Raw genomic sequence first — 49,136 nt, 5'->3', positions numbered from 1 at the left:
GGCCCAGGGGCGTGTCGATAAACACGCCCCGGAACCCCCGGCAACCCCCCCCGGGCACCCTCTCGGCGGGCGGGGGCGGGGGCCCGCGCGCCCCCCGGACCCCCCTCGGACTTCCGGGCGGTGCGGCACGGGAACGTCACACTTCACAGCCGCACCGCCCGGAGCACGAAGTACCGCTCCGCTCGCGGTCCTCGTCACCTCGCAGAACCCCTGCAAAAACCCCCACGTAGTACCAGCGGTCACCCCGCACTACCCGCAGTACACGCAGTGCACATTCCGCGTCGCCTCGGGCCGTCACCCCGGGTCGTGCAGCCAGCGCAGTTTCCCAAATCCCGTGTCTCCAATCTCCATGCGGGTGCCCCTTTGAACCTTGGGAGTCAGGCACCATGACCCAGTCGTCTGTGGAGCCCAAGACCACCGCGGAAGAGGCCGGCGACGGCACTCTGAACCCCGCTGGGCGTTCTTGGCTCGACCGTTACTTTCACATCACCCATAGAGGCTCGAACGTCGGCAACGAGGTTCGCGGCGGCGTCACGACCTTCATGGCCATGGCGTACATCCTCCTGCTCAACCCCCTGCTCCTCTCCGGCAAGGACGTCGCCGGCGACACCATGAGCCAGAAGGCCCTGATCACGGCCACCGCCTTCGCGGCGGCCCTGACCACCCTCCTCATGGGCTTCGTCGGCAAGGTCCCCCTCGCCCTGGCCGCCGGCCTGTCCGTCTCCGGCGTGCTCGCCTCGCAGGTCGCGCCCCAGATGACCTGGCCGCAGGCCATGGGCATGTGCGTGATGTACGGCGTCGTGATCTGTCTCCTGGTCGTCACCGGCCTCCGCGAGATGATCATGAACGCCATCCCCCTCGCGCTCAAGCACGCCATCACCATGGGCATCGGCCTGTTCGTCGCCCTGATCGGCCTCGTGAAGGCCGGCTTCGTCGGCAAGGGCTCCGAGTTCGGTCCCCCGGTCCAGCTCGGCTCCGTCGGCGAGCTCGCCGGCTGGCCCGTCCTGCTCTTCTGCGTGACCCTGCTCGCGATCTTCATGCTGCAGGCCCGCAGGGTCCCCGGCGCCATCCTGATCGGCATCGTCGGCGGCACCGTGGTCGCCGCGATCCTCAACGCCGTCGTGGACATCGACCCCAAGGCCTGGCGCAGCGGCCCGCCGGAGCTGTCCGGCTCGGCCATCTCGATGCCCGACTTCTCGCTGTTCGGCCAGGTCTCCTTCGGCGGCTGGGGCGACGTCGGCGTCATGACGATCGGCATGATCGTCTTCACCCTGGTGCTCGCCGGCTTCTTCGACGCGATGGCCACCATCATCGGCGTCGGCACCGAGGCCAAGCTGGCCGACGACAAGGGCCGCATGCCGGGCCTGTCCAAGGCGCTGTTCATCGACGGTGCCGGTGGCGCCATCGGCGGCATCGCGGGCGGCTCCGGCCAGACCGTGTTCGTCGAATCCGCGACCGGCGTCGGAGAGGGAGCCCGCACAGGTCTCGCCTCCGTGGTCACCGGTCTCTTCTTCGCCGCCTGCCTCTTCTTCACGCCGATCACGCAGATCGTGCCGAGCGAGGTCGCCTCCGCCGCCCTGGTGGTCATCGGCGCGATGATGATGCAGAACGCCCGCCACGTGGACTGGGCCGACAGCGCCACCGCGATCCCGGTCTTCCTGACCGTCGTGATCATGCCGTTCACGTACTCGATCACCCCCGGCGTGGCCGCCGGTGTGATCGCCTACGTGGCCATCAAGGTCGCCCAGGGCAAGGCCCGCGAGGTCGGTGCCTTCATGTGGGTGCTGGCCGGGATCTTCCTGGTCTTCTTCTCGCTCCACCCGCTCGAGGCGTGGCTCGGCGTCAAGTAGGGCACGTGAGCACGACCTGATCCTCCACGCATCCGATACTGGAATCCGACACCTCTCCGAGGAGGCCGCACATGCTGGACATCGCCGAGGAACTGAACCGGTGGGTCGAGCAGGGACGTGACTTCGCCGTCGCCACCGTCGTGGCGGTCGGCGGGAGCGCACCCCGGCAGCCCGGAGCGGCGCTCGCCGTCGACAGCGAGGGCACGGCCATCGGATCGGTTTCCGGCGGATGCGTGGAGGGCGCGGTGTACGAGCTGTGCCGGCAGGCGCTCGAGGACGGCGAGACCGTCCGGGAGCGCTTCGGATACAGCGACGACGATGCCTTCGCCGTGGGTCTGACCTGCGGCGGGATCATCGACATCCTGGTCACCCCGGTCCCCGCGGGCTCCCCCCGGCGGGAGGTGCTGGCCACCGCGCTGCGCGCCGCAGCCCGGGGCGAGACCGCCGCGGTGGCCCGGATCGCCGACGGCCCGGCCGAGCTGATGGGCCGCGCCCTCGTCATCGACGCCGAGGGCTCCTTCGAGGGCGGCTTCGGCGGCCACCCCGAGCTGGACCGCACCGTCGCCGAAGAGGCCCGCGCCATGCTGGACGCCGGCCGGACCGGTGTGCTGGAGATCGGCGCCGACGGCCGGCTCTGCGGAGAGCCGCTGAAGGTGCTGGTCGAGTCCAGCGTCCCGCCCCCGCGGATGATCGTCTTCGGTGCCATCGACTTCGCCTCCGCCCTGGTGCGGATCGGCAAGTTCCTCGGCTACCACGTCACGCTGTGCGACGCCCGGCCCGTCTTTGCGACGAAGAAGCGTTTCCCCGAAGCGGACGAGATCGTGGTCGACTGGCCGCACCGCTACCTGGAGGGCGCCCAGGTGGACGGCCGCACCGTGCTGTGCGTCCTCACCCACGACGCCAAGTTCGACGTCCCGCTCCTCGAACTGGCCCTGAGGCTCCCCGTCGCCTACGTCGGCGCCATGGGCTCCCGCCGCACCCACGAGGACCGCAACAAGCGGCTCCGCGAGGTGGGCGTCACCGAGCTCGAACTGGCCCGCCTGCGCTCCCCGATCGGCCTGGACCTCGGCGCCCGCTCCCCGGAGGAGACCGCGCTGTCCATCGCCGCCGAGATCGTCGCGAACCGCCGCGGCGGCAGCGGCGCCGCCCTGACGGGCGCGCACATACCGATCCACCACGACGCCTCGACCACGGTGGTCGGCAGGATCGGCTCGGTCGCCTGAAGGGGCGCCCCCTGACCCGGGAGAAAGGCGCAACCCTCCTGGGGGTTGCGCCTTCTTCGCGTCCCGCCTATTTTACCGGCCGGTAACAGCGCTTTCCCGTATCGGAGTTGAGCGGATGTCCCGGACCGGCCGTATCCCCGCACGAACCCTGCGCCTGACGTGCGCCCTGGCGCTCGCAGGCCTCGTGGCCGCCCTCGGCCCGGCCTCCCGGGCGGCGACACCGCCGGCCGGCGGCCTGCGCGAGGTGATGTTCGTCGGCAACAACTGGGAGGGCACCGCCGACGTCCTCGCCTCCACCGGCGACCTCGCCCGGATCGGCCGGATCGACGTCGTGCCCGACAAGGAGGAGCGGCTCCGCGAGATCTACCTCAACCCCGTCAGGCTCGGCTTCTTCCTCGGGGTCCGCGCCACGGCCGGAGAGGGCCACGACCAGTTCGTGGACGACATGTACACCACGCCCGACGGCTCCGCCGTCGTCGTCTCCCGCCCCAGCTTCGCCGACGTCGTCTCCATCGACCTCCGCTCCGGGCGGATCAACTGGCGCTTCCCCGTGGCCGGCTACCGCTCCGACCACATGGCCGTCTCGCCCGACGGCACCCGGGTCGCCGTCTCCGCCTCCACCGCGAACACCGTCCACGTCCTCGACATCGCCACCGGCCGGCAGGCCGGTTCCTTCACCACCGGCGACAAGCCCCACGAGAACACCTTCACCCAGGGCGGCCGCTACCTGTGGAACAGCGCCATCGGCGACGTCACCTCCGCCCTCGACGCGCCCTGGCTCGACTGGACCAAGGGCGACCGGAAGATCACCGTCGTCGACGCGCAGACCTTCCGCACCGTCCGCGTCATCGACATGCGCGAACGCCTCGACGCCTTCGGGCGGGGGGACCTGTCCGACGCCGTACGCCCGGTCTCCTTCAGCCCCGACGAATCGAAGCTGTACTTCCAGGTGTCGTTCTTCAACGGCTTCCTCGAGTACGACGTGGCCTCCGACCGGATCACCCGCGTCAAGACCCTCCCCGAGAACCCCGCCACCCCCGCCGACCGCACCAAATGGGTCAACGACTCCCGCCACCACGGCATGTCCATGAGCCCCGACGGCAGCAGGCTCTGCATCGCCGGCACCATGGACGACTACGCCACCGTCGTCGACCGCGCCACCCTCGCCGAAGGGCCGCTCGTCCCCGCCGACAAGCCCTACTGGGCCACCGTCAACGGCGACGGCACCGCCTGCGTCATCTCCGAGAGCGGCGCCGACCGGATCACCGCCATCGACTTCGCCACCGGGGCCAAGCGGGTCTCCGTCCCCGTCGGCGACCACCCCCAGCGGGTCCGAATCGGCCACGTCCCGGCCGGCTGGACCGGCCCCGCCGGCCCCTGACGGCAAGGCCCCGGACCCGGCCGGGCCGTCAGCGGCACCGGCCGGAACGGGCAGATCCGGCCATTATGGTGTGAGCGGTCCGCGATGACCGATTAGTCTCCCGATCATGGTGGACATCCGCGAGGTACCCGAGGCCGACATCGACCGGGCCCAGGAGCTCGCCTACCTGGTCTTCCACGACCGGCCGGAGGCGCAGGCCCGCGAACGGCACCGGGCACTGCTCGCCCGCTGCTCACGGCTCGGCGCCTACGACGGCGACGCGCTGGTCGGCTTCATGGCCGCCCACGCGTTCCGCCTCTCCGTCCCCGGCGGCGCCGACCTCCCCGCCCCCGGCCTCACCTTCGTCTCCGTCGCCCCCACCCACCGGCGCCGGGGCGTCCTCACCGGCCTGATGGACGAACAGCTGCGCCGCGCCCGGGCCGGGGGCAGCCCGCTCGTCGTCCTGTGGGCCTCCGAAGCCGCCATCTACGGCCGCTTCGGCTACGGACCGGCCACCCAGGGCGCCACCATCGAGATCGACTCCACCCGGCCGCTCGCCCTGCGCATCGACCCCGACCCGCGCCCGCTGCGCCTGATCGGCCCGGACGAGGCCGCCACCGTCATCGCCCCCTTCCACGAAACCGCCCGCACGACCCGGGCCGGGCGGCCGAGCCGCAGCGCGGAGCGCTGGAGCGAGGAGTGGCTCTGCGAACAGGACGAGGAGGACGAGGAGTTGAGCCCGCCCCGGATCATCGTCCTCGGCGAGCCCGGGGAACCGGTGGCGGGCTACGCCCTCTACCGCACCAAGCACCAGAACGAGGGCGCGCCCGCCCGCGGGCCCGGCCTGGTCCGCGTCGACGAACTGGAAGCCGCGACCCCGGCCGTCGCCGCCGCGCTGTGGCAGTGCCTGGCCTCCCTCGACCTGACCGGCAGGGTGTCCGCCTGGGGCAGGCCCCTCGACGACCCCCTGCTGCACTTCGCCGCCGACCGCGACCAGGTCAGGGTCACCGCCCAGTTCCCGGCGCTGTGGCTGCGGCTGGTCGACGTGCGGGCGGCGCTGACCGCGCGGTCGTGGGCCGCGCCCGTGGAACTCGTACTCGCGCTGTCCGACGCACGGCTTCCCGCGAACGCCGGGCGGTTCCGGCTCAAGGCCGGCCCGGGCGGGGCGACGTACGAGCCGGCGGGCGCGGACCCCGATCTCACCCTGGACGTACGGGAACTGGCCGCCTGCTACCTGGGCGGGACCCGCGTCGAGGAGCTGGTGGCCGCCGGGCTGGTGACCGAGCACACGCCGGGCGCCGCGGCCGCCCTGGACGCGGCCCTGCACACGCGGCTGCTGCCGCACACCGCCGACGAGTTCTGACGCCTCCGGGGGCGGGCGGGGGGGCCGACCGCAGCGGGGGCGGGCGAGCGGACCGCCCCCACTGCCCCCAGGATCAGGCGCGCAGGCCGATCCGTGCCGCCGACATGCCGAAGCCGGAGCCGAGGACACCGGTGGACAGCGCGTCGCCCGGGCGGTGGAGGTCCTCCTCACGGTACCGGCGGGTCATCCGGTGCCAGTGCAGCACCCCGGCGAGCCAGTTCCGCAGCTCGGCGACGTACCCGTCGAGCCCGGCCCGGGCGGCGGCATCCAGCTTCCAGTCGTCGTAGAGCACGGGCAGCAGCTGCGCGGCGGTGTGCTCGAACTCCTCGACGCGCCGCCTCATCAGGGAGTGGCAGATGTGCAGGGCCTCGGGGTAGCCGATGCCGAAGAAGGTCCGGGTGACGAGGACGTGGTTGTGCACCTCGCCCTCGAACTCGACCTCCTTCTGGTAGGAGAAGATGTCGTTCACGAGGCAGCCGACGTCGGCCGCCGCGTTCTCCAGCGACCGGATGGTCCCCGACCGGTAGATCTCCTCCGGGATGCCCCGGCCCTGCCGGCCGAGCCGGCACATGTACATGGTCAGCTGCGAGCCGAAGGTGTGGCGGCGCATCTCCGCGTAGTCCACCGGGTCCGGGACACGGCGGTGGAGCTGGTTCTCCACCTCCCACACCCAGCTCTCCAGCATGCTCACGGCGGTGGCCCGGAACTCCGCGCGGACGGCCGGGGCCATGTCCCGGCTGGTGCGCAGCCACAGGTCGGCGAGTCCGCGTTCCATCACGGTGACCGGCAGCACCGGTTGCGTGCCGTCCACCGGCATCATCGAGATCAGCCGCGCGGTCGTGGCCTTGGCCGCCCCGAGGTTCCCCGTCTGGCCGAACACCACGGGGTAGTAGTCGTCCGCGTACGTTCCCCACGTCAGCCAGCACGCGTTGAGCAGCAGCTCCTCCGCGGTGGAGTCGGGGGCGATGCCGGCCGAGCAGAGGGCGAAGTCGTAGCCGCGCATCTTCTGTTCGTTCCAGATCGCGGAGCCCGGGTCCCCGGGCTGGGGTTCCAGCATGCCCATCCGCCGGGCCCATTCCACCGCGCCGCGGCGGGCGTGTTCCAGGTGCGGGCTGAGGGACAGCTCGAAGGGCATGCTCATGTCGGGGATGACGGACGGGCCGGTCTTCTCGAAGGGCACGTGGCCGAAGGAGCGCCGGCGCAGTTCCACCGAGCGCCGGGTGAAGACCGAACCCAGGTCGAAGGCGCTGGTGCCGAGCCCGCTGGGGCGGAAGGGCAGGGCCGGCCGCCCCGTGGCCCGGGCACCCTCGTTCATGTAGCGGCTGGAGACCATGTGCCATTCGTGGCCGCCGGACTGCCAGTCCTGCAGCCCCTTGGCGTAGGCGAGTACGGCCGCGACCTCGGGCGGGCTCAGGGCGTGGTCGGCGAAGAGCCGGGGGAGTTCCGTGAGCGCGGTCTGCTCGAACTGCTGGAGGCGGGAGGTGATCAGGTCGTTGGAGATCTCGGCGGCCTCCTGGGTGGAGCAGCCGAGGAACGTCTCCAGCACCAGGATGGCGTTGGACAGTTCGCCCTCGTCCTCGACCTCCCGCTGGTAGGAGAAGATGTCGTTCCTGACGTGCACGGCGTCGGAGAACGCGTCGCGCAGGACGCCCAGCGGGCGCGAGTGCGCCACGCGCGCCGGGACTTCCGCCGCGACGTACTCGACCAGGCCGGCCGACCAGGGCGCGCCGCCCACCTTGCGGCGCATCTCGATGTACTCGAGGGGGTTCGCCACCCGGCCGATGCCGATGTTGGCGAGCTCCCACATCGACTCGTCGAGCAGGTTCCTGGTGGACAGGGAGAACCGTTCCCGCCAGTCCGCCGACATGGCCGGCACGGTACGCGCCCACAGGTCGGCGAGCCCGGCTTCGACGGGGTTGGTGGCCTCGGGGAAACCGTTCGCCAGGTCCATCGGCATGAAGGCGGCGAGCCGGTCGAGGTAGGCCTTGGCACCCGCACGGTCCCGGGAGCGCTTGAACGTCTCCAGGAAGTGGTCGTCGAAGAAGAAGACCCACACGTACCAGTCGGTGACCAGCGACAGCGCCTCACTGCCGCAGTCGGGGTGCGTGTACGAGCACAGCAGCGCGTAGTCGTGCGAGTCGAGGTCCCGCTCCTCCCAGACGCCGGAGCCCTCCAGCATTCCCAGGCCGCGCGCCCAGCGCTTGGTGTGGACCCTCGCCTCCTCCAGGTGGGGGTTCAGGCGCGCCGGGTAGGGCACGTAGAACTCCGGCAGTTGAAACGGCTGCGTCACTGCGGGGCCGGCCTTTCGTCACGGATGCGGGGACCGGTCCTCCGCCCCCCGCACGAGATCAGCACTGCCCTACCCCCGGCGCCCCCCGGTTAAGGAGGAGTTCACCGCTTCAGGTGACGCACACGCCGTTCCGCGACCCGCTGCGGTGTGCGTGTGGATCGATGCGCGGGGCGGGGGAGGCGGCGCGCCCGGCCCTCGCGGGCCCCTCCGTGGCACGGCGCGAGGGCCCGGCCCTTCTTGGACGAAGAGCCGGGCCCGGGCGGTTGTCGGTCAGGGAGCGGGGATGGGCAGAGGAGCCGTGTTGAGGGTGGGAATGGTCCACCGTTGCGGGTTGGTGCGGTTGCAGTCCCAGAGGTAGGGCTGGGTTCCGTTGTTCATGTCGCTCGCGTCCACGCACCGGCCGGAGATCGGGTTGTAGATGCTGCCGTCGGCGCGGGGCAGGAACTGCTGCGCCGGGTGGTCATGGCAGGTGACCAGCTGGATGAGCGTCCCATTGGCGGTGCCGGCGTTGGTGGCGTCCAGACACTTGCCTGCGGTGCGGATGGTGCCGTCACCCCGCACCTCGAACTTCTGGGCGCCGCCACCGTTGATCTCGTTGCAGTCCCACATCTGGATCTTGTTGCCGTCGGCGCTGCTGTCGTGCTCGTTGTCGAGGCACCGGCCGACGGCGCCGAGGGTGACCTTGCCGACCGTTGCCGGGGAGGTGGGGGAGGCCGCGTAGGGATACACAGCGAGGTTGCTGACACCGCCGGTGTAACCGCCCGAGTAGTAGTCGGGCTTGGCATTGGACTGGTAGCGGCCCAGGACGAGTCCCCCGACGGGCGCCGGGCTCGTGCTGGACTGGTGGTTCCCGCTGGCGGCGAGCGTACCGTTGACGTACAGGCTCATCAGACCGGTGTCGGCGTTGTAGACGGCGGTGAGCAGGGCCCAGGCATCCGGGGTGTAACGTGCCGCTTCGTTGACGGCTTCGGACCAGTCGTACGGCCAGCCGCCGTCGTCGGCCTTGGCGAGGGTGAACCGCCAGTTGCCGTTGGCAGGGTCGGCGTAGAGGGTGAAGGCGCTGTTTCTGTTCCCGTCCTGGCTGGCTACCAGCCCGCCCTGGGCGCCGGGCTTGACCCAGGTGCTCAGGGTGAAGCTCTTGCGGGTGTCGATCACCGGGCCGGTAGTGCTGATCGTCGCTTGGGTACCGGTGAAGGCCGCGTAGGTGGTGTCACGGCCGCCGATGTTGCTGGTGGGGAAGGTGATGCCGGCCGTGGTGGCCGGGTGGTTGCCGACCGCGCTGGGGGTGGTCGTTCCCGTCTGGCCGGTGAGTTTCCACTGGGCCTTGGGCATGTTGAGGTTGCCGAGGGAGACGGGGTTCTGGTCAAGACCGGTGACGTACGGGTGGGGGGTGACGCCGCCCGTGCCGTTGAAGACGACGAGCTGCTGGTTGGCGTCGACCGCCCACAGGTCGGGGATGCCGTCCCCGCTGATGTCACCGTCGGAGCCGACACGGGGATAGACCTTGGGGTCGGCCTTGCCGGTGATGAGGCCGGCGGCCGGGTCGGTGAAACCGGTGAGGTCGGGGGACTGGGCGGTGCCCTTGACGGAGAACGCGTGCAGGCTGCCGTCCGACTTGGAGCGGGCCCACAGGGTCGGGAAGGCCGTCCCCTGGGCACGGCCGGGTGCGATCAGGTCGTAACCGGACCAGCGGGTGTCGTTGCCTGAAAGGAGCACGGCCGGGGACGAAAGATCATTGGTGGAGCCGGGTGACACCAGCCATAGGCGCCCGTTTTCCATGAACAGGAGGGAGGAACGGGGCAGGGCTCCTGCCGGGCTCACCACGTCGCCGTTGGGGGAACCGAAGGCGGCGATCTGGGTGACGTTGGCCCAGTTGCTGCTGTAGCCGTGCGCCGCGCAGTCGACGGCGGTGCCTGAAGGCAGTGAACAGGTGGCGGGCTTGGTCACGGTACCGGGAGCCTGGGTGTCGAACTGGCCGCCGTTGCCGTCGTTGATGTATTTGTGCAGGTCCTGGTTCCCAGGCTGGTGTGCGAGCAGGTCGTCGACGTTCTTGACGCCGAGACTGCCGCGGTGGCTGATCTGGATGCCGTTCCAGCCGTTGCCGCCCGGCGCCGGGCGTATACGGGCATTGGGCGCCGCTGCCGGGTCGCTGCCACCGCCGAACTGGCGCAGGTTGCCTGCGGTGTCGGGCAGCAGGACATCGGCCTTTCGGTCGCCGGTGACGTCACCGAAGACCGGGTCCGGGCTGTTCGGGTTGGACGGGGCGTAGTAGCCGTAGGCCACCGGCTGGGAGAGGTTGCCCGCGACGTCCTGCGTCTGGAGGTAGAGGTAGTTGGTGCCCCAGCGCTGCGGGGTGAAGCGGACGGAGGCCGTGCCGTTGGTCAGCTTGACGACGCCCGTCTCGGTGTCCGTGCATTTCCAGTTCGTGGCCGCCGCCTTGATGGGGTCGGTGGTCCAACGGGCACAGGCGAGACCGGAGGCGCGGCTGCCGTTCGCGGGGCTGGGGTCGGTGCCGGTGAGGGTGAAGACGCCCTCCTGGCCGACGAGCTTCGGGTGCGCGCCGATCGTTCCCGAGGCGGGGAAGTCGGTGGAGGTGACGGTCGCCGTCGGCGGAGTGCTGTCGACGCGGAAGTAGCATCGTTCGGTGTTGACGCTGGTGAGCGTGCCATCGGTGGTGTTCGACCACCAGCCGTAGAGGTGGCCGTCGGTGAGCCGGCCGACGTCGACCGTGTGGTCACCGCTACCCAGCCAGCCGGTACGGACGTAGACGGAATTGTCGCTGTCAGCGGTGTCCCAGTACTGGAAGGTGGTCTGCAGCTGCTGTCCGACCGCCGAGTTGGAGGACGTCGTCAAGGTGATGTTGTGGTTGGCTCCCACCCAGCCCGCATTGTCCGGGGCATTGGGAGCGTTGGGCGTGTTGCAGTCCGCGTAGGAGGCGACGTCCGCGAAACCGGGGGTGGGACGCGTCCGGGGAGACACGCTGGTGGGCCGGACATCGTACGTGACCTTGATGTGCGGGTTGTTGCTGAACCGTTGCCGGTAGTACTTGTTGTTCTCATCGTCGGGGGCGAAGGCGAAGGTGAAATCGGCCCAGCGGTCCCTCGCGGCGTTCCTCATCTGCGTCGTGACGTCGTACTGGACGTCACCGGTGCCCGAGATGTTGATGCCACCGATCTTGGTGCACCCACCCATGCGTGAATTTCGGTCACAGGGTTGGTTGTTCCAGGTGGTGGGGTTACCGATCGGCCCGGTGTGGTAGAGGCCCATCGGCGTGGGCTGCGAGGGGCTTGAGGACGCGACGACCGTGGCGTGCAGCCTTGCGTCGAGCACCTCCGCGCCGTGGATGACGGAGTTCACTCCGACCTGGAAGTAGGCACGCTCCCTGCCGAACCGTGCGCATGCGTAGGGGGCGGCGGAAAATCCGCAGTACCCTGCGGCAGGCCGGTCCTGGCCCTCGGCGGTGCCGTTGTACTCGTTGGTGTCCGGGTATGCCTCCTGTACTTGGGACCAGGCCTGGGTGCCGTTGTCCGCATCCGGGTTCCAGCCGGGGTCGATGTACCAGGGACCGGTGCCCTGGCTGAGCAAAGCGGCATCGGGGACCAGCTGGATGCCGCTCGCATCGACGGTCGTGGCGATCTGGCTTACGGCTGCGCCGGCGCCGGGACCATCGGGAGTGGACAATGCACCGTGCTCCTCGGTCCGCTGCTCCGTTGTCGGAGCGGACCTTTGGGCCCTGGTGCCATCGGTCTTGCCCAAGGGCTTCTGCGCGGCTCCGTTCGAGGAGTCCCACATGAGGGGGGCTGGGGCAGAAAATCGGGTCTTCCCCTGGGTGTCCACGGCCCTGAGGTTGCCGGGCCCGTCTGCGGAGACGGCCAGCCCTTTGGTGTCGATGCCGAAGTGGAGCTGGCGCAAAACGGGGTTCGCAGCCGCTGAGGCAGTGCGAACCACCAGCACCTGCCGCCAGCCTCCGACCGGCGTGGCCGTCAGCTCGAGGTCGACGTCGGGCAGGACTCCCTTGTACAGAGCGCTGTTGCCGTTGAGAAGGGGCTTGGGCAAGGGGAACGGGGCCTTGAGGACCAGCTGTTTGCCGTCGGCGGTGGTCATAGCGGCCATCGGCCCGCTTCCGCCTCCGGAGAAGCTCACCTTCGAGGCGGTCGCGGCAGGTGCGATGGTCCCGTCGGGTTGAGGGCGAAGGGTGGCGTCGAGTCCGTGCCACTTCCCGTCCGTGCCCTTGACCCGTTCAGGGACTGGGGTGGAGTCGCTGGTCAGGGTGCCGTCCGGATTGGCGAACGTCTGGGAGTCGCCGGTGGTGAGGTGCTCGATGAGCACGGGCGCCCGGGTGCTCCTCGCGGCACTGCGGGCGTCATCGACTGCCTTCTGTTGGGCGGTTGGCGCCGTTCTGGGCGTGGGTGCGGGCCACTTCGTTTCGGTGGGCCCGTAGTCGGATGCCCCAGCCGCGAAGGCAGGCGGACCCAGTAGGGCACCGGAGGTGAGGGAGAGCGCGACAGCACCTGCGACGGGCAGCATCGCTATGCGACCGGCTCCCCGCCTGAGGCCCCCCGGCCTTGCTGTGCGCGATGGAAGAAACGACGACCTCACGTTGAGAGCCCCCCTGAGCTGTGAGACGGACAGAAGCCAGGCCGCACAGTCCCTTCACTCCTGCAAGCTTGTCAACAGTTTGCTGGGGGCGGTCGTCCCTTTTGAGAGGGGAAGTGTCGTCCTGTCTTCAAGTGACGTTGGTCATGTGAGAAGACTCTAAGAATTTACTAGGTGGAGCGAACGTCCGTTCCCTAGAGTGCCTTGGATCTGGGGCCACGTCGGCTCTTGATCAAGTCGAATTGCATCCCGTGGGGGGATTTAGTTGTTCAGTAGGGGTGGGTTTCTCGTGCGCTCCCGCACCGCGAGATCGCGTGTCGCGATCGCTGCGGTGGCCGGAGTGCTCGTCTCTGGCCTGGGGCTTCCTGTGGCGGAGGCGGCTGACAAGCCGCCGAAGGTGTGGACGCCACCGAAAACTCCGCTGGCTGAAACGAAGCCGGTGAAGGGGGCTGACGCAAAATCGCCGGGCTTGAAGCTTACGGGTGGCCGAAACTGGTCTCCGAAATTAGACGGTAAACTTCCAGCCGGTGTCGCGAATGTTTCCTTGAATGGAAAGAGCGATCCTCGAGGGGTTATTGGCCCTGGTTCCGTCCAGGCTGGATCACTCCCCGTCTGGATTGCAACCGGCAATGGCGCAAATCAATCCTCAGGGGTCGGGAAGCTGGGGCCGGTCGCGGACCCGGGTGACGGTCTTCGCGTCGAGGTGAAAGACGACGTCAAGACGCGCGCTGCCGGAGTCAACGGCCCCCTCGTCTCCCTCACCGAGAACACGCCGGGCGCGGCCTCGGGCAAGCTGCGGGTCGGCCTGGACGTCTCGGTCTGGGCCAGGGCGGCCGGAGCCAACTGGGCAGACCGCGCACGCCTCGTTCAGCTGCCCGGCTGTGCACTGACCAACCCAGGAGCGCCCGGCTGTACGACGCGTACACCGGTCGCCGCGCACCGGGACGTCTCCGGGCGGCTAACCGCAGAGGTCGCCGTACCGCAGAACCCGGCGACTTCGGCCTCGGTTCTGACATCGCGCCCCCGGTCGAACGCAGCCCTGTTCTCGGCGCCGCAAGGCGTCGTCCTTGCTGTCGAGCCCGGTCCGGCCGGTGCCAGTGGCGACTTCACCGCCACCCCGCTCCTTCCTTCCGCCTCCTGGCAGGCTGGAGCCAACGCGGCGAACTTCACCTACGGCTATACGGTCGAGGTCCCCTCCGCGATCGCCGGGCAAGCGCCCGGCATGTCGCTGGGCTATGACTCCGCCTCGATCGACGGCCGGACAGCCTCCACCAACGCCCAGGCCGGCATGATCGGCGAGGGATGGGACTGGCACCCCGGATCGATCTCCCGCACGTACAAGAGCTGCAAGGACACGGGGATCAAGGACTCGGGTGACGAGTGCTGGGCCGGCGACGTCCTCTCCCTCAACCTGGCCGGACACTCCGGCCAGATCGTCCGTGACGACGCCAGCTGCGTCTACCACATCAAGGGCGAAGACGGGACGAAGATCGAGCGCCTGACCGGCCAGCGGAATTCCGCCTGGAAGGGCGAGGGTTTCAAGGTCACCACCACCGACGGGACCCAGTACTACTTCGGCTCCAACCGTCTGCCAGGCGGTGACGGCACCGACCCGGAGGCCAAGTCCGTCTCCACGGTGCCGGTGTACTTCAACACTGGCCAGGACAAGTGCCTGGGGGCAGAGACCCCCGCGAACGGCTCCTGGGTGCAGATGGGCTGGCAGTGGAACCTCGACTACGTCGTGGACCCCCACCAGAACCTCATCTCCTACCGCTACGAGCAGGAGAACAACTACTACGGCCGCGGTGGCGGCCAGAACGACGGCAACGGCACCCTGACGCAGTACCAGCGCGGCAGCTTCCCGACCTGGATCGGATACGGCCAGCGCCTTCCCGAGCAGATCGCTGCGAAGGGAACGGCGAAGCCGGCCGCTCAGGTTGTCCTAAAGAACAACGAGCGCTGTGTGCCCGGCGGCACGGTCGCCTGTGACCCTGCGCAGCGCAACAAGACCAACGCCAAGTCCTGGCCCGATACCCCTGTCGACCAGGAGTGCGCGGCAACCGGGCAGTGCCTGAACCTGTCACCGACCTACTTCACCACCAAGAAGTTCTACGAGATCTACACCGAGGTCCGGGTCGGCACCGCCTGGGTCAAGGTCGACTCGTACGCGCTCAAGCAATCCTTCCTGGACCCGGGCGACGGTACCTCGCCGACGCTGTGGCTCGACTCGATCCAGCGCACCGGCTCCAACGGCAAGACCCCGCGGACCCTGCCGCCGGTGTCGTTCACGCCGCTCCAGATGGCGAACCGTGTCGACGGTGTCGTCAAACGGCCGGATGGCACGGAGGCCTCGGCGCCCTCATACAACCGTCCCCGCATACAGACGATCACCACGGAGACCGGTGGCCGCATCAACGTCGTCTACCGGCCTGCGGAGTGTTCTCGGCTGAAGAACACCATGCCGTCATCCGAGGACGGCAACACGATGGCCTGCATGCCGGTCAAGTGGTATCTGCCCGGCCAGTCCTATGAGGAGCCGGTCAACGACTGGTTCAACAAGATCGTTGTCCAGTCCGTCACCCAGCAGGACATGGTCGCCGGCCAGGTCGCAACCGTCACGGACTACGAGTACGGCGGCGGCATCGCATGGCACCGCAATGACTCCGAGTCCACCGATGCCAAGACCCGGACCTGGGACCAGTTCCGTGGATTTGCCACCGTCACCACCCGTACAGGCAACGGCGGTCCGGCGGACGGACCACGCACCAAGTCAGTCGCCACCTTCCTGCGCGGCATGGACGGTGACGTCCTGGCCAACGGCGGGAAGCGCAGCGTCACGATCAGCGACGCCCAGGGCGGCTCGATCAAGGACGAGGACGTCCTGGCCGGCTTCGTCCGCCAGACGGAGACCCACGACGGTGACAACGGCAGCGTCATCGCCGACGAGGTCACCACACCCTGGCTCGGCGCCGTGACCGCGACCCGCGCCCAGTCCGGCGGCATGCCGGCGATCACCGCACGCGCTGTGAACACCGGCAAGGTCACCAGCCGTGCCAAGCTTGCCAACGGCAGCTGGCGAACCAGCGAGCGCACCTCCACCTACGACGGCACGCTCGCCTCGCGCCCCCTCCAGGTCGACGACAGGAGCGATCTCTCCCGCCCCGACCAACGGCTCTGCACAACCTTTGAGTACGCCACAGGCCCGGGCGGGGCGGTCACCCAGCTCCCGTCCCGCACCCTCGTGCTCTCCGGTGCGTGCGGCCAGACGCCCACCACCGCCAACACGGTCGGCGACACCCGCTCCTACTTCGACAACCTCCCCCTCGGCCAGGCCGGCGCGACCGCCGACCAGACCGGCAACGAGGTCCTCGAGAAGTACGACGGCGCGGGCAAGCCCGTCTACCGTCTGAACTCCACCTCCACCTTCGATGTGTACGGCCGTGTCACCAGTACCACCAACAAGGTGCGCAAGGACGCCGCCCACCCTGACGGTGCGGTGACGAGGACCGAGTACAAGCCGGCCACCGGCTTCCTGCCCACCGAGGTCGTCCACACCAATCCCCTGGGCTGGAAGACGTCCAACACCCTTGACCCGGGGCGCTCCCTGCCGCTCAAGTCCACGGACGAGAACGGCCGGGTCGGTGAGCGTGACTACGACGCCTTCGGACGTGTGGTCGCCGTCTGGCAGCCGGGCCAGGAGCGCTCGAAGTCCTTCAAGGCGGTGCGCGAGTTCTCCTACGGGATGAACGGCACCGACGCGCCGTCAACCGTTCTGAGCAAGACCCTCATGAAGGACGGCCAGACCTACGCGTCCACCTTCACCATCTACGACGGCCTCGGCCGGATCCGCCAGACGCAGGCCACTCCGGGATCGGGTGTCACAGGCCGCTTGATCACGGACGCCCACTTCGACTCGCACGGGCGTCAGGCGAAGACCAGTGCCGCCTACTACAACGACGAGAAGGACCCGTCGGGCGCACTGTTCCTGCCCAACGCCGGCGTGAATGCGGACAGCAAGATCCCGGCGCAGAGCGTCAGGGTCTTCGACGGCCTGGGCCGTGCCACCGCGTCCGTCTTCCAGTCCTTCGGCGTCGAGCAGTGGCGGTCGAAGACCGAGTACCCGGGCGCCGACGAGGTGCGGTCCATCCCGCCGAACGGCGGATACGCCACGGCGAGCATCACCAATGGCACGACGTCCGTCCTGCGGCAGTACAAGAGCAACAGCCCCACCGGGGCGTACGACGAGACGACCTACGAGTCCAACGCGCAGGGCAAGGAAGTTCTCCGCAAGGACTCAGCGGGCAACGAGTGGACCTTCACGTACGACCTCCTCGGGCGTACGGTCAAGACCACCGACCCGGACGCGGGCACGGCGACGACGGCCTACGACGACAGCCGCAATCTCGTCACCGTCACCGATGCCCGTGGCAAGAGCGCCACGACTGTCACGGACCTCCTCGGGCGGACCACCGCCACCTACGAGGGGACGACAGTCGATCCCGCCAGGCAGGTCGGCGGATTCACGTACGACAGTCTGGCCCTGGGCAAGCCCACGGGAAGCACCCGCTACGTCGGGGGTGCGGCCGGCAGCGCCTACGTCACCGAGGTCACCGGCTACGACGGGGGCTATCGGCCGCTCGGTTCGAAGACGACCATCCCCGGCAAGGAAGGCAAGCTCCAAGGCGTCTACGAGACCACCAACACCTACGGCCAGTACGGTCAGCTCCAGAAGACCAAGCTGCCGGCCATCCCGGAGGCCGGCCTCAAGGCCGAGACCCTCACGTACGACATCGACATCGTGGGCAATTTGCTGGCCCTGGACGGCACCATCGATTCGGCTTGGACCCCGTACCTGGTGGACGTTCGCTACGACGCCTTCGGCAGGCCGATCCGCAACACGGTCGGCAGCGCTGGCCGACAGATCGTCTCGTCGCTGGACTACGACGCCGCAACGGGCCGTCCGGTCCGCACGACCCTGGACAAGCAGACCGCGGCGACCACGAGCGTCGACGTCATCGACTACACCTACAACCAGGTCGGCCAGCTCACTTCGATCAGCGACACCCAGGACGGGGCCGCCCGTGACCTGCAATGCTTCAACACCGACTACCTGGGCCGGCTGACACAAGCCTGGACCGACACCGCCGCGCAGATCACGGCCCCGCAGCCGAGCGTCCGCGGCATCGGCGGCTGCGCCAACAGCGGCGGTCCGGCTGTCGACAGCACCGGGAAGCCGAGCGTGGGCGGTCCGGCGCCGTACTGGCAGCAGTACGAGTACGACAAGCTCGGTAACCGCAAGAGGCTGGTCAGGAAGGACGTCACCGGTAACACGGCCAAGGACACGACGGTCACCCAGACCTTCGGCTCGGGGCCGAACACTCCGTCTTCCGACCCGAAGACGGGCGGTGGCACCGGTGGCCCACACGCCCTGATGACCTCCACGGAGACCGGTCCGTCCGGTAACAAGGTCACCTCATTCACCTACGACGCCACCGGCAACACGGCGTCCATCACCAGCACTCCCGGCACCAAGTCCCTGACCTGGAACGACCAGGGCAAGCTGGACAAGATCACGGGAACTGGGGAGAGCGCGGGCACCAGCTACCTCTACGACACCGCCGGCAGCCAACTGATCCGTCGAGACCCGGGCAAGACCACCCTCAACCTCGGCAGCGACCAGATCACCCTGGAGGCCGGTGCCAACAAGGTCACCAACGTCCGTACGTACCCGGCGGGCAGCGGCCTCTCCGTCACCCGCACCACAACGGGTGGCACGTCGACCCTCGCGTACCAGTCCTCGGACCACCACGGCACCAACGGCGTGCAGTTCGACGCCGCCAGTCTCGCGCAGGTCCGCAGGCCCTCGGACCCCTTCGGCAACGAGCGGGGCACCCAGCCCGCGCAGGGCTCCTGGGCCGGGGACAAGGGCTTCGTCGGCGGCATCAAGGAGGCGGCCACCGGGCTCACCCTTCTCGGCGCCCGCGAGTACGACCCGACGACGGGCCGCTTCATCAGCCCGGACCCGATCATCGATCGGGGCGACCCCCAACAGTGGAACGCATACGCGTACGCCAACAACAACCCCGTCGACGCTTCGGACCCGAGCGGCAAGCTCGCCATCAGGTGCGAGGGGAGTTCATGCAGCGAAGGGATGAACTGGGCGGAGGAGCACGTCTCTTCCAGTGACCTCGGCGGCAGTTACGGCGGATACCAGGAGTACGTCGCCGAACGCAATCTCACCCGGGCCAACAACACCCTCACGGCGGCCAAGAAGAGGCGGGACCACCTGGTCGAGGAGGTCGTCGACCTGGTCGGCGATCTGATCGGGTTCAACGACGCGCGGGACTGCTTCACCAAGGGCGATGTGATGGCCTGCATCAACACGGCCCTCAACGCGGTTCCCTGGGGCAAGCTCCTCAAGGCAGTCAAGGTCGGCATCAAGGCTTTCAAGATCTATAGAGAGGTCAACAAGGCCTACGACGCCATTCACTCGGCGGAGCGCGGTGCGGCGGAGGCCGCAGGAGCGTTCAGCAAGGTCAAGAAGGCGGTGGCTGAGGCAAAGACCGCAGAAGCCAAGGCGGTGAAAGCAGCCGAAGAAAAGGCTGTGAAGGAGACAGCCGGCGACGCCGCCGGGACCGAGAGCAAGGCGGCGAAGGGCGAAGCGGACGCGGCGAAGAGCGAGGGCGGATCCGGCAGAGGCGGCGAGTCGGACGGGCCGTCGCGCCCCACCGCATGCAACAGCTTCCCGGCCGGCGTCCGAGTACTGATGGCCGACGGCACGACCAAGTCGATCGAGGAAGTCCGCGACGGTGACACCGTCATGGCGACCGACCCTCAGACGGGCGAAACCGCCCCCAGGACCGTCACGGCCACCATCACGACCCCGGACGACAAGGACTTCACGGACCTCACCCTGACCGACGACGCGAACCCCCGCGGCCCGCCCGCGAAGATCACCTCCACCTACCACCACCCTTACTGGAGCGACTCCCGGGCCCAGTGGGTCGACGCGGGCGAACTCGTCCCCGGTGATCAACTCCGCCAGCCCGACGGCACCACCCTCACGGTCGGATCGGTCCGCACCTACCCGTACGACGTCACCACGCACAACCTCACGGTCAAAGACCTCCACACGTACTATGTGCTCGCAGGGGCCACCCCGGTACTCGTCCACAATTGCTCCGTCAGCCCCCATGAAGTGGAGCGAACGGAGCAGCTCGGGGGCGCCAGAGATCGTGAACGGGTCGATCAAATTGCCGAAAGTATGACCAGGGATGGCTGGGTCGGAGAGCCCATCGAGGTCTTTGAGCATCTGAATCGGCGCTATGTGATCAACGGTCACCATCGAGTTGCGGCGGCCAAGAAGGCAGGGATCGACGTTCAGTACCGATCTCTTACACTTGATGAGATCAAGGCCTACAAGTATAAATCCGCTGATGAAGTGGTCTGGGCGTCTATCGAAGTGGGCGGGGACTTCCCCGAGGAGCGGAGAGGGCGGAGGCGCCGGTGAGTCAGTCGAATGAAGCTGCCGTCTGTGTGCATTCCTTCCTGCGGTATCGCAAGCTCATCAGAACGGCGCTGCTGGGCAACTATCCTCAGTTCGACACGCTGGAGCACGTGCTGGAGGCTGTCCGCGTGGGCGAGTTGGAGCGAAGGGGGCAGTCGGATGCTGGCTTCTCGTATTCGGTCCATGGGCGTGGGTGTCGGATGGTCGGACCCGATGGCGCTGAGATCGAGATGGACCTACTCCTAAACGGGTCGGAGGCATTTGACGCTTGGCGCCTGGAGGTTTTTGCGCGAAGCATTGGCATGAGCCCTGTTCCGTCTAGAGGTGACCTTATGCAGGAATGCCGTGATATGACACAAGAGGGAGTTCTCGGTGAGCCAGAGCCAGGATGGTTCCGCCTCATCGAATGACGAGTAATGGTTTGGGTGGGTATTTCATCTGGATGGAATACCCACCCCGCAAAGGCTGCCAACTCTGAAGAACTATCCGCCATCGTTGAGAGTCGGTCCGTGACGCATCGGCGAAAGCTTGCCAGAGTTAGCGCGTAGGAACGCCACAGCGGCCCCGCCGGATTTGTTTTTCGGTCGGGCCGCTGTGGCGTTTGACGGCAGTAGTTGACGGCAACGTCAGTGGACGGGGGGTCCACAAGGTGACGTGTAGTCGCAGTCGGCGGGCTGGTCGGTGGCCTCGGCATGCTTGCGGAGTGTGTGGCAGAGGAGGTCGATGGCGTCGCGCTGGAGGCGGAGCCGGACGTGGGCGTAGACAGTGGCGGTGACGCCGATGTGGGCGTGGCCGAGCAGATCTTTGATCACGATGAGCTCGACGCCTTGCTCCAGGAGCAGGGTGGCGGTGGAGTGCCGTAGATCGTGGAAGCGGATTCGGCGGAGCCCGGCCCGATCGAGGAGGGCACGGAACCTGCGATTGAGGTTCGCCGGATCGATCGGCCCTCCCGCCGGCGTTGCGAAGACGAGGCCGCTGTCCTTCCAGCCGCCCGCTGCCGCCTCACGTTCTGCTTCCTGAGCTTCACGGTGTTCTTTCAATGAGTGGATGCATTCGCTGGGGAGGGCGTGCGCCGTTCGGATGCGCGGGTTTTGGTGGGCAGGGCTGTCAGGCCGCCGGTCTGGGTGCGCTGAAGTGTGCGGCGGATGCTGGCGGTGCCGACACTGAGGTCGAGGTCTTCCCACTTAAGGCCGAGAAGTTCGCCCTTGCGGAGGCCGGTGCGGAGGGCGAGTTCGTACAGCGCGCGCAGGCGATCACTCCGGCCGGCGGTGAGGAACTGGCGGGCTTCGTCAGCAGTGAGAGGTTCGAAGCGGCGAGGTCGGGGCGTGCCGGTGCGGACGTTGCGGGCGACATTACGCGTGATCTCCTCTTCGCGGACGGCGTGCTCCAAGGCGGACTTGAGGACGGAGTGGATGTAGGCCAGCGTCAGCGGGGAGAGCCGTGTGGAGCAGCACGTTGTGGCGGCGCAGCAACGGGGCTGATCGCGGCGGGCGTCGATGCTGCGGGCGCAGCACTGGCGCGTGGTGCGGAGCTGGTTGAGCCAGGTACGGACATCCTTGGCGGTGAGCTTGGCGAGCTTCTTCTTGCCCAGGCCGGGGATGAGGTGCTGGTGGACGCAGGTGGTGTAGCGGGTGTGGGTGTTCTCGCGGAGGTGGTGGACGGCGACAGCCTCCAGCCAGTACGTCAGGTACGCAGCCACGCTGCCCTGAGCGGACGGCACGGGGACGCCGCGGTTGCTGGCGGCGATCTTCTCGGTGAGCTTGGACAGGGCTTCCGTGCGGGTGGTGCCGTAGACGCGGACGCGCTTGCGGGTGTTGCCCGGGGCGAGGACGTAGCCGGTGGCTTCCCAGCGTCCGTCTTTCCGCTGGTAGACCGTCCCGTCGCCATTGGCGCGGACGCGGCGGGAGGAAGTGGCGTCGCGGGGAGTGGTCATCAGGCGGCTTCCTGGTCGAGTCGGGCGCGGATGAAGTCGGTGAGGGCGCGGGTGGGGATGCGGCGGGCGCGGCCGAGAGTGATCGAGGCGAGCTGCCGAGTGCGCAGCAGGTCGTAGACAGCGGAGCGTCTGAGCTGGAGACGGGCCATGACCTGGGGCACGGTCAGCAGTTCCTGCGACGCACTCGGCGCTTGGTGGGGCACGGTAGGCTGGTACGAGGTCATCGGCAGGCCCCTTCCGCTACGAACTGCCGCTCCAGCTCTCTGCGGTGCCAGACGCCAGCAGCGAGGAGCCCGGCGCCGGGGCTGTAACCCGAACCGAGGTAGGACCAGTGGCCGAGGATGAGGGTTGCGAGCGGTGCATCGCCCGACTCAAGCAGTGGCGCGGCCTTGCCACGCGGACGGACAAGTTCGCCATCGCCTACCAGGCCGCACTCCGTCTTGCTTCCATCCTCATCTGGACCCGGCGCTGAGCAAGGCTTCGAAGGATTAGTCAGGTCAGCCCATGCACGACGAGCCGCCTCTGTTCTCCGTCAAAGATGCCGGCCAAGACAGTGGCCTCCCTCTGGTCCCATTGAACAGACCCCGCTGGTCGACGTGCACGATCAGAATGTCGTGACTGCGCTCACCTCAGAGATACCCCGGGTCTCAATCGTGTCCGACCACGCGTCCAACTTCTGGCCGAACCACTCCGGCAGCCCGCACGGCTGACTCAACGCGTCCCAGAAGTCGTTGAGTGGTTCGATCAGCCGACCACACAGGTCAACGACCAGCTCGCTATCCGTCATCGCAGCAGACTAACCAGCCCCCACCACGAGCCACTCACGAGTCAAAGAGACAGGCTCTAGGAGTTCTTCCGGTGGCAGCGGTCGGTGGGTCTCGGGACCGACCCGCGGAAGGGATATGACGGGTTCAGGGTGCGCGTGACGGCGGACAGGCCGCCCTCCCCGGCGGAGGGGGAGGGCGGCCTGTGCGGTGGTCACCAGGGGGATCCGGTGGTAGTCGGTGTCAGTCCGAGTCGGCTTCCAGGTTGCCCTCCGTGTCCAGGTAGACCTGGCGGAGGGATTCGAGGACCTGCGGGTCCGGCTTCTCCCACATGCCGCGGGACTCGGCCTCCAGGAGGCGTTCCGCGATGCCGTGGAGGGCCCACGGGTTGGCCTCCTCCAGGAAGGCGCGGTTCGTGGGGTCGAGGACGTACGTTTCCGTGAGCTTGTCGTACATCCAGTCCGCGATCACGCCCGTCGTGGCGTCGTAGCCGAAGAGGTAGTCGACCGTCGCCGCCAGCTCGAAGGCGCCCTTGTAGCCGTGGCGGCGCATCGCCTCGATCCACTTGGGGTTCACCACGCGGGCGCGGAAGACGCGGGAGGTCTCCTCGACCAGGGTGCGGGTCTTGACCGTCTCCGGGCGGGTGGAGTCGCCGATGTAGGCCTCCGGGGCCGTGCCGCGCAGGGCGCGGACGGTGGCCACCATGCCGCCGTGGTACTGGAAGTAGTCGTCGGAGTCCGCGATGTCGTGCTCGCGGGTGTCGGTGTTCTTGGCGGCGACCGTGATGCGCTTGTACGCCGTCTCCATCTCGGTGCGGGCCGGCCGGCCCTCCAGGCCGCGGCCGTACGCGTAACCGCCCCAGACCGTGTAGACCTCCGCCAGGTCGGCGTCCGTACGCCAGTCGCGGGAGTCGATCAGCTGGAGGATGCCGGCCCCGTACGTGCCCGGGCGCGAGCCGAAGATGCGGGTGGTGGCCTTGCGTTCGTCGCCGTGCAGGGACAGGTCCGCCTGGGCGTGGGCCCGGATGAAGTTCGACTCCGCGGGCTCGTCCAGGGAGGCCGCCAGCCGGACCGCGTCGTCCAGGAGGCCGATGACGTGCGGGAACGCGTCGCGGAAGAAGCCCGAGATGCGCAGGGTCACGTCGATGCGGGGGCGGCCCAGCTCCCCGAGGGGGATCGCCTCGATGCCGGTGACGCGCCGGGAGGCCTCGTCCCAGACCGGGCGGACGCCGAGCAGCGCGAGGGCTTCCGCCACGTCGTCGCCGGCCGTGCGCATCGCGCTCGTGCCCCAGAGGGAGAGGCCGACCGAGGCCGGCCACGCGCCTTCGTGGTCGTCGCGGTAGCGCGTCAGGAGGGAGTCGGCCAGGGCCTGGCCCGTCTCCCACGCGAGGCGGGAGGGGACGGCCTTCGGGTCGACCGAGTAGAAGTTGCGGCCGGTGGGGAGGACGTTCACCAGCCCGCGCAGCGGGGAGCCGGACGGGCCGGCGGGGACGAAACCGCCGTCCAGCGCCCGGACGACGTGCGCGATCTCGTCCGTGGTGCCGGCCAGGCGCGGCACGACCTCGTGGGCGGCGAAGGCGAGGATGTCCGAGACGGCCTGCGGGTGGCCCGCCGAGACCGCGGCGACCGCGTCCGGGGACCAGCCCGCGTCCTCCATGGCCTGCACCAGGGCGCGGGCCGTCTCCTCCACGGTGTCGGCCGCGGTGCGGGTGGCCGCCGATTCGTCCAGGCCGAGGGCCTCGCGCAGGCCGGGCAGGGCGGAGGTGCCGCCCCAGATCTGGCGGGCGCGGAGGATCGACAGGACCAGGTTGACGCGGGCCTCGCCCGTCGGGGCGCCGCCGAGGACGTGCAGGCCGTCGCGGATCTGGGCGTCCTTGACCTCGCACAACCAGCCGTCGACGTGCAGGAGGAAGTCGTCGAAGCCGTCGTCGTCGGGCCGCTCGTCCAGGCCCAGGTCGTGGTCGAGCTTCGCCGCCTGGATCAGCGTCCAGATCTGGGCGCGGATGGCCGGGAGCTTGGACGGGTCCATCGCGCTGATCTGCGCGTACTCGTCCAGGTGCTGCTCCAGGCGCGCGATGTCGCCGTACGACTCCGCGCGGGCCATCGGCGGCACCAGGTGGTCGACCAGGGTGGCGTGCACGCGGCGCTTGGCCTGCGTGCCCTCACCCGGGTCGTTGACCAGGAACGGGTAGACGAGCGGCAGGTCGCCGAGCGCCGCGTCCGGGGCGCAGGACGCCGAGAGGCCGGCGTTCTTGCCCGGCAGCCACTCCAGGTTGCCGTGCTTGCCCAGGTGGATCATCGCGTCGGCGCCGAAGCCGCCGTCCTCGGCCGCGGCCTGGATCCAGCGGTACGCCGCCAGGTAGTGGTGCGAGGGAGGCAGGTCCGGGTCGTGGTAGATCGCGATCGGGTTCTCGCCGAAGCCGCGCGGCGGCTGGATGAGGATCAGCAGGTTCCCGCGGCGGAGCGCCGCGAGGACGATGTCGCCCTCCGGGTTCGAGGAACGGTCCACGAACATGTTGCCCGGCGCCTCGCCCCAGTGCTCCTCGACCTGCTCGCGCAGCTCGGCGGGCAGCTCGGCGAACCAGCGCCGGTAGTCGGCGGCCGGGATGCGGACCGGGTTGCGGGCCAGCTGCTCCTCGGTCAGCCAGTCCTGGTCGTGGCCGCCGGCCTCGATCAGGGCGCGGATCAGCTCGTCGCCGTCGCCGGAGACCAGGCCGGGGATCTCGGTGACCGGGCCGAAGTCGTAGCCCTCCGCGATGAGCGTGCGCAGGAGTTCGACGGCGCTGGCCGGGGTGTCGAGGCCGACCGCGTTGCCGATGCGGGAGTGCTTGGTCGGGTAGGCGGAGAGGACCAGCGCGATCCTCTTGTCGCGCCGCTCGATGTGGCGCAGGCGGGCGTGGCGTACGGCGATGCCGGCGACGCGGGAGGCCCGCTCGGGGTCGGCCACGTACGCGGGCAGGCCGTCCTCGTCGATCTCCTTGAAGGAGAACGGGACGGTGATGAGCCGGCCGTCGAACTCGGGGACGGCGACCTGGGTGGCGGCGTCGAGCGGGGACAGGCCCTCGTCGTTCTGCTCCCAGTTGCCGCGCGAACCCGTCAGGCACAGCGCCTGGAGGATCGGCACGCCGAGCCCGGCCAGGGCGCCCGCGTCCCAGGACTCGTCGTCCCCGCCCGCGGAGGCGGTGGCGGGGCGGGTGCCGCCGGCCGCGAGCACGGTGGTGATGATCGCGTCGGCCGGCTCCAGGGCCTGGAGCAGCTCCGGCTCCGGGGTGCGCAGGGAGGAGACGTACAGGGGGACGGGCTGCCCGCCCTTCGCCTCGATGGCGTCGCAGAGGGCGTGCACGAAGGCGGTGTTGCCGCTCATCTGGTGGGCGCGGTAGTAGAGCACCGCGACGCGCGGGCCGGCGGGGGCCGCGTGCGGGGTGCGCTCCAGGGGGCCCCAGGTGGGGGAGGTGGCGGCCGGCTCGAAGCCGTGGCCGGTGAGCAGCACGGTGTCGGAGAGGAAGCGTGCCAGCTGCTCCAGGTTGGCCGGGCCGCCGTGCGCGAGGTAGCGATGCGCCTCGGCGGCGATGCCGATCGGGACCGTGGAGGCCTCCATCAGCTGCGCGTCGGGGGCCTGTTCGCCGGTCAGCACGACCACCGGGCGGGTCTGGCCGGGCGCGAGGAGCACGTCCAGGCCCTCCTGCCAGGCGCGGAGCCCGCCGAGGAGGCGTACGACGACCAGGTCGGCCCCGTCGAGGAGACCGGGGAGGTCGTCGAGGGGAAGGCGGGAGGGGTTCGCGAACCGGTACGGCACGGGGCCGCCGGCGGTGTTCGCGGCGCGGGCGCTGAGCAGATCGGTGTCGGACGTCGACAGCAGCAGGATCATGCGGCGGCAGGCCTTCCTCGGGGTTTCCGCGCCCCGGGCAGTGAGGACAGCGGGAGTTCCTGACTCACCCGGCCGATCGCTCCGCGGGGTTCACAGTGGCGGGACCGCGCCGGAATCGCACCGGGCTTCCTCCCATGTCGCCGTCCTCGGCGATGACGGGCCGAGCGGTCCGTCGGAAGGTCATCTTAGGCGGCCTTTTCCCTGGCCGGGAGTGGGGGTGGGGTGGGCGGCGGTGGTGGGGCCCGGGGTGGGGGACGTGGTGGGGGTGGGCGGGTGCCGGGTGCCGGGTGCCGGGTGCCGGGTGCCGGGTGCCGGGTGGGGGTGCGGTGGGGGTGCGCTGCGCGGGCTGCTCCCCACCCCGCCCTTCGCCCGTTCCCCGGGGCTCCGCCCCGGACCCCGTACTCGGGGGCTCCGCCCCCGGGCCCCCGTGGGCTCTGCGGGGCTTCGCCCCGGACCCTGTGCTCGGGGGCTTTGCCCCGGGCCCGCGTAGGTTCTGCGGGGCTTCGCCCCCGCCCTCACCCCCGTGGGCTCCGCCCCCGGACCCCCGTGGGTTCTGCGGGGCTTCGCCCCGGACCCCGTGCTCGGGGCTCCGCCCCCGGGCCCCCGCCCGTTCCCTGAGCCCCGCCCGTTCCCCGGGGCTCCGCCCCCGGGCCCCGTGCCTGGGGGCTCCGTCCCCGGGGCCCCGGGGGTTCTGCGGGGCTTCGCCCCGGGTCCCGCGGGTTCCACCGGGCTTCGCGCCCCCGCCCCACGGGCTTCGCCCCCGCCCCCACGGGGCTTTGTTCCGCTGTTCTGTGGGTTTTTCCGGGGTTTCGCCCCGGGCGCCACGGGGTTCGTCTGTGGAGTCACGTCGGATTTCCGGGGCTTCGCCTCCCCGGGCGTCGGGCCTCAGGTGTCGGTGGGGGTGTGGGGGTTCGGGGTGGCGACGGACACAGGTCGGGGGTGGGGAATCGTGGGTATGCTCGCGGCCATGCCCCAGCCCCCTTCCGCCGCATCGCGGGACGAACCCGTCATACGCGACCGCGGCGACGCCTGCCCCGGCGCGCTGCGGCTGCACGCCGCCGACGACGGGTACCTGGCGCGCGTCCGGATCCCCGGCGGGCTGCTCACCGTCCGTCAGGCCGCCGCGCTCGGGCTCGCCGCCGACCGGTTCGGGGACGGGCACCTGGAACTCACCTCGCGCGGCAACGTCCAGCTGCGCGGCCTCACCGACGACTGCGGCGCCGGGCTCGCGGCGCTGCTGGACGGCGCCGGACTGCTGCCCGCGCCGAGCCACGAGCGGGTGCGCAACATCGTGGCCTCCCCGATGGGCGGCCCCCACGTCGTGCACTGGGTGCGCGAGCTCGACCGCGTGCTGTGCGCCGGCGCTCGGGCGGCCGCCCTCTCCGGGCGGTTCCTGTTCGCCCTCGACGACGGACGCGGGGATGTCGCCGCCCTCGACCCCGACGTGACCGTGCTCGGCCGCGCGGACGGGCGGGCGCTGGTGCGGCTAGGAGCGGCCGCCGAGGCCGTCGCCGTCGCCGCGGCCGACGCGCCCCGGGCGGCGCTGCTGGCCGCCGAGTACTTCCTCGACGCCGCCGACGCCGCCGGGACTCGGGCCTGGCGAGTCGCCGAGCTACCCGACGGACGGGGTCTCGACGCCGCAGAGTTCGCCCTGCGGCTGGCCGCCGCCGGGATCGACGCGGCCCGCGTGCCCGAGGTGGCGTGGCCGCACGCGCAGCCGCCGCGGCCCGGCGGGGCCGGCGACGCCCTGTGCGTCCTGCCGCCGCTCGGCCGGATGGACTCCGCCCAGTGGCGGGTCCTCGCCGACGTCGCCGCCTCCGGTGGCGGCGAGCTGCGCGTCACGCCCTGGCGCAGCGTCATCCTCCCGCGGGGCGAGGCCCCTTGGCCCGCCGACGCCGGCGCCCGGATCCGGGCCGCCGGCCTGGTCACCGCCGCCGACAGCCCCTGGCGGACCGTCACCGCCTGTACCGGCAAGCCCGGTTGCGCCAAGTCCCTGGCCGACGTACGCGCCGACGCGCGTGCCGTCGTCACAGGCTCGGCGGGCGAGCTGCCCGTGCACTGGTCCGGCTGCGCGCGCCGCTGCGGCCATCCGCGCGGCACCGCCTGGGTCGACCTGGTCGCCACCCCCGACGGGTACGAACTCGACGGGCGGCCCACCCCGTACGACCGTCTGGCGGCCGCCCTCACGGCCGCACGCACCACCACAACACCCGCATCGCAGTGAAGAAATGAGCGAGTACACCGTGTTCGAGTACGAGAAGGACGGCGCCGCGATCTACCGCCAGTCCTTTGCCACGATCCGCGCCGAGGCGGACCTCTCCGGGCTTCCCGCCTCGGTCGCCCAGGTCGCGGTGCGCATGATTCACGCCTGTGGCATGACCGACCTCCCCCAGGACCTCGGCTACACCCCGGACGTCGTCCTGCGGGCCCGCGCCGCGCTGCACGCCGGCGCGCCGATCCTGTGCGACGTACAGATGGTCGCCAGCGGTGTCACCCGCAAGCGGCTGCCCGCGGGCAACGAGGTCATCTGCACCCTCTCCGACCCGGCCGTGCCCGCGCTCGCCGCGAAGACCGGCACCACGCGCAGCGCCGCCGCACTCGAAGTCTGGCGCGACCGGGGCCTGTTGGAGAACGCCGTGGTCGCCGTCGGCAACGCGCCGACCGCGCTGTTCCGGCTGCTGGAGATGATCGAGGAGGGCGCCCCGCGCCCCGCCGCCGTCATCGGCGTGCCCGTCGGTTTCATCGGCGCCGCCGAGTCCAAGGACGCCCTCGCCGCCCACCCCTCGGGCCTCGACCACCTGATCGTGCGGGGCCGGCGCGGCGGCAGTGCCATCGCCGCCGCCGCGATCAACGCGATCGCGAGCGAGGAAGAATGAGCCGTCAGGACGACAAGGGCAAGCTGTACGGCGTCGGGCTCGGGCCCGGCGACCCCTCCCTCATGACCCTGCGGGCCGTCGAGGTGATCGCCGAGGCGGACGTCGTGGCGTACCACAGCGCCCGCCACGGCCGCTCCATCGCCCGTTCGATCGCCGCGAAGCACCTGCGCTCCGACCACGTCGAGGAACCGCTGGTCTACCCGGTCACCACCGAGACCACCGACCACCCGGGCGGCTACCAGGGCGCGATGGAGGAGTTCTACGAGGCCTCCGCCGCCCGGCTGGCCGCCCACCTGGACGCCGGCCGCACCGTGGCCGTCCTCGCGGAGGGCGACCCGCTCTTCTACGGCTCGTACATGCACATGCACAAGCGGCTCGCGGACCGGTACGAGGCCGAGGTCATCCCCGGCGTCACCTCCGTCAGCGCCGCCGCGGCCCGCCTCGGCACCCCGCTCGTGGAGGGCGAGGAGGTGCTCACGATCCTGCCCGGCACCCTGCCCGAGGAGGAGCTCACCGCGCGCCTCGCCGCCACCGACTCGGCGGTCGTGATGAAGCTCGGCCGTACCTTCCCCGCCGTCCGGCGGGCCATGGAGGGCAGCGGCCGGCTGGCCGAGGCCCACTACGTCGAGCGCGCCACCATGGAGGGGGAGCGGACCGGGGCCCTGGCCGAGACCGACCCCGACAGCGTCCCGTACTTCGCCGTCGCCGTCGTGCCCAGCCGGATCGGGAACCCGGGCAGCGTGCCTGCGGGCCCCGGCGAGGTCGCGGTCGTCGGCACGGGCCCGGCCGGGCCGCTGTGGCTGACCGCCGAGACCCGGCGGGCGCTGGCCGACGCGGAGGTGCTCGTCGGGTACACGACGTACCTGGACCGGGTGCCGGTCAAGCCGGGCCAGATCCGGCACGGCTCCGACAACAAGGTGGAGTCCGAGCGCGCCGAGTTCGCCCTCGACCTTGCCCGGCGCGGCAAGCGGGTGGCCGTCGTCTCCGGCGGTGATCCCGGGGTCTTCGCCATGGCCACGGCGGTCCTGGAGGTGGCCGGCCAGGCCCCTTACGAGGACGTGCCGGTGCGGGTGCTGCCGGGGGTGACCGCGGCCAACGCGGCGGCCGCCGCGGCCGGGGCCCCGCTGGGCCACGACTACGCCACCCTCTCGCTCTCCGACCGGCTCAAGCCGTGGGAGGTCATCGCGGAGCGGCTGCGCGCCGCCGCCGCGGCCGACCTGGTGCTCGCGCTGTACAACCCGGGCTCGCGCAGCCGGACCTGGCAGGTCGCCAAGGCCCGGGAGCTGCTGCTCGAACTGCGGGCCCCGCAGACCCCGGTGGTCGTCGCGCGGGACGTGGGCGGCCCGGAGCAGTCGGTGCGCGTCGTGACGCTGGCCGAACTGGAGCCGGCCGAGGTGGACATGCGCACGATCCTGCTGATCGGTTCCTCGCAGACGCAGGTCACGCAGCGGCCCGACGGCTCGCGGGTGACGTGGACGCCGCGCCGCTACCCGTGACGTGAACGCGCGGCCGCGCCGTGCCGCGGCGCGTGCCGTGCCGCGGCGCGTGCTGTGCCGAGACGTGCGGCCCGGGGAGCCCGGGCCGCACCGCCGGCTCAACTCGGGCAGCCCGCCAGGGCGTCGGGGCAGCCCTGCACGGCCGCGGGGTCGACGGTGAGCAGCTGCCACGACAGCACCGCGGCCGGGGGCGAGTCGTCCTGCGCGGTGGGCTCGACGTGCACGGTCAGCGCCGGGCCCGCCGGGAGGTTCAGCCGCGTCACCTCCCCGACCGTGCCGCAGGCCACGTCGAACGGGCGCTCCCCGGAACCGCCCTCGCGCGACAGCACCACCGTCACCCGAGGGCTCTCCTCGCTGTCGCAGGCGAGGTCCAGGCGGTACGGGCCCTCGCCGCCGGCCTCCAGGGTCTTGTCCAGGCCGCCGGCGAGGAAGCCGGTGCCGCGCATCGTCACGCGGCCGTCGCCGGCTTCCCTGCCCAGGGCCTTGTCGGCCCGCTGGAGTGCGTCGTCGGGCTCCCACACCCGGGGCGCCGCTTCCTGCCCGCTGCTGCTGCCGCAGCCGGTGACGAGCGTCGCGGCGGCGAGGATCAGGACGAGGGAGTGACGTATCCGCATCCCCTCAGCCTAGAGGGTGCAGCCGGGCCGGTGGCGGCGGGCGCGTGGACGGCATCCGGGCCGGTGGGAGGCGCGGCGCGCAGGCACCGGCCCCACGAAGCGGAGGACCGGCGCGGCCCCGGAACGTACGCCTCCGAGGCCTGCGCCGGGGCGTCCGAACGCCTCAGGCCGGGTGGATTCGGTACGCCTCTGACCGGGGCGGAGTCGGTTGGTCTCGGGCCGGGTGGAGCCGGTACGTCTCTGGCCGGGGGAGCCGGCAGGCCTCAGCCGGGTGGAGTCGGTTGGTCTCGGGCCGGGTGGAGCCGGTACGTCTCTGGCCGGGGGAGCCGGCAGGCCTCAGCCGGGTGGAGCCGGTAGGCCTCGGGCCGGGTGGAGCCGGTACGTCTCGTGCCCGGGGAGCCAGCACGCCTCTGGCCGGGCGGAGTCGGTACGTCTCGTGCCCGGGGAGCCAGCACGCCTCGAGCCGGGCGGAGCCAGCACGCCTCGGGCCGGGCGGAGCCAGCACGGCTCTGGCCCGGCGGAGCCAGTACGCCTCTGGCCCGGCGGAGCCAGTACGCCTCGGGACCGGCGAGACCGTACGTCTCAGGTCCGGTGGAGCCAGGCCAGGACCGCCTCCACCGAAACGGCCTGCGCCACCTGTGCCGGCACCGCCGGCCGGCGTACGACCAGGACCGGGATCCCGGCCTCGCGGGCGGCGGTGAGCTTCGGGGACGTCGCGTCGCCGCCGCTGTCCTTGGTGACCAGCACGTCGATCCGGTGGCGGGCCAGCAGCTCCCGTTCCTCGGCCAGCCCGAACGGGCCGCGCGCCAGCAGGACTTCCGTGCGCGGCGGCATCGGCGTGGCCGGCGGATCGACCGAACGCACCAGGAACCACGTGTCGGTGAGGTGCGCGAAGGCGTGCAGCCCCATCCGGCCCGTGGTCAGGAACGCCCGGCCGCCCAGCGACGGCAGGACGGCGGCCGCGCCGGCGAGGGAGTCGGCGAACGTCCAGTCGTCGCCCGGCCCGGGCGTCCAGCCGGGACGGCGCAGCGCCAGCAGCGGGACGCCCGTGAGCGCCTGCGCCTCCGACGCGTTGAAGCTCATCCGCTCCGCGAAGGGGTGGGTGGCGTCGACGACGTGCGTGACGTCGTGGCCGACGATCCAGCCCGCGAGGCCCGCGACGCCGCCGAAACCGCCGATCCGGGTCTCGCCCGGCGGGAGCACGGGCGCGGCGACCCGGCCCGCGAGCGAGGTCGTCACCCGGTACGAGGTCCCGCGCGCCAGCGCCTCCGCCAGGCGGCGGGCCTCCGTCGTGCCGCCCAGGATCAGGACGTGCCGTCCGCCGGCATCAGCCCCGGGCACCTCAGCAGACATGCCGGTCGCGCTCGGGCGAGTACAGGTGGCTGTCGCGGAACTGCTCGGCGCCCAGGGTCCGGCCCACCACGATCACCGCCGTGCGCACCAGGCCCGCCGCCTTCACCTGCTCCGCGATGTCGCTCAGCGTCCCGCGCAGGATCAGCTCGTCGGGGCGGCTGGCCATCGCCACCACCGCCACCGGGCACTCGGCGCCGTAGTGGGGCAGCAGTTCGTCCACGACCCGGTCGACGTACCGGGTGGCCAGGTGCAGCACCAGCAGCGCACCGCTGCGGCCGAGCGTGGCCAGGTCCTCGCCGGGCGGCATCGGCGTGGCCTGCTGGGCGATCCGGGTCAGGATCACGGTCTGGCCGACGGTCGGGACGGTCAGCTCCCGCTTCAGCGCGGCCGCCGCGGCGGCGAAGGCCGGCACGCCCGGGACGACCTCGTAGGGGATGCCGGCCGCGTCGAGGCGCCGCATCTGCTCGGCCACCGCGCTGAAGATGGACGGGTCGCCCGAGTGCAGCCGCGCCACGTCCAGGCCCGCCGCGTGGGCGCGTACGCACTCGGCGACGATCTCGTCCAGGTTCAGCTGCGAGGTGTCCACCAGCCGGGCGTCCGCCGGGCATTCGGCGAGCAGCTCGCGCGGGACGAGGCTGCCCGCGTAGAGGCAGACCGGGGCGGCGGCCAGGGTCCGGGCGCCGCGCACGGTGATCAGGTCGGCGGCGCCGGGGCCCGCGCCGATGAAGTACACGGTCATTCTCGATCTCCTTGTGTCTTCGTGACCGACCACTGGGTGACCGGCATCGCCTGCCGCCAGCCCGTGAATCCGCCGACCGGCACCGCGTGCGCGACGGCCAGCTTCACCAGTTCGCCGCCGTGGCGCCGGTAGCGGTCGGCGAGGACCGCCTCCGACTCCAGCGTGACCGTGTTGACCACCAGCCGGCCGCCCGGTGCCAGGGCCGCCCAGGCCGCGTCGAGCAGGCCCGGAGCGGTCAGGCCGCCGCCGATGAACACCGCGTCGGGTGCCGGGAGTCCGGCCAGGGCGTCCGGCGCCGCGCCGACGACCACGCGCAGACCGGGTACGCCGAGTGCGTGCGCGTTGCGGGTGATGCGGCCCGCGCGCTCCGGGACGCGTTCGACGGCCACCGCGCGGCAGGAGGGGTGCGTACGCATCCACTCGATGCCGATCGAACCGGAGCCGCCGCCGATGTCCCACAGCAGCTCGCCGGGGGCCGGGGCGAGCGCACACAGGGTCGCGGCGCGCACGTGGCGCTTGGTGAGCTGGCCGTCGTGCTCGTACGCGGTGTCGGGCAGGCCGGGGGTCGCGCCGAGCCGGGGCACCGGGGCCGCGGGGTCGCGGCGGCAGTCGACGGCGACGACGTTGAGGGGGTCGCCGGGGGCGTGGTCCCAGTCGCGCGCGGTGCCCTCGTACGCGTCCTCCCGCTCGGAGCCGAGCTGTTCGAGCACCCGCATCCGGCTCGGGCCGAAGCCCCGCTCTCGAAGCAGAGCAGCGATCTCGTCCGGGGTCGGTGCTCCGGCGCTGAGGACCAGGATCCGCCGCCGCTCGTGCAGCGCGGCCGCGAGCCGTGCCACCGGGCGGCCGACCACCGTCACCACCTCGGTGTCCTCCACCGGCCAGCCCAGGCGGGCGCACGCGTACGACACGGAGGACGGGTGCGGGTGGACCCGCAGGGCGTCCGGGCCCAGCTCCTCGGACAGGGCGCGGCCGATCCCGTAGAACATCGGGTCCCCGCTGGCCAGTACGGCGATGCGGCGCCCCGCGTGCTCGGCCATCAGCTTCGGCACGGCCGGCCGCAGCGGGCTCGGCCAGGCGACGCGCAGCCCGGCGCAGTCCGCGCGCGGCAGCAGGTCCAGCTGCCGGGGGCCGCCGATCAGCACCTCGGCCGAGGTCAGCGCGGACCGCGCGCCGGCGGTGAGCCCGGCCCAGCCGTCGGCGCCGACGCCGACGACCGTCACCGGTACGGGGGGTGCTGCGGAGCTCACTGCGCGGTACCTCGGGGAACGGGAGAAGGGGACTGCGGGGGATGGACCCGCAGCTTAGCGGGGCGCAGTCCCGGCTCCAGTGCCAGGGTGACCACGACCGACGCGGCCGCCAGCACGCTGATGGCCGCCGCCGGCGAGGTGTACTGCGCCACCGCCCCGGCGAGCGCCGCGCACGCCCCCTGCGCCGTCAGCATCCCGGCCGAATGCAGCCCGAGGGCCTGCCCCTGCGTCCCCTCGGGCAGCAGCGGTACGAGGCGCTCCTGCATCAGCAGCCCGGCGGCGTAGCCGGTGGACGCCAGCGCGACGGCGGCCGTCGCGGCGACGGGACCCGGTTCCAGGGCGAACACCAGGTACGGGACGGCGAGCAGCAGCCGCTGCGGCGCCGCCAGCCGGGTCCGCAGCCGCTCGGGCAGCCAGCGGCCCGCGACGGTGTCCCCGACGAGCATGCCGGCGGCGGCACAGCCGAAGAGCAGCCCGGCGTGCGCGGGGTCGTACGGGACGAAGAGCGACTCGCAGCCGACGATCAGGCCGTTCGGGATCCACAGGGCGAGGTACAGGGTCCGGCGCGCCGGGTGGGACAGCAACAGGGCGTTGACCCGCCACGTTTCGGCGGGGGACGGCCTGCCGCCGGCCCGGGGCGCGCGGCGGCGCAGCCCGAGGCGGACCGTCAGCGCGGCGGCCAGCCCGAGCCCGGCCGACACCAGCAGGACCCCGCGCGGGGACAGCGCGCCGAGCAGCACCCCGCCGGCGGCGAAGCCGGCGACCTGGGTGACGCCTGCGGCGACGGCGAGCAGGGACCGGCCGAGGAGGTAGTCCCCGGGCGGCAGGATCTCGGTGAGCAGCCCCGCCGCCGACCGGCTGCCGCCGCGGGCCGCGCTGGCGGGGCTCGCCGCCCTCGCCGCCGCCGGCACCGCCCTGCTCGCGGCCCCCGGGCTCCCGCTGTGGGCGGTGTTCCCGGTGCTGCCCAGGTCCTCGGCGCCACCCTGCTGATGGCCTGCTCGGGCAGGGGCTCGAGGGAGGGGCCGAACATGGCGAGGGCGGAGAGCAGGGGGCTGCGGGTGCGGCCGTAGACGAGGACCCCGAGGGCGAGTCCGCCGGTGGTGGACGCGCCGACGCGCAGGGCGGCGGCGGCGAAGAAGGGGGTGAACTCGGGGACGCGGACGGCGAGCGAGCGGTAGCTGCTTGACATGCGCGGAGTCTGCGCCGCGCCGGCCGCGACCCCCCAGAGTTTCGCCCCCACCCGAAACCCCGGCTCCGTGCGCCGCCGGGGCGGGCCGCCGCGCCCGTCCGGGTACCGGGTGTGCGCCCCCGCGCGGCCTGCGCACCGCCTGCCGCTGGGGGGAACGGCCCTGCGGGGCTGTCCCCTACCCGCCCTTCCACCGTTCCCGCCTCGATCGCCGGCGCGGCTCCCCAAGAGGGACAGGGGCGCCACCCCGAGCCCGTGCGGGGCTCCGCGCCGAGCCCGTGCGGGGTTCCGCGCCGGCGGGCGGTGGGGCTCCGCCTCGGGCGCGTGCGGGGCTCCGCGCCGGCGGGCGGTACAGCTGGGGGGTGTCCTCGGCCGCGGCGCCGACCGGCAGGGGGAAGGAGCAGACCCCGGCCTCCTGCTCGGCCGGCAGGTCCCGGTGCCGCCGGCCCCGGGCGGGCACGGACGCGGCGAAGCAGGCCCGGCTCTCCAGCTCGAAGGCGAGGAGCGCGGGGCGTGATCGGCACGGAGCAGCCCGTACGGGTTCACCGTCACCGGCGGGGACGCGGCCCGCCGGCCGCCCGGGGCCGGCCTGCCTCCGCCGCGCCGGCGAGCCTTCCGGTCCGTGACCCCCACCCGGCCCCCGTCCTGCGGGCAGGGCATGATCGAGGCGGCGTCCCGGAGGGGCCGGGCGGCCGGGTGGGGAAGGGGTGGCGGCCGTGGGGTGGTGGCGCATCGACACCGACGCGCTCGCCCGCAGCCGCTTCCTGGTGTCCCCCCTCGCCGAGACCACCGCCGCCCTCATGGCCCTGGAGCGCCGCACCCACGCCCACCCCGCCGAGCGGGCCTGGCTCGCGGACCGGCTCCCGCACTACCGGGCCCACCTCGCCGCCGAGCCCCTCACCGCCGCCCTGGTGCGCGCCGCACTCGGCCGGCTGTGGATCGCCGGGTTCCTGACGCCGACGCCCCACCAGGACGGCCGCGCCTTCGCCGAGGAGGTGGCCGCCGTACGGGCCGCCCCGGACGCGGTGGTCCGTACCGACCTGCGCGCCGCCACCGGCCGGCTCCCCGAGGCCCTCGACCGGGCGCGCGGCCTCGGCCCGAGGACGGCCGGACTGCTGGAGTGGGTCTGGGAGGAAGCCGTACGCCCCGACTGGGAGCGGCGCCGCCGGGTCGCGGAGGCGGACATCCTGGTCCGCACGCGCCAGCTCGGCCAGGGCGGCTGGGCGGCCGCCCTGACGGGGATACGGCCCGGCATGGCCTGGCTCGGCGAGGGGCGGCTGCGCGTCAACCTCCAGCAGCGCCGGCCGCGTGAACTGACGGCGGCGGCCGGGCTGGTCTTCGTACCGGTGACGCACGCGCACGGCTGGGTCTCCTGGACCGGTACGCACCGGCACGCGCTCGTGTATCCCTGCGCGGGCCAGCTCACCCAGCAGGGGTCCGGGCCGGCCGCCCCGCAGGCGCTCGTGCGGCTGCTGGGGCCGGTGCGGGCGCGGGTGCTGGTGCTGCTGGAGAGCCCGAAGTCCACCACCCAGCTGGTGGCGCTGACGGGGTTCAGCCTGGGCGCGGTGGCCGGACAGCTGAAGGTGCTGCTCGCCGCGGGCCTGATCCTGCGGCGGCGCACGGGCCGTACCGTGCTCTACAGCCGGGTCGCGGCCGGGGACGTCCTGGTGTCGGCGGCGGGGACGCCTGAGTAGGGTGGGGCCGCGACCGCCCGAGGAGGCTGCTGTGACCGGCTGGAACGCCACCCGCATCCCGGACCAGAGCGGCCGGACCGCCGTCGTCACCGGCGCCAACAGCGGCATCGGCTACGTCACCGCCCGCGAACTCGCCCGGCACGGCGCGAGCGTCGTCCTGGCCTGCCGCAGCGCCGCGCGCGGCCGGGACGCCGTGAGCCGGCTGCGGCGCGAAGTCGCCTCGTGCGACGTCCGGTTCCTCGCACTGGACCTCGCCGACCTGTCCTCCGTACGGCAGTTCGCGCGGGACTTCGTCCGGCACCGCCCTGCGCTCGACCTGCTGGTCAACAACGCCGGGGTGATGGCGCTGCCCTACGGCCGTACCGCCGACGGGTTCGAGACCCAGTTCGGCGTCAACCACCTCGGCCACTTCGCCCTCACCGGACTGCTGCTGCCGAGGCTGCTCGCGGCGGCCCCCGGGGCCCGGATCGTCAACGTGTCCAGCGTCTTGCACGCGCTGGGCCGCCCCGGCCCCTCCTTCGAGGGGACCGAGCGGGACTACCGCCGCTGGACCGCCTACGGCCGCTCCAAGTCGGCCAACCTCCTCTTCACCCACGCACTGGCCCGCCGCTTCACCGCCGCCGGTTCGGCGATCACCGCCGCCGCCGCGCACCCCGGCTACGCCTCCACCAACCTGCACGCGGGCGCCTCCCGCCCGGAGGGCCGCAGCCTCGCGGCGCGCGTCATGGCGCTGGGCAACGGCGTGCTCGCGCAACCCGCCGCGGCGGGCGCCCTGCCCACGCTCTACGCGGCCACCGCGCCGGGGGTCCGGCAGGACGAGTTCTTCGGGCCGAGGCTCGGCTGGCGGGGCGCGCCGGTACGCTCCTGGCGGGCCCGGTGGACCCTGGACGACGCGGCCGGGGAGCGGCTGTGGTCCACCTCGGAGAAGCTCACGGGCGTCACGTTCCCGCCCTTGGCGCCCTGAGGCGGCGGCCGGAGGGATCGTACCCCCCAGGGGTATCGCGCCTGCCTGTCCCGGCCGTCGGCCCCGGCGACGCGCGCCGCTGACCCTGCTGTGCAGGAGGGCCGGCGTGCGGCTGTAGGCCTGATGGCGCCGACGCAACCCTTGAAGCCATCCTCGGATGTACCCCTCGACCCCAACCCAAGGATTGCTAGCTTGGGTTCATGTCGAGCAATCAGAAGCCCCGCCTCATCCCGACCGGCAAGTGCTGGTGCGGCTGCGGGAAGGACGTCGGCCTGGGCAAGTTCTTCGCCGCCGGCCACGACAAGATCGCCGAAGCGGCGCTCATGGCCCTCAAGTACGACGGGTCCGTCGCCCAACTGCTCCACGCTCACGGCTTCGGCTCGCACCATTCCGTCCGCCACGCCGCCGTCACCGATCCGGACTGCTCGTGGGAGAAGTGCGTCGACTGCAACTACAGCGGCGCCCCGGCCAGCATCGCCGGCCACCGCAAGAAGGATCACCCCGACCGGCATGCCCTCGCCCAGGCGATTCGCGCCCTTGGTGGCACCTGGGATCCGCAGCGTGCCATCAAGGCTCTGGGCGACCACGGTCACACGTGGGAAGACCAACGGGCAGCGGAGAAGCGGGTCCGGCAGATCTTGCGCGACCTGTGCGCGGACGGGCTCCTCGTCAGAACTGATCCTCAACGAGCTGTCTACGACCTCGTTCAGGGGTAGAGCCGGGGACGGTTCAGCCCTCGGAGACGAGAGTGCAGGCGTCGGCCCCCGCCCGTCCGTCTTCGGCGCGGTCCTCGGTGTCCGGGGCGAGGTAGCGGGTGGACTCGTCACCGAGGACGTCGACGAGCCGGTGCAGCAGGGCAGCCCGGCGGTGCTCACGACGGTCTTCTTTCGGCGGCTGGTGTGCGGGCTGTGCTGCAACGACGGCGTGGACGAGATGGGGCGCCCGACCGCGCTGACAACGGTCAGGCGGTCGTCGAACGACATCCGGGTCCCGTCCCTGGGCTCAAGCAGTTGGTCATCGCGCTCCCGCGCAGGCCGGCGGGGCGGCGCGGGCCCGCTTCTTCGACCATGCGGGCCGCTCCGCCGACAGAGACGGCTTGGCGCATGAGCCCCCGGCCGCCCGGCCGTTTCGCGCGCCCCCGGTCATTCCGGCCGCCCCCTGCCGTCCCGCGCGCCCCCGGGCGCCCCGGGCGCACCGTGCGCGCCCCCGGCACGCCCCGTCGCGCACCCGTCCGCCCCGGACGGGACCTGACCCGCGCCGCCTCCGCGGCCGGACACTCGTCCCATGGACGACACTCCGGACAACCACTCAGAATCCCCCGGGGACCACGCCGTGGTCCTCGGGGCAGGCCTGGCCGGGCTGCTGACGGCCCGGGTCCTGGCGGACCGGTTCGCCCGCGTCACCGTCGTCGAACGGGACGAACTGTCGCCGCACGGCCCGGAGTTCCGCCCCGGCCTGCCGCAGTCCCGGCACGCGCACGTGCTGTGGTCGCGCGGTATCGAGCTGATGGAGCGGCTGCTCCCCGGTACCACCGCCGAGCTGACGGCCGCCGGAGCCGCCCTGCTGGAGTCCCCGCGCGACTTCCTGTGGCTGAGCCCCGCCGACTGGTTCCGGCGCGTGCCCGGAGCGGGGATGCTGATCGGCAGCCGGGAACTGCTCGACTGGACGCTGCGCCGCGCCGTCCTGCGCGACGGCCGCATCCGGATACTGGGGGGCCGCCTCGCGACCGGGCTCGTCGGCGGGACGGACCGCCGCTCGGTGGCCGGCGTGACCCTGCGCGACGGCGGCCGCCTCGCCGCGGCGCTCGTGGTCGACGCCACCGGCCGCACCTCCAAGGCCCCCGCCTGGCTGGCCGCCCTCGGCTACCCCGCCCCGGCCGTCACCCGCTACGACTCCCACCTCGGGTACTCCAGCCGCCCGTACGCCGTCCCCAAGGCCGCCCCGGACGGGAGCCCGGAGCGCCGCTGGCACGGGATGTACGTACAGGGCCGCCCCGACAGCCCCCGCGGGGGAGTGCTGGTGCCGCTGGAAGGGGACCGCTGGCTGGTCACCCTGATCGGCAACGGCGAGCACGCCCCGCCCACCACGGACCCGGAGTTCCTCGCGTTCACCCGCACCCTGCGCAGCCCCGCCCTCCACGACGCCATCCGCGACGCCGAGCCACTGGCCCCGCCCACCGGTTTCCGGGCGACCGCCAACGAGTGGCGCCACTACGAGCGCATGGACCGCTGGCCCGAGGGCTTCCTCGTCATGGGTGACGCGGCGTGCCGCTTCAACCCGGTCTACGGGCACGGGATGACCGTCGCCGCCCTCACCGCCCAGGCCCTGGACGAGGCCCTCGCCGGCCTCACCGCCGCGCAGATCCCGGCCCAGGCGCGACGCGTCCAGCGGCAGACCGTCACCGCGGCCTCCGTCGCCTGGCAGATCGCCACCAGCGAGGACCTGCGCTACCCGGGCACCGAGGGCCCGCCGTCCGACCGGGCGACCCGCGTCCTCCAGGCGTACATGTCCCGCGTCATGGCGGGCGCCAATGCCGACCCGGAGATCTCCGCCGCGTTCTTCGGCGTCCTGTCCCTCTCCGCCCCGCCGAACACCCTCCTCGCCCCGGGCACGATGCTCCGCGTCCTGTCGAAGTGGCGCCTGCCGACCGCACCCCGGACCACCGCCGACTACCCGCCCCACCACACGTCGTAGGAGGGCGATGAAGATCATCGCCGCTTGACCTCAAGCGCGGTCGAGGTCCTACGGTCTCCCCATGGCCCGCACCGAGGTGCGGGACCCGCACCGCTGGATGTGGAGGGGACACGACATGACGACCCAGCAGATCTCCGACGCCGAACTCGCCGGACAGCCGGCGGCCTACTGGACGGGTGTCGCCTACGAGGCCCTCATCGCGTTCACCCGGGCCCGGCAGGCCGAAAAGGGCTACACCCAGCCCCAGTTCTGGCTGCTGCGCAACCTCTCGGTGAACGACATCTCCCCCGACGGCGCGGGCATGACCCTGCCCGAGCTGCGCGCGGCCATGGCCCTCTACCTCCGCGCCGAGGACGACCTGGCGGCCGAGGCCGAAGTGCTGCTGGAGCGCGGGTGGCTGCGCCGCGACACCGAGGACCGGCTGTGGCTCACCGAGGAGGGGGAACAGGCCCGCGTCGACCTCGCCCGCAACGCCCCCGCCATCCGCGCCGCCCTCCACGAGGGCATCGACGACGCGGACTACGTCACCACCCTGAAGGTCCTCCAGCGCCTGATCCACAACGCGGGCGGCCCGTCCGCCTGACGCCCGCCGCCTGACGGCCGGCGGGCCAGGGGCGGCCTAGCCGCCGATGGCACGCTCGTACAGATTGCGGATGTCCTCCCCGAAGGAACTGCTGTACGACGTCACCTCGTCCCCGCCTCCGTCGCGGCCGCCGATCACCCCGATCAGGGTGTTCGCTGCGGTCAGGACGGGGCCGCCGCTGGTTCCGTTGGGCACGTCCGCGCAGTCCAGCCGCAGCTGCGTGGGCCCGGCGGCTACGGCTTTGTTGGCGCACCCGAGCGGCTGCTCGGCGTCGTTCGGGTAGCCCACCAGCCGGGCCGGGGCGGGCAGCTGCTGGCCGAAGCGGATGGCCTGCGCGCCCGTGACGTCCTCCAGCCGCTGCCCCGGATGCCCGGGCCGGCGTACCCGGAGGAACGCCACGTCGTAGTCCGGGTCCGAGGACCGCACCCACCGCGGGTCGACCTCGATCCGCGTCGGCACCCACACCCCGAACGGCGCCTTCCCCTCCGCGTACCCGGGCACGAAGGCCAGGTTGGTGCGGAACCCGCCCGCGTACACGCAGTGCGCGGCGGTGACGACGAGGTCACCGTCGGGGGAGTGCACGACGCTGCCCGAGCAGTGGTGCTCGTCGTCCCAGTCCGTACCGGGGGAGAACAGCGCCCCGATCGCCGGCTCTGGCTCGACGGTCCGCGCCTGGAGCGGCTCGGAGACCCGCCACGGCACCTCGGCCCGCGGGACCCGCTCCCCGCCCCCTTCGGCCAGTTTCTCCAGCACCCCTCCGGCGGCCTCGTCGGCCAGCCGGGCGTCCTGCGCGTAACTTCCGCGGGCGGCGTCCCCGTCGGCGACGGTGCCGAACCGCCCCACGCCGAAGGCCACCCCGGCGGCCACGAGCGCACAGCAGACACCGGCCAGCACGCAGACCCGTACGGCCCTGCCCGTCATACCCGCGCTCCCTGAAGGTCTTCGCCCCGCCGTCCTCCGGCCAACGGACGCCCGGCCCCCCTGGTTCCCCTCCGGTGTGTGTCCGCCCTCACAGGCCCCCGGCGACTGGTACCCCCTGCCCGCGGTGCTCGCCGCGGTCCTCCCCCGCGGCTGACCCGCCCGGCCGCCCGGGTGGGTCAGCCGCGGCGTTCGCGTCAGGGGGAGGGGGTCAGCTGGATGGTGGTGCTGGTGCCCGTGGGGGACTCCTTGGTGACTTCGATGCGGGTGCCCGTGTCGGGGACCTTGACGCCGAGTTGGGGGAGGTCCGGGGTCCAGTAGGTGTGGTGGCGGTCGTCGAAGATCCGGACGCCCGGCCGGGAGGGGACGGTCAGCGGGATGCCCGCCCTGTGGAGGGTGATGCGGTCCGTCGGGCGGGTCGAGAAGGGGGCGTCGAAGGTCTGCGCGCGGGCGTTGAGGAGGGTCCCGTCCGGGAAGCGCAGGGGGGCCGGGCGGGCGTCGACCGGGAGGAGGAGACCGTTGCCCGGATGGGCCTTGGTGGTGTTGTCGCTGTACGCGGTGTCCCAGAGCCAGATCAGCACACCCTGCTGGTACGGGTAGAACTCGACCTTGTCGCCCGTGAAGCCGAAGTTGTACGGGCCCGACTTCAGGAAGGTGCCGTAGCCCGTGTGGTGGCGGTTCTCCACGAAGTAGGCGCGGGGGTGGTCGGTGGTTCCGGTGTGGCCCTCCGTGCGGGACCACTTGAGCGGGGTCCAGCCGCTGTCGCCCTGCTCCGCGCCGTCCTGGAGGAGGGTGCGGCCGTCCGCCGCCGTGATGCGGATGTCGTCCAGGGTCGCGCCCCGGCCGTGGGTGTTGCCGTCCGACGTGGCACGGACGCGCAGGTGGACGTTCCGGCCCGTGAGGGCGGCCAGCGGGACGGAGAGGTCCGTCCAGGCGGTCGCGGTGCCCGAGATGCCCTTCGCGGGGATGGGGGCGCCGCCCACCGTGCCGGGGAGCGCGGTCCAGGTCGTGCCGCCGTCCGTGGAGGCCTCCACGGTCAGGAAGTCGAAGTCCTGTTCCAGGTCGTACCAGAGGCGGGCCGTGAGGGTGGCCGCGCCCGTGGTGAGGTCCAGCGGACGGGTCAGGGTGTTGTCCATGAAGTCACCCGTGCCGCTCCACCACTGACGGGTGCCCTCGTAGGGGTCCGTGAGGTCCGTGCGGGTGGTGGAGGGCGGGAGGTGGACCAGGAGCGCCTGGGGGTCTTCGGTGTTGTAGCCCGAGACGCCGAGCGTGGCCCGGGTCCTGCGGCCCGCGTCGGCCTCCGTGTAGTCGAGCCAGCCCAGCTGGAGCTTGCTCCACGGGTCCAGGTCGCCGGGGAACCGGCCGGTGCTGTTGGGGCCCTTGCCCAGGTAGGAGGCCGCGGACATCAGCGACCAGAAGTTGACGCCGTTGTCCCCGTCCGAGCTGTAGAGGTCGGGAAGTCCGAGGTCGTGGCCGAACTCGTGGGAGAAGAGGCCCGCCCCGCTGTTCTCCCCGCCCGTCAGGTAGTCGCCGGCCCAGATCCCGGTGTCGCCGACCGGCGTGCCGCCGGCCTTGTTGCCCTCCGGGCCCGCGCTGCCGGCCTGGTTCCAGTACGCGAACCAGCGGTGCGCCCAGATCGCGTCCTTGCCCTGGGCGCCGCCGCCCCAGGTCTGGTCCTTGCCGGCGTGGACGACGATCAGGTGGTCGAGGTAGCCGTCCGGCTCGTCGAAGTCGCCGTCGTGGTCGGCGTCGTAGCGGTCCCACACGTCGTACTGGGCGAGTTCGGACCTGATGTCCTCGGGCGTACGGCCCTTCGCGCGCTCGGCGTCGTACCAGGCGGTCGTGGAGTCGCGGACCAGGTCCCAGTTGGTGCGGCACTGGCCGGGCTCGGTGCAGTCGTCGGTGCCGTAACGGGCCTCGTTGTACGGGAGTCTGACCCAGTCCGTGACCGTACCGTCGACGTCGTAGCGGCCCGAGGACTGGAGGTTGTAGTAGGCGCGCATCGACGCCGAGCCGGGCTGCGGGGAGAAGAACTGCTGCCGGTAGGAGTCCCGGTCGAAGTCCTTGCGCCAGAGGGTGTGGTTGTCGTCCTGGGCGGGCTTGCCGATGGTGTTGTGCAGGGGGCCGGGCGTGCCGCCGAAGCGGGGATCGGTCTGGTCGCCGAACTCGGCGAGGATGACGAAGACCTTGTCCTTGCGCTGCTGGGCGAGTTCGACGTACTGGTCGCCGATCTTCGCCGTGCGGGGGAGAGGGGCGGTCCTGCGGGCGGCGGCGGAGGCGTCGGATCCGCCGGCCGCGATGCCCTCCAGGGCCTGGCGGCGCAGGGCCTGACGCTGGAGTTCGAGCGGGGCGAGGGGCGGCGGGGCCGCCTGCTCGCCGCCGTTCTCGGTGCGGGGTGCGGGCGGGGGCGCCGTGGCCGCCAGGGCGGGGACGGGCAGGAGGGCGAGGGCGGCGAGGGATATCGCGGCTCCCGCCGAGGCGAGTCTGCGCAACGGACGGGACCTTTCGGGGAGTTGGGTGAGGGGCGTGGGCCCGGAGCGCAGGTAATATTTCACATGTCACAGGTGATGGATAGGGGTTCCGATGGCGCCGAGGGCGCCGATGGCCGACCCGGACGCGGAAGTCGCCCGTCCCGCCGTTTCCCCCAGGGGGCGCCGTCGTTGTGCCCCTGAGGGCTCCCGGTGCGCCGGCGGGCCCCCGCCCCGTCCACCGAACGAGCAGGGGGAGACGAGCGCATGCCCCTCGAACCGCCGTACCCCGCCCTGCCCTTCGACGCGCCGTGGGAGCACCCCGGCATCGGCTCCGGCGCCCCCGACGGGCCGTCCGGGCCCTGGCACCTGCCGTGGGACCGGCTCACCCCCGCCGAAGCGGCCCGGGCGCGGGAGCAACTGGACGGGCGCGCTTACGAGTTCGAGGCCTCCGGCGCGATCGGCGACCCGGTGCGGCGGATCTTCTCCGGGGCCCGGCTGCGCGCCGACGCCGAGCAGACCGCCCGCCTGCTGGCCCCGTACGCCCCCGAGGCGATCGTCAGCTTCGCCCCGCCCCGGCACGCCTACGGGGCCTCGGCCACCATGCTGCTGCCGGCCGTGACCGGACTGCCGGTGTGGTTCTGGCCCGCCACCGACTACCCGCCCTCGCCCAGCCCGGCCCCGGCCGTCCCGGCCCTACCCGTCCCGCCGCCGGCCGTCCCGGCCCGGCGGATCGCCGTCGTCGCCATCCCCTCCACCTTCCGGGTGCTGGCCCGCTACCCCCGCTGGACCGCCTCCTTCGAGCAGCTCACCTTCCTCCACAGCTCCGCCGAACTGCCGCCCGAGGCGCGCCGGTTCGCTTTCGACCCCCGGGTCGTCCTGATCGAGCTGCTCGGCTCCACCGAGACCGGCTCCGTCGCGCACCGCACCGGCTGGGACCCGGCCGGCGCCTGGACGCTGCTCGACGACGTCGCCTTCGCCGCGCCGCGCACCGGTGAGGAGGGCCCGCTCACCGTCACCGGTCCGCGCCTGTCCGCCCTCCCCGACGGCAGCCGGCCCGACCGGCACGAGATGGACGACCTCGTCCGGCGGCTCGGTGACCGGCTGTTCCTGCGCCTCGGCCGCCGCGCCCAGCTGGTGCGGATCAACGGGATCCGGCACGACCTGGGCGCCATCGCCGCCCGGCTGCGCGCCGCGCTGCCCGGGGCGGACGTGGCCTGCGTACGCGTCACCGATCCCCGGCACGCGGAGGCGTACGACGTGCTCGTCGCCGGCGGCGGCCCCCTGACGGCGGACGGCGTACGTGCCGCCGCGCGCGGCCTCGGCGCCGAACCCCGCGCGGTGCGCCTGGTGGACCGCATCCCGCGCGGTCCCCTCGGCAAACCCCTGCCCGCCCAGTTCGACCCGCCCGCGTGAACGAGAGGACGTACGCCGTGAACAGGCAGCCCGACGGAGTCAAGACCGTCCCCCTCACCCCCGAGGTGTACGCCTACCTGGTCGACCAGGCCGAGCCGCAGAGCGAGGTCCAGCGGCGGCTGGTCGAGCGCACCCGCGCCCTCGGCGGCCGGGCCGTGATGCAGGTCCCGCACGAGCAGGGCGTCCTCCTCACCCTCCTCGCGAAACTCACTGGAGCCCGCCGGATCGTCGAGGTCGGCACCTTCACCGGCTACTCGACCCTCGCGCTGGCCGCCGGACTGGCTCCCGGCGGACGGGTCCTCACCTGCGACGTCTCACCGGAATGGACCGCGATCGCGCAGGAGGCCTGGAAGGAGGCCGGGCTCGCCGACCGCATCGAGCTGAAGCTCGCCCCCGCCCTGGACACCCTCCGCGCCCTGCCGCCCGAACCGGTCGTCGACCTGGTCTTCCTGGACGCCGACAAGGGCGGCTACCGGGCCTACTGGGACGAGCTGGTGCCGCGCGTCCGGCCCGGCGGGCTGCTGCTCGCCGACAACGCCCTCTTCGGCGGTGACGCGGCGGACCCGGCGGCCGAGGGCAACGGCCGGGCCGTGCGCGAGTTCAACGCCCACGTCCGCGCCGACGCCCGGGTGGAATCCGTCCTCCTCCCGGTGGCGGACGGCCTGCTCTTCGCGCGCAAGCTCTGACCCGCCGGGCCGCCTAGGCCGTCTCTTCCGGATCTTGCTCCCCCAGCTACCGCTGGGAGGTGCCCCCAGACCCGCGCCGCCCGGCACCGCACCTCGCTGCGTTGTCGAGGCACCCGAGGACGTCCAGTAATCGGGAGCCTCTCCGCCTTGCGATGCACGGCACCGGACGACGCGGGCTTAACCGGCAAGATCCGGAAGAGACGGCCTAGCGGAACCGCCCCGCAAGCGGGCTACTCGTCGTCCGACACACCGAGGTCGCGCCGCATGGCGGTTCGCATGGTGCGCAGCAGCTCCCAGACCTCGTACTGGGCGCTGGCCGCCGTCTCCATCGTCTCTCCGGTTGCCGGGGCGCCGCGTTCCAGGCGCTTGACCTGGCCGTAGACCTGGTTCAGGGCACGGTTGACGGCACTTGCCGCCACGAGCACCCGGTCGGGCGCGACCATCTGCGCCTGGGAGTAGCGGTCACGATGCGCGTTCTTCGCATCGTCGAGCGCGTCCCGGTCGGCGTCCTCCACGCCGCGTTCCCGCATGACGTGCAGGTGGCGGTTGAGCGCAGTGGTGAACTGCCGTGCGTCGCGGTTGAGGTCCGCGTAGCAGCCGCGTCGGAGCGCACGGCTTTCGCGGATCTCGTCCTGCGCGCGCACGAGCTCTATCTCCCGGCGCTTCGCCCGTTCGGATCCCCGTTGGGTCAGCAGGGCGCCCCCGAGGGTCCCTGCGACGCCCGCCACTGCGATGACCACCGAGTTGAGATCCACCCACGCGCTCCGAGAAGTCCTTCGGTCGCGTGCCCGCTGCACACGACCCAGGTCGCCCAGTGTGCCGCTGCGTGGCGGAGCGGAGCGTGGTGCCCTGACGGATGGCCGGCCGGGGTGGTTGGCCGGCGGGGGGACTGGGCGTTTGGGGGGTGCTCTTCCGGTGGTGGCGCTATCGTGCCGGGCGGGAGAGCGACGAGGGGGCGGTGCGGTCATGCGGTTCGTGTTCGTGCACGGTACGGGGGTACGGCGGGAGCGGCACGACGCGCTGTTCGGGCTGGTCCGGGAGCGGCTCGCGGACCGTTTCCCCGGGGCGGAGGTCGACTCCTGCTTCTGGGGCGAGCGGTTCGGTGCGGAGCCGGGTGCCGGCAGCCGGTCCTTACCGGGGGCGGGCGGCGGTGCCGACGGGGGTGAGGAGGCGGCCGAGTGGGGGCTGCTGCTGGCCGACCCGCTGTGCGAGCTGCGCGTCCTGGCGGAAGCCGGCTGGGGACCGGGGGAGGGGGAGGCCGGCGGGGGCGACCCGTTCGCCATGCCCGGCGTACGCCCCGCCGGTGAGCGGGTGCTGGAGCTGCTGCACCGGCTCGCCGAAGCCCCCGAAGACGGGCAGGGCCCCGACGAACTGGGCGCCCTGCTGCGCGGCACCGGCCTCGCCGCCGGGTACCGCCCCGCGCTGGAGGCCGCCGCCCGTTCCGCCGAG

Annotated in this window: 27 protein-coding genes, 4 pseudogenes and 1 riboswitch; of the genes and pseudogenes, 17 read left to right on the top strand and 14 right to left on the bottom strand. The window is 72.1% G+C overall.

The features are described 5' to 3' along the window. Window positions 1–386: 386 nt before the first annotated feature. From AB0D45_RS24630 to AB0D45_RS24615, 4 genes are all read left to right on the top strand, one after another. Window positions 387–1,850 carry an NCS2 family permease gene (locus tag AB0D45_RS24630; RefSeq protein ID WP_362462685.1) on the top strand — a complete coding sequence of 488 codons (1,464 nt, stop codon included), beginning with the start codon at window positions 387–389 and terminating at the stop codon, window positions 1,848–1,850. A gap of 71 nt (window positions 1,851–1,921) precedes the next feature. Beyond that, window positions 1,922–3,073 carry an XdhC/CoxI family protein gene (locus AB0D45_RS24625; RefSeq protein ID WP_362462682.1) on the top strand — a complete coding sequence of 384 codons (1,152 nt, stop codon included), beginning with the start codon at window positions 1,922–1,924 and terminating at the stop codon, window positions 3,071–3,073. A 115-nt stretch (window positions 3,074–3,188) separates the two neighbouring features. Continuing rightward, window positions 3,189–4,454 carry a YncE family protein gene (locus AB0D45_RS24620; protein ID WP_362462679.1) on the top strand — a complete coding sequence of 422 codons (1,266 nt, stop codon included), beginning with the start codon at window positions 3,189–3,191 and terminating at the stop codon, window positions 4,452–4,454. Between the two features lie 106 nt (window positions 4,455–4,560). Next, window positions 4,561–5,796, top strand: a complete 1,236-nt coding sequence (locus AB0D45_RS24615) for a GNAT family N-acetyltransferase (protein WP_362462676.1) — start codon at window positions 4,561–4,563, stop codon at window positions 5,794–5,796. A gap of 73 nt (window positions 5,797–5,869) precedes the next feature. Here AB0D45_RS24615 and AB0D45_RS24610 read toward each other — a convergent pair whose 3' ends face one another. Both AB0D45_RS24610 and AB0D45_RS24605 read right to left on the bottom strand, forming a co-directional pair. After that, complete coding sequence (locus AB0D45_RS24610) at window positions 5,870–8,086, bottom strand: germacradienol/geosmin synthase (RefSeq protein WP_362462673.1); 2,217 nt, start codon at window positions 8,084–8,086, stop codon at window positions 5,870–5,872. A gap of 270 nt (window positions 8,087–8,356) precedes the next feature. Continuing rightward, window positions 8,357–12,415, bottom strand: a complete 4,059-nt coding sequence (locus AB0D45_RS24605) for a ricin-type beta-trefoil lectin domain protein (RefSeq protein WP_362462670.1) — start codon at window positions 12,413–12,415, stop codon at window positions 8,357–8,359. Between the two features lie 970 nt (window positions 12,416–13,385). Between AB0D45_RS24605 and AB0D45_RS24600 the strand changes: the two genes are divergently transcribed. Continuing rightward, window positions 13,386–20,192 (top strand): polymorphic toxin-type HINT domain-containing protein, encoded by a 6,807-nt coding sequence (locus AB0D45_RS24600; protein WP_362462667.1) that lies wholly within the window; start codon window positions 13,386–13,388, stop codon window positions 20,190–20,192. Between the two features lie 623 nt (window positions 20,193–20,815). Here the strand turns inward: AB0D45_RS24600 and AB0D45_RS24595 are convergent. Both AB0D45_RS24595 and AB0D45_RS24590 read right to left on the bottom strand, forming a co-directional pair. Then, a pseudogene (locus tag AB0D45_RS24595) lies at window positions 20,816–22,122 on the bottom strand (site-specific integrase). Beyond that, a complete protein-coding gene (locus AB0D45_RS24590) occupies window positions 22,122–22,346 on the bottom strand; it encodes a helix-turn-helix domain-containing protein (protein WP_362462664.1) in 225 nt (74 codons plus the stop codon). Before AB0D45_RS24590 ends, AB0D45_RS24595 begins: the two are co-directional and overlap by 1 nt. Before the next feature lie 128 nt (window positions 22,347–22,474). On the opposite strand from AB0D45_RS24590, the pseudogene AB0D45_RS24585 reads away from it, so the two are divergent. Continuing rightward, window positions 22,475–22,594 (top strand): annotated as a pseudogene (locus AB0D45_RS24585) (IS5/IS1182 family transposase); the annotation flags it as partial. Between the two features lie 20 nt (window positions 22,595–22,614). Here the strand turns inward: AB0D45_RS24585 and AB0D45_RS24580 are convergent. Further along, window positions 22,615–22,909: pseudogene (locus AB0D45_RS24580) on the bottom strand (barstar family protein). Window positions 22,910–23,129: 220 nt separating this feature from the next. Further along, the gene (gene cobN / locus AB0D45_RS24575) at window positions 23,130–26,753 is read right to left on the bottom strand and encodes a cobaltochelatase subunit CobN (protein WP_362462661.1); all 3,624 of its coding nucleotides are present in this window, start codon (window positions 26,751–26,753) and stop codon (window positions 23,130–23,132) included. Between the two features lie 32 nt (window positions 26,754–26,785). Further along, window positions 26,786–26,943, bottom strand: a riboswitch (cobalamin riboswitch). A 777-nt stretch (window positions 26,944–27,720) separates the two neighbouring features. Between cobN and AB0D45_RS24570 the strand changes: the two genes are divergently transcribed. Genes AB0D45_RS24570 through AB0D45_RS24560 form a run of 3 tightly spaced genes read left to right on the top strand, consistent with a single transcriptional unit; the run spans window position 27,721 to window position 31,125 of the window. Further along, the gene (locus tag AB0D45_RS24570) at window positions 27,721–28,977 is read left to right on the top strand and encodes a cobalamin biosynthesis protein CobG (protein WP_362462659.1); all 1,257 of its coding nucleotides are present in this window, start codon (window positions 27,721–27,723) and stop codon (window positions 28,975–28,977) included. 4 nt (window positions 28,978–28,981) lie between these two features. Then, window positions 28,982–29,629 carry a precorrin-8X methylmutase gene (locus AB0D45_RS24565; RefSeq protein ID WP_361610066.1) on the top strand — a complete coding sequence of 216 codons (648 nt, stop codon included), beginning with the start codon at window positions 28,982–28,984 and terminating at the stop codon, window positions 29,627–29,629. After that, window positions 29,626–31,125, top strand: a complete 1,500-nt coding sequence (locus AB0D45_RS24560) for a precorrin-2 C(20)-methyltransferase (protein WP_362462656.1) — start codon at window positions 29,626–29,628, stop codon at window positions 31,123–31,125. The genes AB0D45_RS24565 and AB0D45_RS24560 overlap by 4 nt, the downstream gene beginning before the upstream one ends. 98 nt (window positions 31,126–31,223) lie before the next feature. On the opposite strand, the gene AB0D45_RS24555 is transcribed toward AB0D45_RS24560, so the two are convergent. From AB0D45_RS24555 to AB0D45_RS24535, 5 genes are all read right to left on the bottom strand, one after another. Next, window positions 31,224–31,739, bottom strand: a complete 516-nt coding sequence (locus AB0D45_RS24555) for a hypothetical protein (RefSeq protein WP_362462654.1) — start codon at window positions 31,737–31,739, stop codon at window positions 31,224–31,226. A gap of 582 nt (window positions 31,740–32,321) precedes the next feature. Further along, on the bottom strand, window positions 32,322–33,092 hold the full coding sequence (locus tag AB0D45_RS24550) for a cobalt-precorrin-6A reductase (RefSeq protein WP_362462651.1): 771 nt from the start codon (window positions 33,090–33,092) through the stop codon (window positions 32,322–32,324). After that, on the bottom strand, window positions 33,082–33,831 hold the full coding sequence (gene cobM / locus AB0D45_RS24545; protein ID WP_362462649.1) for a precorrin-4 C(11)-methyltransferase: 750 nt from the start codon (window positions 33,829–33,831) through the stop codon (window positions 33,082–33,084). Before cobM ends, AB0D45_RS24550 begins: the two co-directional genes overlap by 11 nt. After that, the gene (cbiE, locus tag AB0D45_RS24540) at window positions 33,828–35,078 is read right to left on the bottom strand and encodes a precorrin-6y C5,15-methyltransferase (decarboxylating) subunit CbiE (RefSeq protein WP_362462647.1); all 1,251 of its coding nucleotides are present in this window, start codon (window positions 35,076–35,078) and stop codon (window positions 33,828–33,830) included. The genes cobM and cbiE overlap by 4 nt, the downstream gene beginning before the upstream one ends. Beyond that, window positions 35,075–35,989, bottom strand: a complete 915-nt coding sequence (locus tag AB0D45_RS24535; protein WP_362462644.1) for an MFS transporter — start codon at window positions 35,987–35,989, stop codon at window positions 35,075–35,077. The genes cbiE and AB0D45_RS24535 overlap by 4 nt, the downstream gene beginning before the upstream one ends. A gap of 982 nt (window positions 35,990–36,971) precedes the next feature. Here AB0D45_RS24535 and AB0D45_RS24530 point away from each other — a divergent pair. The 5 genes from AB0D45_RS24530 to AB0D45_RS24510 all read left to right on the top strand — a co-directional run bounded on the left by AB0D45_RS24530 (window position 36,972) and on the right by AB0D45_RS24510 (window position 42,199). Then, entirely contained in the window at window positions 36,972–37,958 is a 987-nt protein-coding gene (locus tag AB0D45_RS24530) for a transcriptional regulator (RefSeq protein WP_362462640.1), read from the top strand. Between the two features lie 31 nt (window positions 37,959–37,989). Further along, complete coding sequence (locus AB0D45_RS24525; RefSeq protein WP_362462638.1) at window positions 37,990–38,922, top strand: oxidoreductase; 933 nt, start codon at window positions 37,990–37,992, stop codon at window positions 38,920–38,922. A 200-nt stretch (window positions 38,923–39,122) separates the two neighbouring features. After that, a complete protein-coding gene (locus AB0D45_RS24520) occupies window positions 39,123–39,638 on the top strand; it encodes a hypothetical protein (RefSeq protein WP_362462636.1) in 516 nt (171 codons plus the stop codon). Between the two features lie 568 nt (window positions 39,639–40,206). Next, entirely contained in the window at window positions 40,207–41,616 is a 1,410-nt protein-coding gene (locus tag AB0D45_RS24515) for a hypothetical protein (protein WP_362462633.1), read from the top strand. 115 nt (window positions 41,617–41,731) lie between these two features. After that, window positions 41,732–42,199 (top strand): MarR family winged helix-turn-helix transcriptional regulator, encoded by a 468-nt coding sequence (locus AB0D45_RS24510; RefSeq protein ID WP_362462688.1) that lies wholly within the window; start codon window positions 41,732–41,734, stop codon window positions 42,197–42,199. A 36-nt stretch (window positions 42,200–42,235) separates the two neighbouring features. Here AB0D45_RS24510 and AB0D45_RS24505 read toward each other — a convergent pair whose 3' ends face one another. Then, a complete protein-coding gene (locus AB0D45_RS24505) occupies window positions 42,236–43,120 on the bottom strand; it encodes a trypsin-like peptidase domain-containing protein (protein WP_362462631.1) in 885 nt (294 codons plus the stop codon). A gap of 194 nt (window positions 43,121–43,314) precedes the next feature. After that, a complete protein-coding gene (locus tag AB0D45_RS24500; protein ID WP_362462628.1) occupies window positions 43,315–45,609 on the bottom strand; it encodes an immune inhibitor A domain-containing protein in 2,295 nt (764 codons plus the stop codon). A 243-nt stretch (window positions 45,610–45,852) separates the two neighbouring features. Between AB0D45_RS24500 and AB0D45_RS24495 the strand changes: the two genes are divergently transcribed. Both AB0D45_RS24495 and AB0D45_RS24490 read left to right on the top strand, forming a co-directional pair. Continuing rightward, window positions 45,853–47,001, top strand: coding sequence for a hypothetical protein (locus AB0D45_RS24495; protein ID WP_362462625.1), 1,149 nt, complete (start codon window positions 45,853–45,855; stop codon window positions 46,999–47,001). 17 nt (window positions 47,002–47,018) lie between these two features. Then, entirely contained in the window at window positions 47,019–47,687 is a 669-nt protein-coding gene (locus AB0D45_RS24490) for an O-methyltransferase (protein ID WP_362462623.1), read from the top strand. Between the two features lie 230 nt (window positions 47,688–47,917). On the opposite strand, the gene AB0D45_RS24485 is transcribed toward AB0D45_RS24490, so the two are convergent. Next, entirely contained in the window at window positions 47,918–48,427 is a 510-nt protein-coding gene (locus AB0D45_RS24485; protein WP_362462620.1) for a hypothetical protein, read from the bottom strand. A 226-nt stretch (window positions 48,428–48,653) separates the two neighbouring features. On the opposite strand from AB0D45_RS24485, the pseudogene AB0D45_RS24480 reads away from it, so the two are divergent. Continuing rightward, window positions 48,654–49,136, top strand: a pseudogene (locus tag AB0D45_RS24480) (hypothetical protein); the annotation flags it as partial.

It is taken from the genome of Streptomyces sp. NPDC048352 (assembly GCF_040651895.1).
GTDB lineage: Bacteria > Actinomycetota > Actinomycetes > Streptomycetales > Streptomycetaceae > Streptomyces.
Note: the sequence above shows the minus strand (reverse complement) of the source record. Positions and strands in the feature narration are given on the sequence as shown.

Excerpts from the sequence above, each read along its gene's own strand:
- AB0D45_RS24630 (WP_362462685.1), top strand. The coding sequence starts at position 387 with ATGACCCAGTCGTCTGTGGAGCCCAAGACCACCGCGGAAGAGGCCGGC.
- AB0D45_RS24625 (WP_362462682.1), top strand. The coding sequence starts at position 1,922 with ATGCTGGACATCGCCGAGGAACTGAACCGGTGGGTCGAGCAGGGACGT.
- AB0D45_RS24620 (WP_362462679.1), top strand. The coding sequence starts at position 3,189 with ATGTCCCGGACCGGCCGTATCCCCGCACGAACCCTGCGCCTGACGTGC.
- AB0D45_RS24615 (WP_362462676.1), top strand. The coding sequence starts at position 4,561 with ATGGTGGACATCCGCGAGGTACCCGAGGCCGACATCGACCGGGCCCAG.
- AB0D45_RS24590 (WP_362462664.1), bottom strand. The coding sequence starts at position 22,346 with ATGACCTCGTACCAGCCTACCGTGCCCCACCAAGCGCCGAGTGCGTCG.
- cobN (WP_362462661.1), bottom strand. The coding sequence starts at position 26,753 with ATGATCCTGCTGCTGTCGACGTCCGACACCGATCTGCTCAGCGCCCGC.
- AB0D45_RS24570 (WP_362462659.1), top strand. The coding sequence starts at position 27,721 with ATGCCCCAGCCCCCTTCCGCCGCATCGCGGGACGAACCCGTCATACGC.
- AB0D45_RS24565 (WP_361610066.1), top strand. The coding sequence starts at position 28,982 with ATGAGCGAGTACACCGTGTTCGAGTACGAGAAGGACGGCGCCGCGATC.
- AB0D45_RS24560 (WP_362462656.1), top strand. The coding sequence starts at position 29,626 with ATGAGCCGTCAGGACGACAAGGGCAAGCTGTACGGCGTCGGGCTCGGG.
- AB0D45_RS24555 (WP_362462654.1), bottom strand. The coding sequence starts at position 31,739 with ATGCGGATACGTCACTCCCTCGTCCTGATCCTCGCCGCCGCGACGCTC.
- AB0D45_RS24550 (WP_362462651.1), bottom strand. The coding sequence starts at position 33,092 with ATGTCTGCTGAGGTGCCCGGGGCTGATGCCGGCGGACGGCACGTCCTG.
- cobM (WP_362462649.1), bottom strand. The coding sequence starts at position 33,831 with ATGACCGTGTACTTCATCGGCGCGGGCCCCGGCGCCGCCGACCTGATC.
- AB0D45_RS24520 (WP_362462636.1), top strand. The coding sequence starts at position 39,123 with ATGTCGAGCAATCAGAAGCCCCGCCTCATCCCGACCGGCAAGTGCTGG.
- AB0D45_RS24515 (WP_362462633.1), top strand. The coding sequence starts at position 40,207 with ATGGACGACACTCCGGACAACCACTCAGAATCCCCCGGGGACCACGCC.
- AB0D45_RS24510 (WP_362462688.1), top strand. The coding sequence starts at position 41,732 with ATGACGACCCAGCAGATCTCCGACGCCGAACTCGCCGGACAGCCGGCG.
- AB0D45_RS24505 (WP_362462631.1), bottom strand. The coding sequence starts at position 43,120 with ATGACGGGCAGGGCCGTACGGGTCTGCGTGCTGGCCGGTGTCTGCTGT.
- AB0D45_RS24495 (WP_362462625.1), top strand. The coding sequence starts at position 45,853 with ATGCCCCTCGAACCGCCGTACCCCGCCCTGCCCTTCGACGCGCCGTGG.